Genomic DNA, 57,671 nt, shown 5'->3' on the forward strand with positions numbered 1-57,671 from the left:
GCGCTTCCCTTCGGTGTTTCCAACCCTACCAGATCCGATTTCCGTACCGTTCCCGGTCCGAAATCCATTTCCGATGGCCGTTGGAGGGCCTTTCACCTTTCGATCGCCTCGCGGCAACCTTTCGGCGGTCCCGACTTTATCAGAGATTCCGAGTCGGATTTCCGCGCCGCTGGGGAAGCCATTCACACGCACACCGGCGTATCGGGGATCCCTCGGGCGGAGACGCCAAGGTACTGGAGCGGGGTGATCCGATGCAAATCGGGGGCCACCCCGCTCCGGTGGGGCCGACGAACCGTCAGACCTCCACGACCACCGGGAGGATCATCGGCCGGCGGCGGTAGGTGTCGGAGATCCACTTGCCCATCGCGCGGCGGATCAGCTGCTGAAGCTGGTGGGGCTCGGCGACTCCGTCGGCGGCGGACTTCTGGACGGCTTCCTCGATCCTGGGGATCACCGCGTCGAAGGCGGCGTCCTCGATACCGGAGCCGCGGGAGTGGATGTGCGGCCCGCCGACGATCTTGCCGCTCGTGGAGTCGACCACGACGAAGACCGAGATGATGCCTTCCTCCCCGAGGATGCGGCGGTCCTTCAGCGAGGCCTCGGTGACGTCCCCGACCGAGAGGCCGTCCACGTAGACGTAGCCCGCCTGTACCTTGCCGCTGATCCTGGCCCGGCCCTCGACCAGGTCGACGACGACCCCGTCCTCGGCGATCACGATGTGGTCCTTGGGAATGCCGGTCAGGGCTCCGAGTTCGGCGTTGGCCCGCAGATGGCGCCACTCGCCGTGGACCGGCATCAGGTTCCTCGGCTTGCAGATGTTGTAGAAGTACAGCAGTTCGCCGGCCGAGGCGTGGCCCGAGACATGGACCTTGGCGTTGCCCTTGTGGACGACGTTCGCCCCCCAGCGGCTCAGCCCGTTGATCACGCGGTAGACCGCGTTCTCGTTACCCGGGATCAGCGACGACGCGAGGATCACCGTGTCACCCTGCACGATCCGGATCTGGTGGTCCCGGTTGGCCATGCGGGACAGCGCCGCCATCGGCTCGCCCTGGGATCCGGTACAGATCAGTACGACCTTGTCGTCGGGCAGGTCGTCGAGGGCCTTGACGTCCACGACGAGGCCGGACGGCACCCTGAGGTACCCGAGATCGCGGGCGATGCCCATGTTGCGGACCATGGACCGGCCCACGAAGGCGACCTTGCGGCCGTACTCGTGGGCTGCGTCCAGGATCTGCTGCACCCGGTGGATGTGGCTGGCGAAGCTGGCCACGATGATGCGCTTGCGGGCGTTGGCGAACACCCCGCGCAGCACGTTCGAGATGTCCCGCTCCGCCGGTACGAAGCCGGGGACCTCGGCATTCGTGGAGTCGGACAGCAGGAGGTCGATACCCTCCTCGCTCAGGCGCGCGAACGCGTGCAGGTCCGTCAGGCGGCCGTCCATCGGGAGCTGGTCCATCTTGAAGTCGCCCGTGTGCACGGCCAGGCCCGCGGGGGTGCGGATGGCGACCGCGAGCGCGTCCGGAATGGAGTGGTTGACCGCGATGAACTCGCAGTCGAAGGGGCCGACGTTCTCACGCCGCCCCTCCGCCACCTCCAGTGTGTACGGGCGGATGCGGTGCTCCTGGAGCTTGGCCTCGATCAGGGCGAGGGTCAGCTTGGAGCCGATCAGCGGGATGTCGGGCTTGAGGCGGAGCAGATAGGGCACCCCGCCGATGTGGTCTTCGTGGCCGTGCGTGAGAACGATCGCCTCGACGTCGTCGAGCCGGTCCACCAGGGTGGTGAAGTCCGGCAGGATCAGGTCGACACCCGGCTGCTCCTCCTCGGGGAAGAGCACGCCGCAGTCGACGATCAGGAGCCGGCCCCCGTACTCGAAGACGGTCATGTTGCGGCCGATCTCACCGAGGCCGCCGAGCGGTGTGACGCGCAGGCCGCCCTTGGGGAGCTTCGGCGGAGCGCCGAGTTCGGGATGCGGATGACTCAAAAGACTCTCCTCACTCCACGCGCCACGTACCGCCTGGGCACGTGGCGCGCATGACATTCGTGCACTTGCTGTTGTCGTCCGGTCGTTCGTCTTCAGTTGAACGTGTTCAGCCGAACGTATTCAGTTGTGAAGTCCGTGGTCACAGCTGTACGCCGCCGGCCGCGAGATCGGTCTTCAGCTGGGCGGTCTCGGCCTCGCTGAGCTCGACGAGCGGGAGCCGGAGCGGGCCCGCGGGCAGTCCCTGGAGGGCGAGCGCGGCCTTGCTGGTGATGACGCCCTGGGTGCGGAACATGCCGGTGAAGACCGGGAGCAGCTTCTGGTGGATCTCGGTGGCCTTCTGCACGTCGCCCGCGGTGTGGGCGTCGACCAGGGCACGGAGCTCCGGGGTGACGACATGGCCGACCACCGAGACGAAGCCGACGGCACCCACGGACAGCAGCGGCAGGTTGAGCATGTCGTCGCCCGAGTACCAGGCGAGCCCGCTGCGGGCGATCGCCCAGCTCGCACGGCCGAAGTCGCCCTTGGCGTCCTTGTTGGCGACGATCCGCGGGTGGGCCGCGAGGCGCACGATGGTCTCGGTGTCGATCGGGACGCCGCTGCGACCGGGGATGTCGTACAGCATCACCGGCAGTCCGGTGCTGTCGGCGATGGCCGTGAAGTGGCGGTGCAGGCCCTCCTGCGGGGGCTTGTTGTAGTACGGGGTGACGGCCAGCAGGCCGTGCGCGCCTGCGCGCTCGGCGGCACGTGCCAGCTCGACGCTGTGGCGGGTGTCGTTGGTCCCGATCCCCGCGACCACGTGCGCCCGGTCGCCCACGGCCTCCAGGACGGCACGGAGGAGCTGGTCCTTCTCCTCGTTGCCGGTGGTCGGGGACTCACCGGTGGTGCCGTTGACGACGAGGCCGTCGTTGCCTGCCTCCACCAGATGGGTGGCGAGCCGCTGCGCGCCTTCGAGGTCGAGCGCGCCGTCCGCCGTGAACGGCGTGACCATGGCGGTGAGGACCCGCCCGAAGGGGGTCTGCGGAGTCGAGATCGGTGCCATGGGTAACACGCTACTCGCTGCTCTGTGCGGAGGGCCCCTTCGGGGGACGTGACCTATCCCTGTCCATGGGAGCCCGGCACTGCCTGCTCGGGGGTTCACGCAGTGCCGGGCTCGTTTGATCAGCCTAGATGAACTTCTCGAAACACCGCAATACGGACACCGGGTACGGCCGGCCGCACCTCCGCGCCCTACGGGGCCACCCGGCCGTTGGCATTGAAGGCCTGGTGGGTCAGCGGCATCAGCCCGGCCCAGTGCTCCTCCATCTTCTCGCCGACCATCTCGATCTCCCGCTGCGGGAAGGACGGGACCCTGGCCAGTTCGTGCTGGGTGCGCAGGCCCAGGAAGTGCATCAGCGAGCGGGCGTTGCAGGTCGCGTACATCGACGAGTACAGGCCGACGGGCAGGACCGAGCGGGCGACCTCGCGGGCCACCCCGGCGTCGAGCATCTCCTGGTAGGCCTCGTAGGCGTGGCGGTAGGAGTCCTCCATCACCCGTCCGGTCAGCTCCTGCTGGGCCTGGGTACCCTCCGTGAACACGTACTTGCCCGGGCGGCCCTCCTGCACGAGCCTGCGAGACTCGTCCGGGACGTAGAAGACCGGCTGGAGCTCCCGGTACCGGCCGGACTCCTCGTTGTAGGACCAGCCGACCCGGTGGCGCATGAACTCGCGGAAGACGAAGATCGGGGCGTTGATGAAGAAGGTCATCGAGTTGTGCTCGAAGGGACTGCCGTGGCGGTCCCGCATCAGGTAGTTGATCAGTCCTTTCGACCGCTCCGGGTCCTTGGCGAGTTCGTCCAGCGACTGCTCGCCCGCGGTGGAGACCCGGGCCGCCCACAGCACGTCGGAGTCGCCGGCGGTGTGCTTCACGAGTTCGACGGTGACATCGCTGCGGAGGCTGGGCTTGATGTCGTCGGGGTTCCGGGTCACCGGCGGGGGTCCTTCCAGTCTGCGTCGCTCGGGCGGGGTCCATTCTCCAACGCTCGCCCGCTTCAACGACCGGCGGGGCACACCGTCCCGGTTTCCCTCTCCGGATTCGCTGGATTCGGGCACCGAATCCCGGTGATGCGCGTCTCTACCGGTAGCAGCGTTTCATCTCACACGCCCCGAGGAGGCCCGCACCATGTTCCGCCGGCGAGAAGCCGTTCCGTTCGCGTTCGTCGCCGAGGCCGACCGGTTCCGCAGCAATGTCGGGCCCCCGCCCCGGCAGCGGCCCAGTGCATCCCAGCTGGCCGGCCGTACGCTGATCGGCCTGACCGTGACGGCCGGTCTGGTGGGGTCACTGCTCCTCGGGCTGCCGGCGCTGGAGGCCCCGGTCTCGCCCAAGGCTCCGAGTCAGGCGCAGGAGTCCGAGGAGCGCTGACCTGACTCCGCCCCCGGCCGGTGGACACGCGGGCGCCCCCACGGCCCCCTGGTGTGGCTGGCCGGCGGTCGCCTCGGTAGCCTCACCGGTCACAACCCCCGACGTGGTGACGAGTGAGGACCAGCCGTGCCCCTGCCCTTTCTGACGGCGGACCGCGCCTTTGACGCCGCGGACGACGATGCCGCTCTGCCGTTCGACGACCGTGATCTGTGGCGGCGCCCGTACCGGCCGGGCCCCTGGCGGGTAGGTGGGGCGGCACTGCTTCTGCTGCTGGCCTCGTTCGTCCTGATCGCGGCCATGGTCATCGCCTTCGCCGGGGCCCCGGCCGGCGCGGCCGGCTGCCTCGGCGTCGCCGCGCTGCTCCTCTGCGGGGCGCTGCGGATCCTGCGCATGGGCACCTGGGTGAGCCGGCACGGGCTGCGGCATGTGGCGCTGCTGTCGACCACCACCCTGCCGTGGGCGAAGGTGAACGCCCTGCGGACCGCGCAGCAGCCGGTGCGGTGGCTCGGGCTGCCGCGGACGGTCCAGGGGCAGGCGCTGGTCCTCGTTCGCGACGGTGGGCAACCCCTCACCCTGCTCACCGACCACAACGGGGACTTCCTGTCACGTGTCGAGGCGTTCGACCGCGCGGCGGACGCCATCGAGGCATGGGGCGCGGAGTACGGCACACAGCGCTGAGCCCGACTCGGCCGGAGTTCGGCCGGGCTCGGGTGCCCGGCCCCGGGCACCCGACCCCGGCCCCTTCGTATCCCGCCCGGACGACGGGCACGGCAGGCCCGGGGGCGCGGCCACGACGACCCGCGGGGTACGACGGCGCCCGGATCCGCGCGGCCCGGACGGGTACCGCACCGGGGCCGTCGCCAGGGGCCGGAGAACACACCCCGCAGGGCCCTGCGGCGCGCCGGACGCCCCGGGAGAAGGGGCCGACCCCCGGAAGCCGCCCCCACACGACGGCCCCCGGCATGGGACGGCAGGAGACGGCGCATGGCCGCGCCGGGAAGGCGCGTCAGGCCGAGGGCGGCCTTCCGCCGTGGAGTGCGATCGCACGCTGCATCGCCTTGCGGGCGCGCGGGGTGTCCCGGGCGTCGTGGTAGGCGACCGCGAGCCGGAACCAGCATCGCCAGTCCTCAGGCGAGGCCTCGGTCTCCGCCCGGCGCTCGGCGAAGACGGCGTCCGCGGAGTCGCGGTCGATGCGACCGCCCGGCGTACGGACCAGTTCGTCCGCGGGCAGTCCCCCCTCGGCGTCCAGCTCCGCCGCCAGGGCGTTCGCCTGCCGGACGAAGCGGGTGTTCTTCCACAGGAACCACAGACCGATCACCGGAAGGACCAGGACCGACGCTCCGAAGGCCACCGTGAGCAGGGTGCCCTGCTCGATGAGCAGCACCCCCCGGCTGCCGACCAGGACGATGTACACGACCAGGACGGCGGCGGTGACGAAGTAGGAGATCTTGGCGCGCACCGGGGGTCCTCAGCCGAGGTCGAGGTAGTTCTCGAGGCCGAAGGTCAGCCCGGGTGTGTCCACCACTCGGCGGACGCCCAGCAGGATGCCCGGCATAAAGCTGCTGTGGTGCAGGGAGTCGTGGCGGAGGGTGAGGGTCTCGCCCTCCCCGCCGAGCAGGACTTCCTGGTGGGCGAGCAGGCCCCGCAGCCGTACGGCGTGCACTGGTACCCCGTCGACGTCGGCGCCGCGCGCTCCCTCCAGGGCGGTGACGGTGGCGTCGGGCTGGGGGGCGCAGCCGGCCTCGGCCCTGGCCGCGGCGATCAGCTGGGCCGTGCGGGTCGCCGTGCCGGAGGGGGCATCCGCCTTGTTCGGGTGGTGCAGCTCCACAACCTCGACCGACTCGAACCAGCGGGCGGCCTTGGCGGCGAACGTCATGGTGAGGACGGCGCCGATGGAGAAGTTGGGCGCGATCAGCACACCGGTCTCCGGCGACGCCTCGAGCGTGGTACGCAGGTGCGCGAGGCGCTCGTCGGTCCAGCCGGTGGTGCCGACGACCGCGTGGATGCCGTGCCGCACGCAGAAGTCGAGGTTGCCCACGACCGAGGCGGGGGTGGTCAGCTCCACGGCCACCTGGGCGCCGCTCTCGACGAGGGTCTCCAGCCTGTCGCCCCGTCCCAGTGCCGCGACCAGCTCCATGTCGGCGGCGGCTCCGACGGCTCGCACCGCCTCGGAGCCGATGCGGCCCTTGGCGCCGAGGACGGCCACACGCAGCTTGCTCATTGCTCTGCTCTCTCTGCGAAGTACGGGTCTGGGGGCCCGGGTCAGCGGGGGACCGCGGGTCGGCGGGGCGGGAAGTACCGGGACTGCGGGACTACGAGACGGCCTCGTGCAGACGGTTCGCCTGCTTGTCCTTCAGCGGGCCGATCACCGACAGCGAGGGCCGCTGCCCCAGGACCTCCCGCGCGACGGAGCGCACGTCGTCGGGCGTCACCGCGGCTATGTTCGCCAGCATGTCGTCGACGGACATCTGCATGCCCCAGCACAGCTCGCCCTTGCCGATGCGGTTCATGAGCGCGCCCGTGTCCTCCAGCCCCAGGACGGTCGAGCCGGAGAGCTGGCCGATGGCACGGTCGATCTCGTCGTCGGCCAGCCCCTCGCGGGCGACCCGGTCGAGCTCGTCGCGGCAGATCTTCAGGACGTCGTGGACCTGGCTGGGGCGGCAGCCGGCGTAGACGCCGAAGAGCCCGCAGTCGGCGAACCCCGAGGTGTAGGAGTACACGCTGTAGGCGAGACCGCGCTTCTCCCGGACCTCCTGGAACAGCCGCGAGGACATGCCGCCGCCGAGGGCGGCGTTCAGCACGCCGAGCGCCCATCGCCGGTCGTCCGCCCGGGCGAGGCCGGGCATGCCGAGGACGACGTGTGCCTGCTCGGTCCTGCGGTCGAGGACATCCACCCGGCCCGCGGCGCGCAGCTTGCGGTGCCCGTCGCGCGGGGCGACCGGGCGGGCCTCCGTCCGGGTCAGGGCGCCCGCCCGGTCGAAGGCCCTGCGGACCTGCCGCACCACCGTCGCGTGGTCGACGTTGCCTGCGGCGGCGACCACCAGGTGGGTCGGGTCGTAGTGCTTGCGGTAGAAGCGGGCGATCTGCGAGCGGTTGAGCGCGTTGATCGTGTCGACGGTGCCGAGGACCGGGCGGCCCAGGGGGGTGTCGCCGAACATGGTGCGCGCGAACAGGTCGTGCACCACGTCGCCGGGGTCGTCCTCGGTCATCGCGATCTCCTCGAGGATGACGCCGCGCTCGGCGTCCACGTCCTCGTCGAGGATCAGCGAGCCGGTGAGCATGTCGCAGACGACGTCGATCGCCAGCGGCAGATCGGTGTCGAGCACCCGCGCGTAGTAGCAGGTGTACTCCTTCGCCGTGAAGGCGTTCATCTCCCCGCCGACCGCGTCGACGGCGGCGGAGATGTCGAGGGCGGAGCGCCTCTGCGTGCCCTTGAAGAGCAGGTGCTCCAGATAGTGGGTGGCGCCGTTCAGCGAGGGGGTCTCGTCGCGCGAGCCGACCAGTGCCCAGATGCCGAAGGTGGCGGAGCGGACGGACGGCAGGGTCTCGGTGACGACGCGCAGTCCGCCAGGGAGGGTGGTCTTGCGCACCGTGCCGATGCCGTGCTCGCCCTTGAGGAGTGTTTGGGTACGGGCGACGGCCCGCGCCTCCGAGGAGGTGCGGGCCGTCGCCCTGGCACTACGGAACGTCACTTGTCGGCGTCGTCCTTCTTCTCGCCGTCGTCGGCGCCGTCCTCGTCCGCGACCACGGGGATGAGGGACAGCTTGCCGCGCTGGTCGATCTCGGCGATCTCGACCTGGACCTTGGCGCCGACCGCGAGCACGTCCTCGACGTTCTCCACGCGCTTGCCGCCGGCGAGCTTGCGGATCTGCGAGATGTGCAGCAGGCCGTCCTTGCCCGGGAGCAGGGAGACGAACGCGCCGAAGGTGGTGGTCTTGACGACCGTGCCCAGGTAGCGCTCGCCGACCTCCGGCATGGTCGGGTTGGCGATGCCGTTGATCGTGGCGCGGGCGGCCTCGGCGGCCGGGCCGTCGGCGGCACCGATGTAGATGGTGCCGTCGTCCTCGATGGTGATCTCGGCGCCGGTGTCCTCCTGGATCTGGTTGATCATCTTGCCCTTGGGGCCGATGACCTCGCCGATCTTGTCCACGGGGATCTTGACGGTGATGATCCGGGGGGCGTTCGGGGACATCTCGTCCGGGGTGTCGATCGCCTCCATCATCACGTCGAGGATGTGCAGGCGCGCGTCGCGGGCCTGCTTGAGGGCCGCGGCCAGGACGGAGGCGGGGATGCCGTCCAGCTTGGTGTCGAGCTGGAGGGCGGTGACGAACTCCTTGGTGCCGGCGACCTTGAAGTCCATGTCGCCGAAGGCGTCCTCCGCACCGAGGATGTCGGTGAGGGCGACGTAGTGCGTCTGGCCGTCGATCTCCTGGGAGATCAGGCCCATGGCGATGCCGGCGACCGGGGCCTTCAGCGGCACACCGGCGTTCAGCAGCGACATGGTGGAGGCGCAGACGGAGCCCATGGACGTCGAGCCGTTGGAGCCGAGGGCCTCGGACACCTGGCGGATCGCGTACGGGAACTCCTCGCGGCTCGGGAGCACCGGCACGATGGCGCGCTCGGCGAGGGCGCCGTGGCCGATCTCGCGGCGCTTCGGGGAGCCGACGCGGCCCGTCTCGCCGACGGAGTACGGCGGGAAGTTGTAGTTGTGCATATAGCGCTTGCGGGTCACCGGGGAAAGGGTGTCCAGCTGCTGCTCCATGCGGAGCATGTTGAGGGTGGTGACGCCCAGGATCTGGGTCTCACCGCGCTCGAACAGGGCCGAGCCGTGCACCCGCGGGATGGCCTCGACCTCGGCGGCGAGCGTGCGGATGTCCGTGACACCGCGGCCGTCGATGCGCTTCTTCTCCTTGATGACGCGCGCCCGGACCAGCGACTTGGTCAGCGAGCGGTACGCGGCGGAGATCTCCTTCTCGCGGCCCTCGAACTCCGGCAGGAGCTTCTCGGCGGCGAGCGCCTTGACCCGGTCCAGCTCGGCCTCGCGCTCCTGCTTGCCCGCGATGGTGAGCGCCTGGGTGAGCTCGCTCCTGACCGCTGCGGTGAGGGCTTCCAGGACGTCGTCCTGGTACTCGAGGAAGACCGGGAACTCACCCGTCGGCTTGGCGGCCTTCGCCGCCAGGTCCGCCTGGGCCTTGCACAGGACCTTGATGAAGGGCTTCGCGGCCTCGAGGCCGACGGCGACGACCTCCTCGGTCGGCGCCTCGGCGCCGCCCTTGACCAGCTCCACCGTCTTCTCGGTGGCCTCGGCCTCGACCATCATGATCGCGACGTCGCCGTCCTCCAGGACGCGACCGGCGACCACCATGTCGAACACGGCGTTCTCCAGCTCCGAGTGGGTCGGGAAGGCGACCCACCGGCCGTCGATCAGTGCGACGCGGGTGCCGCCGATCGGGCCGGAGAAGGGCAGGCCGGCCAGCTGCGTGGAGCAGGAGGCGGCGTTGATGGCGACCACGTCGTACAGGTGGTCGGGGTTGAGCGCCATGATCGTCTCGACGATCTGGATCTCGTTGCGCAGGCCCTTCCTGAAGGAGGGGCGCAGTGGCCGGTCGATCAGGCGGCAGGTCAGGATCGCGTCCTCGGACGGCCGGCCCTCGCGGCGGAAGAAGGAGCCCGGGATCTTGCCCGCTGCGTACATCCGCTCCTCGACGTCGACCGTCAGGGGGAAGAAGTCCAGCTGGTCCTTGGGGTTCTTGGACGCGGTGGTGGCCGACAGCACCATGGTGTCGTCGTCCAGGTACGCGACGGCGGAGCCGGCGGCCTGCTTGGCCAGGCGGCCCGTCTCGAAGCGGATGGTGCGGGTGCCGAAGGAGCCGTTGTCGATGACGGCTTCGGCGTAGTGGGTCTCGTTCTCCACCAGCGATATCTCCTCGTCTGCGTCCTCCGGCCCGTGTGGCGGGAGGACGGTTGCGGAGAAGCGCGCCTTGCGTGCGGACCGGTCTTCGATCGAAGCACCCGGTCGTCTGGCTTCCGGGGGCCACTACCGAGGACCGGCGGCGGAGGGGCGCTCCTCCTCGTTCTGTGTTCCGTTTTCGGTACGGCGTTGTGCGACCAGACTACAAAGCGCCGGTGACACTCCGCACGTACGGCGAAGGGAGCGGCCCCCTGGAAGTGGGAACCGCTCCCCTCACGGCGTCCTACCTGGCGCCCGCGGCACCGCGGCGGATGCCGAGGCGCTCGACCAGCGTACGGAAGCGCTGGATGTCCTTCTTGGCCAGGTACTGCAGCAGCCGGCGGCGCTGGCCGACCAGGATCAGCAGACCACGGCGGGAGTGGTGGTCGTGCTTGTGGGTCTTGAGGTGCTCGGTCAGGTCCGAGATACGGCGGGAGAGCAGCGCGACCTGGACCTCGGGGGAGCCGGTGTCGCCCTCCTTGGTGCCGAACTCGGACATGATCTGCTTCTTCGTGGCGGCGTCGAGAGACACTCGGTACTCCTCATGGGTGTTTCGATGCGCCTGCGAGTGCCCCTGGTCTTGGTCTCAGGGGAGCTTCCGTGACTCGGAGGCGAAGGCTCGATGGGCGCTGCTCCCAGGACCCGCGGGGCCCCGGATGCGCGTACACAGACGGCCGTCACACAGAGTACCAGCTCCCCGCAGCTGGTCACCGCGCCCGGTCGCGGACCCGGAGGGGAGCCCCCCGCGGGTCCGGTCCGCCGGCAGGGCCTGAGGGAAATCCCGTCGTCCCGTCGACCCGGTGGACCGGCGCGCGCCGTCGGATGCGGTGCGCCGCGGGCGGAGGGGCGTCCTCGTACGGGGTGCACGGGGTGATCCGGCGACGCGGCGAGGTGGCTGTCTCGTGTGCCCGCCGAGGATCGCGGGACAGGCCTGGGGTACCGGCGGGTCAGGACGTCAGCGCCCGGACGGAGTGGTACACGCCGAAGACCGCCAGGCACAGCGGCACGAGCGTGAGCAGCACAAACGTCTCCGCGACCTCCAGGAAGCGCCCCCAGAAGGGGGTGACGCCCTTGCGCGGGACGATCAGCCCGATGGCGAAGACCACCGCGCCGCCGGCCGCGACGGCGGCGGACAGCCACACCGTCCGGATGTCCAGGCCCGTGCCGTCGCCCTTGAGGGCCGCGGCGACGAGGCCGGCGGGGGGGTTCAGGCTCAGTCCGAGCACCAGCAGGACGAGCGAGCCCAGACCGGCCGCGAGGGCGCAGCCGACCTGGGCCGTGTAGCGGAAGAGATGGGCGCGCATCAGCATGGCGACGCCGGTCGCCAGCGCGAGCAGCCGGCCCCAGACGTCGTCGGAGAACCCGAGCACGGCGGCCGAGCCGGCGGCCAGCAGAGCGCAGCCGCCGACGAGGCCGACGAGCAGTTCATGGCCCCGGCGGGCCTGGGCGGCGATGCGCTCGGCGTCGATCGGGCCCGCGGGCGGCTGGTCGGCGCCGTAGCCGCCGACCGCGGTGCGCGGGGGCTCGAAGCCGACCGGGAGGCGGGCGAAGCGGGTGGACAGCCCCGGCAGGAAGGCGAGGGCCCCGACGGCGAGCGGGGAGCACACCGCCGCGGTCTCGGACGGCTCCATCCCGGTCATGATCGCGACGAAGGTCACGGCCATGCCGACGGCCGCGGCGAAGGCGAACGCCACGAAGGGCCCATCCCCGCCCGGCGCGACCATCATCAGGATGACCGAGACCACCAGCACGGCGGCGCAGGCGAGCAGGAACTGCAACCGGCCGACGCCCTGGCCCGGCGCCGCGGGCAGCAGCCCCGCCCCCGCGACGGCGGCGTTCGCCATCGCCCCGACACCGAGGGCGACGGCCGCCCCCCGGTCGGTGTACACCCGGGCGCGCACGCACGCGAGGGCGAGCAGCAGGACCCCGGCGACGCCGGCGAGGACGCCCGGCACGCCGTGGGTGTCGCGGCCGGGGTCGGCGGACCACAGCACGAAGGCGAGCAGCACGAGCAGCACCGCGCCGCCGGCGAGTCCGGCGGCGCGCATCAGACCGTCGGTCCACAGCGTGCGGTCGCGGGCGACCGCGGACGCCACGGCGTCGGACACGTCGTCGAAGACCGCCGGGGGCAGCGACTCGGCGAAGGGCCGCAGCGACAGCAGTTCGCCGTCGAGGATGCGCTGGGAGAGGAGGGAACGCGCGCCGTCGAGTACGGTGCCGTCCCGGCGTACCAGGTGGTAGCCGACCGGGGCGCCCTCCGCCGGGCTCTGCCCCGACAGCCTCAGGATCTCGGGGTGGAGGTCGGCGAGGGGGACGTCTTCGGGCAGCGCCACGTCGACGCGGCCGTCGGGGGCGACGACCGTGATCCGGCAGAAGCCGGTTCCACCGCCGGACGGAGTCGATGGAGCCGGCCGGCCCGCCCCGGTGGCCGCCGCCTGGACCGTCACACTCACCTGCTGCATCCCCCTCGTGAGCCGTCTGGGCCATCGGGCCGGAACCCCGTTCCGCATAGCCCCCATGCCCCTGCATGCCCCTGCTCCTGCGGTAGTTCACGCGTGTGCAAACGCGTCGGGACACCCTACCCCCCGCCTCGCCGCCCCCGCGCAAGTAGGATCCCTCCCCGCGGACGGAACCCGTCGCCACGGGGGCGCCGATAGGAACGTTTCCGTCCGGCAAGGGAATTGGTGAGCTGTGAGCCAGATCGTCGTCAAGCGCCCACCACGGGTCCTGCCGTCCGAGGTGCCCGGCGAGCCGGTGCAGCTGCAACCACCGCCCGAGCTGCCGAGAGGGCAGCAGGAGGGCGCGCTCATGCAGTTGCTGCCGATGCTCGGCATGGGAGGGTCCGTCGTCTTCTTCTTCATGACGCCGAACCCCATCATGCGGATCATGGGCATGGTGATGATCGCGTCCACCGTCGCGATGGCGATCGCCATGCTGGTGCGCTACCGGCGGGGCACCCAGGGAGAGCTGGCCGGGCTGCGGCGGGACTACCTCAAGTACCTGACGCAGACCCGGCGTACGGTCGTCGGGACCGCGCGCGTGCAGCGCGACGCCCAGTTCTATCTGCACCCGTCGCCCGAGCAGCTGTGGGCGCTGGTGGCCGAGGGGAGCCGGGTGTGGGAGCGCCGGATCGGTGACGAGGACTTCGGGCAGGTGCGCATCGGACTGGGCAGCCAGCAGCTGGCGACCCCTCTGGTGGCGCCCGACACGGCGCCCGTCGACGAGTTGGAGCCGCTGACCGCGGGCGCGATGCAGAAGTTCATCACGGCCCACGGCACTCTCGACGGCCTGCCGATGGCGCTGTCCCTGCGGGCCTTCTACCACCTGACGGTGAGCGGCGATCCGGAGTCGGTCCGGTCCGCCGCGCGGGCGGTGATCGGCTCGCTCGCCGCGCTGCACTCCCCCGAGGACCTGGTCGTCGCGATCGCCGCCGAGCCCGCCGCCGCGGGGCACTGGGAGTGGGCGAAGTGGCTGCCGCACGTCCAGGCGCAGGGCCCGGGCGACGGCGCGGGAAGCCGGCGTCTGATCACCACCGAGGCCCGCGACCTGCAGGACATGTTGGCGAGCCGGCTGGAGGGACGCCCGCGTTTCCAGGGCCCCCAGAACCCGCTCCTCGACCGGCCGCACCTCGTCGTCGTACTCGACGGCCGGTCCGTGCCGCCGATGTCGCCGCTCGCCGCCGCCGAAGGCCTGCAGGGCGTGACGCTGGTCGAGGTCGTCCCCGGCGAGATGGGCGACGCGCGCGGCGGACTGTCGGTGGTGGTGCATCCGGACTCCCTGCGCCTGGAGTCGGGGCACGGCCTGGTGTACGACGGCGCGCCGGACCGGCTGGGCATCGAGGCGGCCGAAGCCCTCGCCCGGCAGCTGGCGCCGCTGCGCGTGGCCGCGGGCGGGGACGACGACGAACCGCTGCTGGCCAACCTCGAGTTCACCGATCTGCTCGGCCTCGGCGACGCCGCATCGGTGGACGTCGGCCGCAGCTGGCGGCCGCGCTCGCAGGCCGAGCGGCTCCGGGTGCCGATCGGTGTCGGCGAGGACGGCTCGCCGGTCATGCTCGACCTGAAGGAGGCCGCGCAGGAGGGCATGGGCCCGCACGGTCTGTGCGTCGGCGCGACCGGTTCCGGCAAGTCCGAGCTGCTGCGCACCCTGGTGCTCGGACTCGCGGTGACCCACTCATCGGAAACGCTCAACTTCGTCCTCGCGGACTTCAAGGGCGGCGCGACCTTCGCCGGAATGTCGCGGATGCCGCACGTCGCCGCCGTGATCACCAACCTGGCGGACGACCTCACCCTGGTCGACCGGATGGGCGACTCGATCCGCGGCGAGCTGAATCGCCGTCAGGAACTGCTCCGGGACGCCGGCAACTACGCCAACATCCACGACTACGAGAAGGCCCGGGCGGCCGGCGCCCCGCTGCAGCCCGTACCGTCCCTGGTGCTGGTCATCGACGAGTTCAGCGAACTGCTCACCGCGAAGCCGGACTTCATCGAGATGTTCGTGCAGATCGGCCGCATCGGCCGGTCCCTCGGCGTCCATCTGCTGCTGGCGTCGCAGCGCCTGGAGGAGGGGCGGCTGCGCGGACTGGAGACGTATCTGTCGTACCGGGTCGGGCTGCGCACGTTCTCGGCGGCCGAGTCGCGGGCGGCGATCGGCGTACCGGACGCATACCATCTGCCCAACGTCCCCGGTTCCGGCTATCTGAAGTTCGGCACCGACGAGATGGTGCGGTTCAAGGCCGCCTACGTCTCCGGTGTCTACCGGGCGAACGGGCAGCAGGCGGCCGCACCCGGCGGCCCGCTGCCGGTGGACCGCAGGCCGGTGCCGTTCACGGCCGCACCGGTGCCGGTCCACTACATCGAGTCGGCGGTACGGGCACCGGCGCCCGACACGCGCGGGAGCGAGGACGACGCGCTCGCCGACTCGGTGCTCGACGTGATCGTGCGGCGACTGGAGGGCCGGGGCGCCCAGGCCCACCGGGTGTGGCTGCCGCCGCTGGACAACCCCCCGCCGCTGGACGAGCTCCTGCCGGGTCTGTCTCCGGTTCAGGGCCGGGGACTGACGCAGCCCGGATTCGAGGGCGCGGGGCGGCTCGTCGTTCCGCTCGGCGTCGTCGACAAGCCCTACGAGCAGCGCCGGGACACCCTCTACCGGGACTTCTCCGGCGCCGCCGGCCATATGCAGATCGTCGGCGGCCCCCAATCGGGCAAGTCGACACTGCTGCGGACGATCATCTCGGGCTTCGCGCTCACCCACACCCCGCACGAGGTGCAGTTCTACGGCCTCGACTTCGGCGGCGGCGGTCTGTCGTCGGTCGCGGGCCTGCCCCACGTGGGCGGTGTCGCCTCACGCCTCGACCCCGAGAAGGTCCGCCGTACGGTGGCCGAGGTGTACGGCATCATGACGCGCCGGGAGGAGTACTTCCGCAGCACGGGTGTCGACTCCATCGCCACCTACCGCAGGCTCCGGGCGCGCGGGGAGATCTCCGTGGCCGAGCAGCCGTGGGGGGACGTGTTCCTGGTCGTCGACGGCTGGGGCAACTTCCGCTCCGACTACGAGGGGCTGGAGTCGGCGGTCGTCGACATGGCGGTGCGCGGGCTGGGCTACGGGATCCATGTGATCCTGACCGCCTCCCGGTCGATGGATGTGCGGTCCAACATCAAGGACCAGCTGATGAACCGGCTGGAGCTGCGGCTCGGCGACACCATGGACTCCGAACTGGACCGCAAGGCGGCGGTGAACGTGCCCACCGGGGTGCCGGGGCGCGGGCTGACCCCGGAGAAGCTGCACTTCATGGCCGCGGTGCCGCGGATCGACGGCATCACCTCCGACAGCGACCTGGCGGAGGCGACCACCGCGATGGTGCGGGAGGTCGGCCGCCACTGGGCAGGCGCCTCCGCCCCGAAGGTACGTCTGCTTCCGCGGGAGCTCCCCGCCGGACGGCTCCCCGCGGGATTGGCCGAACCACGGCGCGGTGTGTCGTTCGCGATCGACGAGAACAACCTGGAGCCGGTGTTCGCCGACTTCGGCCGGGACCCGTTCTTCCTGGTTTTCGGCGAGAGCGAGTCCGGCAAGTCGAACCTGCTGCGCCTGCTCATCAAGCAGCTGACGGAACGGTACGACGGCGACGCGGCCAAGTTCTTCGTGATCGACAACCGCCGTGCCCTGCTGGACGCCACCCCCGCCACGCACCTGGCCGAGTACGTGCCGATGTCCAACGCCATGGGCCACCACGTCGACGCACTGGCGGACCTGATGCAGCGCCGTGCACCGTCCGCCGAGGTCACGGCACAGCAACTGCGCGACCGGAGCTGGTGGCAGGGTCCTGACGTGTTCGTGGTCGTCGACGACTACGACCTCGTGTCCACATCGAGCGGCAACCCGCTGGCCAAGCTCACCGAGCAGCTGCCCTTCGCGCGGGACGTCGGTGTCCGCTTCATCATCGCGCGCAACTCGGCGGGAGCGAGCCGCGCGGCGTACGAGCCCTTCCTGCAGCGTATGACGGAACTCGGCGCACAGGGACTTCTGCTGTCCGGCGACCCGGCGGAGGGCGAGGTGCTCGGCGTCCGCATGCGGCCCATGCCCGCGGGGCGGGGCATCTTCGTGTCCCGCCAGCGTGGGAAGCCGCTGGTGCAGACGGGGTGGTTGGGGGATCCCGAGTGACGGCGGGCACGTGCCGCGCCGTACCGTCCACCGCGCTGCCCTCAGGCCCGGGTACGGCCGTGGAGTGCTAGCGGGCAGCTTGCGCGCCCGGGCGCCGGCTGTTGGTGCGCGTCCATGAGGGACACGGCACCGCGCCGCGCGACGGCCGAACTTCCACGAGCGCGGGCCTACGCCCGCAATGGCAGCGGAACGCCACCGGCCCCCGGTCATGGCGGGGCCCGGAGAAAGGGATCAGAGGCATGGCAGGGCTCGCGGTCTTCATGGTGCTCTTCGGCGTGGCGTTCGTCATGCTCGGGTTCGCCGACCACCGGGCGATCTGGTGGCGGTCCCAGGCCTGCCGTCACACCGACCCGGCGTCTACCGAGCCGTCCGACGCCGGGTTCCTCGTCCAGCGGCTGCTCTGTTTCGCGGCCGCCGGCCTGGCGTTCTGGGGCTCCTGGTCAAGCTTTCAGCTCGACGCGCTGGACCAACCCGACCGGGCCGGTCAGGCCGAGGTGTTCGAGCGAACCGTCGCCGTGGCCGACTGGCTGGACGGATCGACGATGTTCCCGGTGCTGGCCTCTGACGACGGCTCCTGGGTCGAGCGGGTGGACCCGGAGTTCCGAGGACCGGAGAGGGACGATCCGACGGCCGTTCTGGTGTGGCGTTCGGGCTCTCTGGATCCAGAGGGCAACGTGGAGCACTACGAAGTGAGCAGTGAGGACGGCACCGCGTGCCTGAAGGTGACGGCCGAGCCGTCACCCGAGCAGCCAGGTCCGGAGGGCATGTCGCCGAGCTACTTCGACGTGCGCGCCGACGCCTCGGAGGGCTCCTGCACGAAGTGAGCACAGGAACCGCGAACGCTTCCTCTTGATGTGCAAGGTAGACAGCCGGAAAGGTGGGCCAGATGGCGTGGGACGAGTGGGAACAGCTCAAGACTCAGGCGGCCGGGCGTCAGTCGGACCAGATGCGGCTGAACCGGGTGCCCGATGAGGGCGGGGGCGGAGGCGGAGGGAGCTACGGCGGCCTCAGGGCTTCCGAGACCGATCTCGCGAAGATCGGCAGCAACGCGTCCACGCTGTTCAACCGGCTATGGGACGAGGCGCGCGTGGCCGGCCCCAGCAGTTCCAAAGCCGCTGAGGACCTCAAGCGCCAGGGCTTCGAGCTCGGGGCCGGGCTCGCCCACGTGGCCAAACGCTGGGACGAACAGCTCGGCTCCCTCCGGGACGCCTGCTCCCATATCTCCAACCACATGCGGGTGACGAAGAAGATCCACAAGGACGACGAGCACTACATCACCGGGCAGCTGAGCAGCATCGCCACGCTGGACAGCGGATTCGACGAACGGGTCGGGGAGCCGGGCGCGAAGAACAAGATCTACGGCGACAACGAAAAGGACGAGAAGAACGAGAAGGACGAGAAAGACAAGGACTAGTCATGGATCTTGAGACCCTCCGTTTCGCCAAGTTCGGTCTGCTCGACGAAGCCGTCACCGACTGGACGACTCTCATCGGCAAGCTCGCCGGCCTGAAGGAGGACGCCGACGACGGCCTCCGCGTGCAGTCGAACAAGTCGAACTGGACAGGCGAGAACGAGAAGATCTCCAAGCAGTTCATCGGCAGAACAGCCGGCGAGTTCGCCGACGCCCACACCCAGGCCACGTCGATCCGCAACATCCTGAGGGACACCGGCAGCGAGCTGAAGGGCTACCAGGCCAAGCTGAACGAGGCGATCGAGCGCGGGCTCATGAAGAACCTCACCGTCGTCTCCACAGTGGGCGGCGGCTTCACGGTGAGCATGAACATCCATCCCGACCGGGCCGCGAAGGGGACGAGCCTCCCCCGCCACACCGACGCGGATGTGACGGCCCTGCGGGACGAGGTGCAGAAGATCCTCGACAGCGCGACCCAGAGCGACAGCTCCGCGACCAGGGTCCTCACGGCACTCGTCGACCAGAGCAAGCTCGGCTTCTCCGATAACGGCTACGCCGATCGGGACACCGCGGCCGACGCGCTCCGGGAAGCCGATTCCCTGGCGAAGCTGGCGAAGACGAACCCCGAGGATCTCACGGTCGAGGAGTTCGACCGGTTGAACGCCGGCCTCAAGAGATTCGCCGGCGACGGCCTCTTCGCCGAGCACTTCGCGAAGACGCTCGGCGGCAAGGGCACCCTGGAGTTCTGGGCCGATCTGAACAGGCCCATGGTCAATCCGGAGCTCATGCACGAGCGGCGCGAGCAGATGGCCGACCTCCAGAAGAACCTCGGCCTCACACTGGCCACGGCCAGCCGGAGTGACACGGCCGCCATGGAGACTTGGAAGCGCGATGTCGTAGCCTTCGCCGACAGGCCGCTGGAGAAGAACGGCGGAATGCCCTTCGGCGGACAGGTCATGAGCAACCTGATGCGATGGGGCGACTACGACGACACGTTCCTGAACGAGTACGGCACCAAGCTCGTCGCCGCGGAGAAGAAGCTCACGCACAACGGTGCCCATGTCGCCTGGCAGCCCCTCGGCATTGATCCACAGCTCAACCACACGGGTACCGACACCGGGTGGGACCCGATGACCGGCTACTTCAAGGCCCTCGCCAACAACCCGCACGCGGCAACCGAGTTCTTCGGTGACACCTTCCTCACCAAGGACGAGGACCACGACTTCACGGTGGAGGGCAAGGACGACCGGCGCTCGCTGAGCAACTTCGAGTACTTCTTCGAGGAGCGCGACTGGCCCCACGACTACGACAAGGACCGCGAAGAGAGCATCGCGGGGCGGAACAACCTGGCGATGGCGCTGGAGGCCGCGACGACCGGCCATCCGGCAGGTGAGATGCCGACCGCCGACCTCCCGCCGCACTCGGCCGCTCAGGCTCAACTGATGGAGTCGCTCGTCGCCTCGATCGCGGAGGACGACACGCGACTGACGAAGCACGGCCATATGTCCGACAGCATGGGGCAGATCGCTTCGGAATACCTGCCGGACATCAATCGTGCCACCACGGACACGAACGCGGACCCGCAAGCAACCCAGGGCGAAAAGACGGCGAGAGACAACGTGGCGAGGCTCTTCCCTCTCGCCGGTTCGGCAGCGATTCTCGACCACCGGGATGTGTCGCGCTTCCTGCTCACCATCGGACAGGATCCGGACGGCTACGCCGCCGTACAAGTGGGCCAACAAGCCTATATGACCAACCTCATGGACTACCACCTGAATCCGGATCTCCCGGAGGTCCAGCGCTACAGCGGCGACCAGAAACTCCTTGTCCATGAGATTGCGCACTCCAGCGGCGAGGTGTCAGCCGCCTTGAACGTAGGCCGACAGGAAGCACTGGCCGGCGCGGCGGAAGATGCCGACAAGAAGTACGAGCAATCAGTTGCCAAGTGGAAGAGCGGCATCTCCGGGGGCATTGGCACCGGAATCGGCGTGGGCGTTTCATTCATCGCCACGCCGGTGGTAGGCGCCGTGGTGGGCGGCGGAGCAACCACTGTCAGTGGCGTCGTCCTCGAACATGTATTTCAGGATGCCGAGGGAAAAGCCAAGGACGAAGCCGGCCCCAAAATGGGCGAGAAGTGGGAAAACGGGCTGGAAGACAGCATCAAGTACGCGGTGACCGCCGCCGACTCTGCGGCAAGTGCTCATGGGCTTCCACATAGCTCGGATCTTGTGGAGAGCGCCCGCACCGGTTCACGGAACGGCTACGACCTGGGGGGCGGCTTCACGGAGAGCGTGGCCAAGGATCTGCAGACCGACATCTAGACCCCATTCGCTGCGGCGGCAGCACAATTCGTCGCCGGCATCGGATCCCTTCAAGGACATACAACGAGGTTCGCGTTGAAGAAGTACCCCGCCCCACGCATGGCTGGCTCCGGGCGCGCCTGTGCCGCCTTGGCCGTTGCGGCGCTTGCCGCGCTGACCGGATGCTCCGAGGAGCCTCAGCAGGCGCGGAAGTACTCAGTCCCTGCTTCGCTGTGCGGCATCGCAGTGCAGCCCAGCTCCTTGGCCCCGTTCCTTCCAGGCGGCTCCTCTCTTTCCACAGCCGAGGCATCCCCAGTGAAGGGGACCGAGCGGTGTGAGGTCCGCGTCGACGGGAAGCCTGCTCTGACGGCCAGTCAGGATTGGCGGGAGAAGAACGCGCGGATCACCGCAGTGGCACTCGACACCAAACACATCGACATGGCCGAGTACGAGACGACCGGCAGCTATCTCTACGAAGCCGGAGGCGCGGTGGCAAGGGTCGACCCGTGCCGTAACCCCACGTTCACAGGGGACATGTTCGCAATCATCGAGGTGCGTTCGCCCGGCCTTGGCAGCACAGCCGCGATGAAACAGCTGATCACGGAGTACACCGACTCGGTAAGGCAATCCGAGGCGTGCTCAAGCGGGTGAACCCGCAGACCCGCAGATCCGCTTCCCACCATCACCCACCGCCGACCCTGCACACCTCCTTCGCGGCCGTAGGCTTGGAGCTCTACCTGCCACCCCTTGGCGGTAAGTTCGGTCGCTACCCGGGGGCTGGCCTGCCGCGACTGTTGACCGCCGGGCCTCGAACAAAGGCCCTGGCCGTGGCCTGCTCTCTCGGATTGCCCTTATGGGCATGCGATAGGTTGCCGCCATGACCGAGCTCGGAACCGTCGTCTGGCCACCTGCCCCAATACGGACCGAACGGCTTGTACTCCGTCAGTCCGAGGCCCGGGACCGCGCGGCGTTCATCGAACTGTTCGCCCTGCCGGAGGTACGCACCTATCTCGGTGGCCCGCGACCCCGTGACGAGCTCGAACGCGCGGTGCCCGAACTGCCGGGCCGACGCCCCGGCCTTTTCGTGGTCGATCTCGACGGAGCGATGATCGGCACGATCACGCTCGATCGGCGCGACGCGGAGCGCCCGGGGCACGTCCGTCCCGACGCCGGGGAGACCGAGCTCGGCTATATGTTCCTGCCGGAGGCGTGGGGACGCGGGTATGCCGCCGAGGCGTGTGCGGCGGCGCTCGGCTGGTTCGCAGACGGGCTTCCCGGCGAGCCGGTGGTGCTTTGCACCCAGACCGCCAACGACCGTTCGATGCGCCTTGCGGCGAAGCTGGGGTTCACCGAGGTGCGACGGTTCGAGGAATGGGGCGCCGAGCAGTGGTTCGGCGTATGGTCCCCCGTCACGGGGTCTGGTTGACCTCGGACCGGGCAGCCTCGACTTCGGGACGGGCACCCCGGCGCTGCTGGTACTCGATGCGGTACCGGATGGATGCACAGCAGACCGGCAATCGTGGTCGTCCATGAGCTGAGTACGGATGCCCGGACGTCGGGGGTTGACAATGATCACGTTCCCGGTCTGACCGGTGATCGCGCTTCGAGCGGGTCCCTTTCCCCGAAACACCGGATCAGGGGTGGGCGCCCCTCGCGCGTGCCCACCCCTGATCCGTGTGCTGAAGTCACCGGCCTCGGCCGGGCCTGTCAGGCGAAGTAGCCGGCGGCCTTCTTGTCGCCGCCCAGGTAGTCACCGCCCGCGTTGGCCACGACCTGGCCGATCTGCATGAGTGCACGCTGGATGTCCGCGGCCTCCTTGTCCCACTTCACCTGCTCCTGGACGTAGGCGTTGTGGGCCTCGCCCTCCCAGCCCGCGGCCACGGTGGCCATGGCCGCCTTGATCTCCCGCAGGTCCTCCTCGAGCTTCTTGGCCTGGTTGCCGAGCGTGGTCGCCGCCAGGTCAAGCCCGCCGTATTTGACGACGAGTTCGTCTCCCGAGTACATGCCCATGGTTCCTCATCTCGTGTGTGCTCGTGTGTGGTGGTGACTCGGCCTTGGCACCGGAGTCACTTGCGTCCAGCGTCCTCGTGCCGCGCCGGGCGGAGCCGGCCCGTCACGGAGGGAGCGGCGTGCGATGCGGTGCATCGCGGGGCACCGGGCCGACCGCGTCGTGGTCCTGCTCGCCGCGGTCCACTCGGTCGATTCGCCAACGCCGCGCGCCGGCGTACCGGCCGTGGCGACGGGGCGAGCGCCGCCTGACGCGGCACTAGAGACCCGCGAGCCCCGACCTCGGGCCTGCGCCGCCACCGAGGTCGACGCTGACCGCCTGCACAGCGGCGCGGACGTCGTCCTCGGTGCTGTCCTTGATCCTCCGCGAGGTGCTCATGGCCTCGATGAACTTCGCGAGGATGTTGCCGAGACGCGCCATCGACGCGTTGATCTCCTGCTGCTTCGAGTTGAACGCCCCGGCGCCGATGCCCTTCCACTGGCCCTCGAGGCTGTCGATCGTGCCCTGGATCTGCTGCAACTGGCCCCTGATCGAGTCGAACTTCTCGGAGAGCTGCCTCTCGAGCTGGATGACTTGCTGGTCTGAAAGCCGCTGGCCCTGTGACACAGTCGTTTCCCTTCTCAACTATTCGTATGACTGGCTGGTTCGCGCCTCACCAGGCAGCAGCAAGGCGAACCTCAAGGTGAGGTCTACTGGACGGCCCGTGGCCCGGCCCGCTCGGTCAGGTGGTACGCCGCCGTCGGGCTACGGCGAAGGCCGCACCCGCGAACACCACGACGGCCGCGGCACCGCCGAGGATGAGCCCCGTCCGGCTGTCGTCCCCGGTGTTCCCGGTCGAGCCTGCGGCCACCGCGTCGGAGACGGGCTTCTCCTTCGGTGCCTGTGACGCGGCCGGGGAGGAAGGGGCCGCCGACTCCGCGGGTTCGCCGTCCGTCCTCTGGTTGGTCAAGGGGCTGATACCGGGATCTCCCGGCTCCCCGAGGCCACGGTTGATGTGCGCGTTGGGGCGGACGATGCCGCGGCCGAGGTAGTTGCTGAGAGTGCCCTCCTCGGTGCCGTCGGGCCGGGACGCACTCTCGAACATGACCCGGAGGACCTGGTTCGCGGTCCAGTCGGGGTGAAGGGACCAGATCAGGGCGGCGGAGGCGGAGGCGATCGCGGACGACGAGCTGGTGCCGTGTGCGTCGCAGTAGCGCGTCAAGGTGGCGTCGCACCAGCCGGGAATGTCGTTGCCGGGAGCGGCGATGTCGACTAGTTCGCCGTGCTGGGAGTAGTCGCCTACCCGGCCGTTCCTGTCCGTTGCGGCCACGCCCACCACCTCGGGGTAGCTGGCGGGGTAGGTCGGTTTGTTTCCCCTCTTGGCGTCGTTGCCGACGGCGGCGAACATCAGCTTGCCCTTGCTCTCGGCGTATTTCACCGCTTCAATGGATTTCTGGGCCGGGAACTCGCTGCCTACCGACATGTTGATGATCTGCGCATCGCTGTCCGCCGCGGCTCGAATGGCGTCGGCCTCGTCATGGGCGTTCACCGGCTCACGGTTCTGCATGTCGGTGTCGGAAACCCGCAGAGTCAGGATCTTCGCTCCGGGAGCGAGGCCCTTCACGCTACCGCCCTCACCCGAACCGGCGATGAGTTCGGCCATCGTCGTGCCGTGGCCGGTGTAGTCGTCCGTGGACTCACCTTTCGCTTCCGCCGCGTCAAGGCCCTTCAGAACCTTGCCCTTCAGGGCAGGAGTCGCAGGGTTCACCCCGGTGTCGATGACAGCAACGGTGATGCCCTCGCCGGTGGTCTTCCTCCAGATCTCCTCGGCGTGCATCGCATTCAGGTACCACTGCCTGGAGCGCACGTCCGACGCGGCAGCGGCCGGGGCGGTACCGACCAGGGCGGCGGCACACGTTCCGGTCAATGCCATCGTGAACGCGACCGCCCGCCCGGAGACGCGGTCCCACATTCGGCTCGTTCCTGCTGTCATCCCGACTTCCTGACCTTCCCTATGCCTGGTCGATCACCGGCGGCACGGCACCGCGTCGCTGCGTTTTCCAGGTCTCTTCGTCCTCAGTCAGATAGTCAGGACGCGGGGTTCCTCCACGTCTCCGTTTCTGGTTGCCGGACTGCTGTCGACCCTGTCCGGCCCCCGAAACACTCCCGGCGGCCGACTGCGCGCCTTGGCGACCACCGCGTGGCGTACCACCAGCGAGTCCATTGGCACTCGCCGCGCCCTTCGCGCCGACCCGTTGGGCGGTCCTGTCCGCATGTGCGCCGATGACGCCGGACTGGTTCGGCTTCGGGACGGCACTGCGCCCCTGGGCGGGAGTTTCGGTACCGACGACGGTGCCCTTCGGCATACGCGAACCGGCACTGCCCGAGACCGGTCGTTGCGGAGTTCCTCCGACGATGCCGCTCGAGTGGCCGGTGCGCCCGCCTGCCGACGGCGACTGGCCCGCAGGGCCGAAGGCGGACTGTCCTGCGGCACCCGGCCGGCCGACGACAGGGCCCTGCCCGGACGCGCCGGCAGCTGCCTGCCCGGCGGCACCGCCCGCTCCGAACGAGCCCGAAGGGCGACCGGGCATACCCTGCGTGCCCGGAGCGGCAGGGCTTCCGAAGCCGCCCGCGCCGCCGCCTGCTCCGGCGCGTCCCGCTGCCGGGACACCGCCGCCACTCACACCGGGGCGGCCGACCGCGTTGGCGCCCGAACCACCCCCTGGCGGTGGGACACCGGGCGTACTGGCTCGGGAGGACACTCCCCGAACGGCATTACCGCCGAAGGCGGGCGGAACCGGCGGGAGTGATCCGCCGGGGTTTCCCGCCCCCGAGGCGACCGTGAGTGGCGTTCCGCCCGACGCCGCGGCAGGTGCAGGAGGCGTGGCGACACTGTCGATCGCCATCGACGTGCCGGGATTCAACGACGTACTTCGCTCCATCACCGGGCTGCGCTCCACCGCCTGCGGCGAAGCTCCGCGCGCCCCGGGCCACGCCCCCTCACCCTCACCCGTGTCACTCCGAGCAGCCTGCTGCTGCCCCTTGCCACCGAGGGAGCCATCGCCGGCATCGCCCCCGGCGGAAGGGCTTTCCCCCCGGTGTCCCCCTTTCGGCCGCGGCACGTCCGTGCCCAACGCCCCCGGAAACGCCGGCGGCTGCTGAGCGGCCAGGGACTCCTCCGACACCGCGTAGAAGGACGCGAGGCGGTTCATCTGGTTGATGGCCTCCTGGCGGTTCCGCTCGACCCTGAGGGCCTCCTGGTACTCCGGGTCGTTCTCCTTGTCCGGCGTCAGCGCGAAGTCCTCGACCGTCTTCGCCACCGGGCGGTTGTCGCGCTCCCGCGGCATGGAGTTCCTGACCGAGGCCAGGCCCGTGCCCGCGACCGTCATCTGGGTGCCTGCGGCGTTGGCGAAGGTCGCCAGTGCATAGGCGTGTTTGGCCAGGGCGTCTCCGAAGCGCCGGAACTCGGTGGCCGCCTCGCCCTTCCACTCGACCCTGCCGACGTAGTCCGAGAGCTCGCCCGCGGCCTCGTTGAGCGCGCTCTTCGCTCGGACGAGGGCCTCACCGGCGCGCTCCAGATCGGCGGGATTGGAGTTCTCGACGAGGTCGAGCATCTCGTTGAGCTGCCTGGACTCGAAGTCCGTCCTGCCGAAGAACCCGCCCGGGACACTGCCGAAACCGATGTCGTCCATCGTCGCGGCGAAGCGCTCGACGGCGTCCGTCGCGCCGAACCGCGTACGGATCTGCGCGGCGTCTGCCGACTGCTGCTGTTGCGGGGTCAGCGGCTGCTCGTTCTCACTCATCGGCGATCACCCCAGGTCCCCGTCACCGGACTGCGTGCTGTCGTTTCGCGGCCTGCCGGTCTGGCCGGCCGCGTCGTCCTGCCTGTGCTGTGCGGTACGGCGCTCCTGTGCCTGCTGTTCCCGCTGAACACGTGCCTGGATCGCGTGGAATCGCTGCCGCAGGTCGTCCTCCAGGTTGTCGAACCCGACCTCCGCTCCCCGGACGGCGATGCTCAGCATCTCGATCTGATCACCGAGCGACCTGGAGAGCTTGACGATTTCCGCATGGACCCGGTTGTACTGCGCGTAGAGCCCGTCGGCCTCGAGGAAGCCCCCTCCGGGTGCGCTGAAGGAGTTGCGGGGGACCGTCTGGGTGGCCAGCCTGGACCTGCCGGCATGGCCCTCCTCGAGTTCAGCGAGGAGCGCGTTCACACGCTCCTGGAATCGCCTCAGTGCGCCGGCGCCGCGTTCGAGGTCGCCCGAGCCCCTCGCACCGCCGCCCCCGCCACCGTCCGCTGGCAGCATTACGACCGATCCTCCCCGTTTGCCGTCATCACAAGAAACTCACACCGCGCGGTCGTGGGTCGTGGTGACGCGTCGTCCCACCCGTCGTCCCACCCGTTGTTCGACTCGCCACCCGACTCGGCATTCGCTCATACGTACGGGTCACTGTAGTCACTGCCTCCGACAGGCCCAAGTGACTTACCCATCGGCCCACTTCACCCGCAACCACGGGGGCGCCGTACGCATCAGGACCCTATGCGGCCGCACCGGGGTACCGCATCCGTAGAAGTACTCAGACGCGGCCGGGCTCTCCGCCCGCCGGATCCCGCGCCCCCGCTCCCCGTTCCGGGCCGCCGGCCCGCCGCCGGGCGTCGCGGACCGTCACGGCACCGCCGGCGATCGCGGCGACCAGGACCGCGCCTCCCACCACGACGTACGTCGCGAGCCGCGCGTTGCGTTCGTCCGCGGTCTCGCCCAGGTGGAGTTCGGCCGGGGTCGGAGCCTCGGCGCCGGACAGGCCCTCCCGGGCGACGGGCTCCGAGAGCGGCTCGTCGTCCTCGGTGAGGGCCCGGACCGGGTCGACGACACCCCAGCCCACCAAGCGGTCGTGGCCCGCGACGGAGCGTTCCGCGGTCTGCTGGATCTGGGCGACGATCTGCTCCTGCGTCCAGTCCTCGTGCTTGCTCCTGATGAGGGCCGCGACGGCGGCCGCATAGGGCGCGGAGAAACTCGTCCCGCTGTCGGCGCAGTGGCCGCCCCCGGGGACCGTGGAGACGATGTCCACGCCGGGTGCCGCGACGCCGACGAAGTCGCCGGACTGGGAGAACGCCGCCCGTTCGTTGTTGCGGTCCGACGAGGCGACGGCGAGGACGCCCTCGTAGGAGGCCGGGTAGGTCTTCTTGACGTTGCCGCCCATTCCGTCGTTGCCCGCCGAGGCGACGACCACGATCTCCTTTTCCAGTGCCCTGTCGATGGCCTGCTTCAGCAGGGGGGTGGGTTCCACCGCCCCGGCGGTGTCCTGGGAGATGTTGATGACCCCGGCTCCCTCGGCCACCGCGTGGTCGACGGCCCGTGCGAGCGTCTCTGCGGTTCCGTGCCCCTCGGCGTCGTTCTGCTGGATGGGGATGATCGTGGCCTCGGGGGCGAGTCCGACGAAGCCGGTGCCCTGGGCAGGGCGGGCGGCGATGATGCCGGCGACCCTGGTCCCGTGGCCGACGGTGTCGGTGGTGCCGTCCTCGCTGCCGCGCTCGACCTCGAAGCCGCCGGCGTCCTTCAGGTCGCGGTCGAGGAGGTTCCTGCCGCTCGCGATGTCGACCGCGGGACTGAGCTGCGGGTGCCTGACGTCGACACCGGTGTCGATGACGGCGACCCGGACGCCCTTTCCGGTGGACTGCTTCCACAGCTCGTCCAGCAGGACGCGCTGCAGCGCCCAGGGGCGGCCCTCGTACGTCTTGCCCGGGTAGGTGCACCGGTCGGCACCGTCCGCGGCGGCGGGTGCGGCCGGGACGACGACGACGAAGACGAAGGCGAAGGCGAATGCGAGGACGAAGACGAAGACGAAGGCGATGAAGGTCGGGAAGGCCAGGAGGGTGGGCGCTGCGGCGGCCGGGACTGCGGGGATGCGCCGGTACAGGTGCGTCATCTCAGGTCAACTCCCCGCCTCAGGAGCCCTGCGGCTGGCGCGCGGCGCCCGTGGACAGCCGGGGCCCGGTCGGCAGGAAGGCGGACCAGGCCGCCGGTACCGGCACGGGCTCGACATCCTTGTAGCCGAGGCGGTTCTGGGCCTGCTGCGCCTCCTGCCGGCGGGCCTCCCGCTCCTCGGGGGAGCCGGGGGCCCCGATCCCGGAGTCGTCCGTCGCGCTGTCGCCGTTGGACTGCATGGCATAGCGCAGTCCGGTGTCGGTGACCAGGAAGAGGAAGCCGGAGTCCGTCCGGGAGCCCTTGAACTGGCGGAAGAGCTGCCCGGAGCCGGGGGTGACGTACGCGCTGCTGGAACCGGTGGGAAGGGTGGCGGGAAACCCGGTGCCGGCCCAGGTGCTGAGAGTGGTCGAGCCGTCGTCGTCCACCTCGCGCAGGACGTTGCACACGGTGTTGCGGCTTCCCTCGTCCGTGTCGGCCGAGTTGACGGGTTCGGGCGCGTGCTCGGGCCACTTCTCGTCCTTGCCGAAGGCCGGGCCCGGCCGGATGGCGGCGGGGCTGACCGACTCGGCGTGGCCGTCCTGGTCGAGGTCTATCAACTCGCGGCTGGCGAGCAGCAGTTTGGCCGTGAAGTCGGTCACGGGCGCCACCCGGCCGCTGAGCACGACATACTGCCGGGCACGGGTCCCGTCGGTGGCCTTCAGGACCATGCCGACCCTGTTCACGGCGTCCGGAAGGCCGCCGGGGACGCCGGCGGGCCCCCCGGCGCCCGGCACCGTCGGGAACGCGATCCTGTCGCCCTTGTGGAGAGTGTCCAGCCAGGCGCCGGAGACACGCTGGGGAGCCCGTTCGTGGCCGACGAGCACCCGCAGGAGCAGTTCGTCCTCGTCAACGGGGTAGGCCGTGCCCTTGGCGTCGACGATGTAGCGGGTCGCGTCGGGGCCCTCGACGTAGAGCAGTTCCCCACCGCGCAGCCGGTCCGCGCCCTCGGTCTTCCTCTCCTCGCGCTCGGCGAGGACGAACGCGGCCTTCTGGAGGGCGCGGCCGCCCTCGCCCGGCCGCTCGCAGACCGCCCAGCGCTTGGCGGACCCGGCCTCCTTGGCGTCGGGCAGCCGGTCGGGGGCGTAGGGGATGCCGAGGGTGGCGCCGTGCGGGATCTTGCCGTTGTCCAGCACGGACTCGTCGACGTTGACGACCTTGCCCTTGTCGGGGTCGAGGAGCAGTCTCGCGGACGACATGTTGAGCACCGGGTGGAGCTGCCGCTTCCCGTCGGTCCTCAACACGACGTAGCGGGTGGTCGACTTGCTGGCGATGATGACGTTCTCGTTGGGGGTGTCCCAGTTCCGCGGGGCCACCGGTTTGAACATGCCCCATGCGCCGAAGACGGCCAGGATCACCACCGCCACGACGGCCCCCGGAACCACCGCGCGCAGGGGGCGGGGCGCGCCCTCCTCCGACCCCGTCGTGTTCGGCTGCACGAACTGCGCGACCAGTCTCCGCTTCGCGAAGGTGTACGCGTTGAGTTCGTCCCGACGTGATGCCATCTGTCCGCTGTCCCTCTCCCCGTCGGGCGACCGGGAATCCACCCCCGTGCCGGGGCCCGCCGCCGCACAGCCCCCTACTATGCCTGCCGGCGCCCGCGCCCCTACCCTCAGGTAGGGTGATCGCCCGGTCAACGCCCGCGGGGGGATCGGCACATGCGGACACGAGGGGGCAACGCGGCGATGGGGACGGCGACTCGCTCGCGACGGGGGCGTACTTCCCGGGGGAACCGCGGGACTTCCCGGCGGCAACGCGGCAACGCCCCCTCGCACGAGACCCCCCCGGCCCCTCGGGCAGCGGTCACTCCGCGGCCCCTGGCCGGTTCCGGCCGTACCGGCCCGTTCTCGTTGCGGCAGTTGGTGCTCGTGGAGCTGGCCCTCGCGCTGGTCCTGGCGGGTGTCATGGCGGGCGGTCTGTGGCTGGTCCCCGTCTGCTCCGTCGCCGCGGCCCTGCTGCTGCTCGCGGTGCTGCGGCGGCGCGGTCAGGCGCTGCCGGACTGGCTTTCCACCGCCCTCGGGCTGCGGGCACGCCGCCGGGCCGCCGGGCCCGCCGGCGCGGACGCGGATCCCTCGCTTGCGCCCCTGGCGGAAGCCGCGCCCGGTGTACGCCCGTTCACCTATGTGGACCGCGACCGCCGGACGGTCGGCATGCTCGGGGACGGCTCGTTCCTCACCGCCGTCGTACGCGTCGAGGCGAGTGGTTCCGGGCTGCGGCCGGCGTTCGGGGCCCGGGCCCTGCCGATGGCGCTGCTGGGCGGCGCGCTGCGGGTCGACGACATCACCGTGGAGTCGGTGCAGCTGGTCCAGCAGGTGCGTTCCGCGCCCGCGCCGCATCTGCCTCAGCGGTCGGTCGCACGGCTGTCCTACGGCCCGCTGCAGGAGCGCACGGGTGCTCCCGCGCTGAGGATGACCTGGGTGGCCGTGCGGCTGGACCCGGAACTCTGCCGGGAGGCCGTCGAGGCCCGGGGCGGTGGCGTGGAGGGTGCGCAGCGCTGTCTGGTGCGGGTGGCCGACCATCTGGCGAGCCGGCTCACCGGGGCCGGTTTCCGGTCGCTGGTCCTGGACCAGGAGGAGCTCAACTCCGCCATCGCGACGGCCGTCTGCGCCAGCCCCCGGGCCGCGGCCCGCGCGGGCCGGCCGGGTGCGGCGGTCCAGCGCCGCACCGCAGAGACCTCGCGGGTCTGGCGCTGCGACGACCGCTGGCACACGACGTACGCCGTCGGCCGCTGGCCGGAGTTGGGGTACGGTGCGCAGCCGCTGCCCGCACTCGTGTCGGCGCTGACCTCGGCCCCGGCCTACGCGACCACCTTCAGCCTCGGTCTGCGGCGCGGTACGCGGCAGGGAGCGCTGGTGATGAGCGGACATCTACGGATCACGGGCGCCTCGGACACCGAACTGGTCGGGGTGCGACGGGAGCTGGAGCAGGCCGCGCGGTCCGCCGGGGTCGGTCTGCTGCGGCTGGACCGCGAGCAACTGCCGGGGGCGCTGGCGACGATACCGCTGGGGGGTACGCGATGACGGGCACGGGCTCAGATTCGGGTGCGGGTACGGCTGCGGGTGCGGCTGCGGGCTCCGCACGCATGCTCAGGGGGCTGTTCGGCCCCCGGCATCCGGGGCACACCATGGCGGTGGAGGACCTGGGCGCCCTGGCCCTGCCGGTAGGCGACGACGGCGTGGTGATCGGGGAGGACGCCGAGGGCCGGCCCCGGATGGTGGGCTTCCACCGTTCGACTCCGTACGAGGTGCTGCTGATCGGCGGCCTCTGGACGGCGCAGGTGCTGGCGCTGCGCGCGGCCGGTACGGGCGCCCGGGTGGCGGTGGAGACCGGCCGGGCGCAGGCGTGGACGGCACTGGCGCAGGCGGCGGGGGCGGGCCTGGAGTGCATCACGCTCCACGACGTGGGGCGCGTGCCGCCGATGGGTGCCACGGTGGGCAGTCCGGTGGTGGTCGTCCGGGACTGCGGAATGCGCCCTCCGCGCGGCCGTGTGGTGTCGTCGCCGTGGCAGTCGGTGCTGACGCTGCTCCCCTATCTGAGCCCGGTGGCGCCCCGCCTGCTGCGGGACGCGACGCTGGTGGGAGTGCAGCGGGTGTCGCCGCAGGAGGCCGAGCAGATCGGGCGGATCCTCGGGCTCCGCCGGGCGGAGAGCGACGCCCTTCCCACGCTCGCCGACGGGGTGACGCTGTGGGTCTCGGGGCGCGAGCGCCATTGGGTGATGACGGGCGGGACGGACGCCGAGACGGGGCTGCTCGGTGTGGCCCGCAGGGTCGACTGACGTCGGGACCCGACCGGCGCTCGCCCCTTCCGGTGTCTCACGGGGCCCGGCCTCCTCCGGCGGTGGTCGTGGGCTCGGTCCACAGGCGGATGTGGACCTGAACAAGCCTCGATAGGATGCCCGTGTGACCCGGGCAGCATCGCGGCAGGCGACCCTCGCCGGGGATCCCGCGGGGGAGGACGGGGCCAGGAGCTGGCCCTTTCGGGTCACTTCGACTCGGCACCAGCGAGAGGAAGCATGACGCATGGGGAGCGCCCAGGAGAAGGAAGAGCTGTACGCCCTCGATATCTCCGGCGTCGAGTGGCACGGTGCGCCCGGCACCAGCCCGGACGAGGAGCGGGTCGAGATCGCGCATCTGCCCGGCGGCGCGGTGGCGATGAGGTCGTCGCTTGAGCCGGAGACCGTGCTGCGTTATACGGAGGCCGAGTGGCGGGCCTTTGTACTCGGCGCCCGGGACGGGGAGTTCGACCTGCGCTGAGGTCTCCCGGGCGGGAGCGGCCCACGGACCGGACGGACGGGCCGGGCAGCCTCGACCGCGCCGTGCGCCCCGGCCGAGGCTGCCCGCGGGACCGGCGCCGCAGCGGGTGTGTCGTACGTGCCGGGGGCGGGCCGGCCGGGGCCGATGCGGACGAAGTGCGCTCGGCACGACGACCGACGGCTCGCGTCGAAGGCTCGCGGTCGACGGCAGTACGGTCGACGGCAGTACGGGTGGCGGCAGTACGGGTGGCGGGGGACCACGGCCCGTGCCGATCCTGTGCAGCCGCATCCCGCGGTCGCCGGTGGTGATCCCGTCGGCCCGTCACATTCTGTCGTCCGCCGGGGACATGGCACAGCGGAGGGGTGATCGTTGACGCGGTGGACGGTCGCAAGGCGCGCTCCGGCCTGCCGTACCGTCGGTGTCGGCGATTAGGGTGGGCCGGGGCGCAGCGAAGTCTCGCGGACAGGGCGGACAGGTGCGCGGCGCCGTACGGGGGAGAGCCGGCCGGGCCGGTGTCGGACACGGTCGCCCCCACCCACCACGGCACGAGGGCGCTCGACCACAGGAGGCACAGTGAACGGCGATCGGGACGAGATCCGCGGTGGCTGGGACCCGCCCGTCGACGATCAGTCCGACGCGGAGCCCGCGGAGATGACGGGCGAGTTCACCATCGACTACACCCCGCCCGCCTGGTACACGCAGAACGCATCGGGGGGCGCATCGGGGGGCTCTGCCCTGCAGGGGACGGCGCCCTCCCCACCGCCAGGGCCGCCGTCCGGGCCGCCGGTGGTGCTGCCCGGTCTTCCTCCGGGCAGCGGATCCGGGCCGGGCCGGCCTCCGGCGGAGCCCGACCCGGCGCAGCAGGGGGCGAACGCACCCTCCACCCCGGCGCACCCCAGGGAGGAGGCTCCGTCCGGCGATCCGGCGCCCGACCACGCCTCCGGGCGGATCGCGGCAGGGGGTGGGGGCCACGATCCTGCTCATCCGGTCGAGGAGGCCCCGGCCGAGGAGGCTCACGCGGTTTCCGGCAGCCCGGCGGCGCAGCCGTTCGACAGCGGCTTCGAGAGCGGGGCGACCATGCGGTTCTCCCCCGCCGCTCTCCAGCGTGAGATCGCGGAGCGCGACGCCGCGGCCGCCGCCTCGGGTACCGGCCCGGCCGCGCGAGGGGAGACAGGTGGGGCCGAGGGGACTCCGCCCCCGGCAGCCGGGGCCGATCGCCCGGACGAACCGGCGCCCGTGAACGCACCCGAGGCGCCCGGTGGGCCCCAGGACCCGGACGGGCCCGGTGTCGAGGGCCACGACGACAACGCGGCCGGCACCGTTCGGGAAGCCTCCGCTGCCGGGCAACGGCACGGCGACGGGGGCGGCGCCCAGGACGGCGCGGAGGCCGCGGACGAGTACCGGGGCGCCGCCCACGGCGAGCGAGAGTCGGCGGACGCCGCCCGGGACGCGACCGGGGCCGGCGAGCGGTACGGCATCGCGCCGGATGCCGCACCGGCCGGGACCGCGCCGGGCACCGCGCCGTCCGGTGCGACTGCGACCGAGCTCGCTTCGGCCGAGCCGGGACCCGCCGACGCCGCCCAGGCAGGGGTACCGCGGGACGGCACTTTCCCGACCGCGCCGCAAGGCAGCCGCCCGCTTCCGGCCACCGCACCGCCCTGGGTACCGGGCACCGGCATCCCGCAGGACCGCAGCAGCGTGCCACCGCTGCCGTCCGCCTACCCACCCGCCGATCCGACCGCGGCACCCCAGTGGCCCGTGCAGAACCGACCCATGGATCGGCCTGCGGATCAGCTGTCGGCGGGGGGCACCCGGCAGCCGTCGTCCCCCTCGGGGGCACCCGATCAGCCCGGGGGCCAGGGCTTTCCCCCACCGGGCAGCCCACACCGGCAGCCCGGGGGCCCGGGGGGCGGTCACGGGTTCCCCGAGCCCCCGCACACGCAGCACCCCCGGCACGCCCAGCACGCCCAGCACGCCCAGCACGCCCAGCAACCGCAGCAACCGCAGCAACCGCAGCAACCGCAACAGGCCGCGCCGCACTTCGACCCGGCCGCACCGCAGGCCGGTTACGGCTTCCCTCCCCCGGCGCACGGCCCGGACCCGTCCCCTGCGCGGCAGCCCGGCGCTCCGCTGCCACCGGCCGCCCCTGCTCCCGGGACCCGGCCTCCCCAGGGCGGCAGCGGATTCCCGCACGACGGTTACGGCTACCCCCCGCCGCCCCTGCGGCCCGGCGGCCCGGGGCCGATACCGCCCCAGGCCCCCCAGAGCGGGCCGCCACCGCACGCCCCCGGCCCAACCCGTCATCAACCGCCGGCCCGGCAGGGCCGAGCACAGGGACAGCCGCACCCTCACGGGCAGGCTCAGCAGCCCCCGGCCGCCCCGGTCGACCCCCGCACGGGTGGGGGCTGGCCCCAGCCGGTCGCACACGACCAACGCCAGCGCTCGGTGCCGGGCGCACCGCTCGGGTACACGGCGGCGGTGGAGCTGTCCTCCGACCGTCTGCTGCGGAACGCCAAGCCCAAGGCCAGGTCCAGCCGCAACCCCTCCGGCTCGAGCCGGTTCAGGATCGGCGGCAAGAAGGAGGAGGCCGAGCGTCAGCGCAAGCTCGAACTGATCCGCACCCCGGTGCTCTCCTGCTACCGGATCGCGGTCATCAGCCTCAAGGGCGGCGTCGGCAAGACGACGACCACCACCGCGCTCGGCGCCACCCTGGCCACCGAGCGCCAGGACAAGATCCTGGCCATCGACGCCAACCCGGACGCGGGCACGCTCGGGCGCCGGGTGCGGCGCGAGACCGGCGCGACCATCCGCGACCTGGTCCAGGCGATCCCGTACCTCAACTCCTACATGGACATCCGCCGGTTCACCTCGCAGGCGCCCTCCGGTCTGGAGATCATCGCCAATGACGTGGACCCCGCCGTGTCGACCACGTTCAACGACGAGGACTACCGCCGGGCGATCGACGTGCTGGGCAGGCAGTACCCGGTCATCCTCACCGACTCGGGTACGGGTCTGCTCTACAGCGCGATGCGCGGCGTACTGGACCTCGCCGACCAGCTGATCATCATCTCCACACCCTCCGTGGACGGCGCGAGCAGCGCGAGCACGACGCTCGACTGGCTTTCGGCGCACGGCTACGCGGAACTGGTTCAGCGGTCGATCACCGTGATCTCGGGTGTCCGGGAGACCGGCAAGATGATCAAGGTCGAGGACATCGTCCAGCACTTCGAGACCCGCTGCCGCGGTGTCGTGGTCGTACCGTTCGACGAGCATCTGTCCGCGGGCGCGGAGGTCGACCTGGACATGATGCGCCCGAAGACGCGCGAGGCCTACTTCAACCTGTCGGCGATGGTCGCCGAGGACTTCACACGGGCTCAGCAGGCCCAGGGGCTATGGACCTCCGCAGGCCAGGGTCACCAGCCACCGCACGTGGCACCGCCGATGCCCGGCCAGCCGCACGGAGGGCCTCCGCAGCACCCCGGTCAGCCGGGCAACCCGCCGCGGCCCGGCCAGCCGTACGGAGGGCCTCCGCAGGCCGGACCGATGTACGCGCCGAACCCCGGGCGACCGCAGCACCCCGGCCATCCTCCCCAGTACCCCGGTCGGCCGGGCGGCCCGCCGCAGCAGGGAGCCCTGCCTCCGCAACCCCCCGGCCACCCCCCGCAGTACCCCGGTCAGGCCCATCAGCCGGGTGGTCAGCCTCCGTTCGAGGGACAGGCGGGCCACGTCGGTCGGCACCCGTACGGCGGACCCGTGCCTGGTGCACAGCAGCAGTGGCGGCAGGCACCACCCTCGCAGGGGCCGTCGGCCCCGCACCCGGCCGGTCCGCCGGCCGGGCAACCGGGCGGCACCGCCCTCCCGGTACGGCCGGAACAGCCGGCGCAGCCGGGCGCGTACCCGGAGAGGCCGGCGCAGCCGGGTCGGCCACCGGCGCAGGGCGGGGCGCCCGGTCAGCCCGGCCAGGGTGAAACCCAGGAACGGGTGCCCCCTGCCGGTGGCGGCCACGGCCATCCCCGACCGCAGCCGCCGACGGCACCGCCGGCCTCTCAGCAGTAGGGCGTCAACGCTTCGGACCAATGAGGGCTCGCACCGTGCTCCACGGTGCGAGCCCCTGCCACTTCACGCAGTCCACAGGGGTTCTGACGCGGCGTCACTGCGTCGTTGACTCGTCTGGACCACGCTGATAGACCTTCGCATCACCAGTGGGCGCCCAGACGATCCACGTGCCTCCTCCACGCGAGCTACGACGCGAGGTCAACGTCCTATGATCACAACGGCTCACCACCGCTCCCCCGGCCCGGCCCTCTTCCTCCGCTCGCGGGCAGGACGCCGCCCGCACCCCCTGCTGCGGCTGCTGCTCGCCGTCGGCATCGCCGCCCCCACGCTGATTGCCGGCCCGCCGCAGGCGCAGGCGCAGACACGGGCCGAGGCGCAGGCCTGGCCTCGGGCGCAGGCTCAGGCACCCGCAGCCGTGCCCGGCACCGGACAGCTCATGGACTCGCCGGCGAGTGCGGTCGGCACCCGCGTGCGCGCGGACGAAGGCAACAGCGACGGCAAGACCGACGGCAAGGACGACAAGAGCAACGGCGACGGCAAGACCGGGGCCGGGAACGTCCTGACGGTGGCCGTGTCACAGAGTGTCGACTCCCTCAGCCCGTTCCTCGCCCAGCGGCTGGTCTCCACCAGCGTCCACCGGCTGATCTACGAGTACCTGACGAACTACGACCCCAGAGACGCACGGCCGGTGCCGGGGCTCGCGACCGCCTGGAGTCCGTCAGCCGACAAGCTGACGTGGACCTACACCATCCGCAAGGACTCCACCTGGTCCGACGGCAGACCTGCCACCGCCGAGGACGCGGCCTGGACCTTCGGCAGGATGATGAAGGACCCCGGTGCAGCGACCGCCAACGGGAGTTTCACCGCCAACTTCGCCGAGGTCACGGCCCCGGACCCGGAGACGCTCGTCATCCGGCTGAAGAAGCCGCAGGCCACCATGACGGCACTGGACGTGCCGATCGTGCCGAAGCACATCTGGGAGAAGGTCGGCGACTTCTCCACGTTCAACAACGACACACGGTTCCCGGTCGTGGGCAACGGGCCCTTCGTGCTGACGGACTACAAGGTCGACCGGTACATCCGGCTGAGGGCCAACAAGAACTTCTGGCGCGGCGCACCGAAGTTCGACGAGTTGGTGTTCCGGTACTACAAGGACGGTGACGCGGCGGTCGCCGCGCTGCGCAAGGGCGAGGTCTCCTTCGTACCCCATCTCACCCCGGCTCAGGCCGCTTCGCTGAAGAACGCGGAGAACATCCAGGTCAACGATGCCCCGGGCCGCCGCTTCCTCGCGCTCGCCACCAACCCGGGCGCGCGGGCGAAGAACGGCGGCAGGTTCGGCAGCGGTCACCCCGCGCTGCTCGACCCGGTCGTGCGCAGGGCGCTGTTCCACGCGGTCGACCGGCAGACCATCGTCGAGAAGGTGTTCCAGGGGCACGCGGTCGAGGGCGAGGGCTACCTCCCTCCCCGCTTCTCCGCGTACTTCTGGAAGCCGGCCGCCTCCCAGCGGATCGCGCACGATCCGGCGAAGGCCGCCGCGCTGCTCGACGAGGCCGGGTACCGGAGGGACGGGAGCGGCAGGCGGCTGGGCAAGGACGGCCGGCCGCTGGACTTCCGCGTCCTGTGCCACGCCACCGACCCCCACGACAAGGCGGTCGGCAAGTACCTCCGCGAGTGGTGGGGCGAACTCGGGATCGGGTTGAGGGTCGTCTGCCTGGACAATGTGTCCGACCCCTGGCTCAAGGGTGACTACGACCTGGCGTTCGACGGATGGTCGGTCAATCCCGACCCGGACTTCGTCCTGTCCATCCACACCTGCTCCGCTCTGCCCGCCACACCCGCGGACACCGGTGCGACCGACAACTTCATCTGCGACGAGCGTTTCGACCGGCTGTACGCGCAGCAGGCGGTGGAGTACGACGCGGCCAGGCGCGGGGACCTGGTCAGGCAGATGCAGTCCCGGCTGTACGACACCGGCTTCATGAACGTGATGGTGTACCCGAACGCGCTCGAGGCCTACCGCACCGACCAGATCGGGTCCATCACGACGATGCCCGAGGCCGCCGGCAATCTCTACGGCCAGGACGGCTACTGGAGCTGGTGGTCCGCCGAGCCCGCGGCCGCGGGCGGGGCGGCCTCGGACGGCGGCGGCTCCTCCCCCGCCGTGGCCATCGGCATCGGGATCTCGGTCGTCCTGGTCATAGCGGTCGGCATTCTCACCAGTCGGCGCCGCCGTGCCACCGCCGACGACCGCGAGTAGCCCGTGAGCAGCGCCACGAGCCCCTCGGGCTCCTCCCCCGATGTACCCGGCGTACCCGATGTGCCCGATGTGCCCGACGCCCCGGTGGGCACCTGCCCGCCGGGGACTTCCGGGGTCGAGATGAAGGCCGCCGCCCCGTCACCCGGCTCCCCCGGAGCCCGGCCGGGCCGGCCGCCCAGCGCGAAGACGGCTCTCCCGGCGCGCCCGGCCTGTCTCGCCTATCCCGCCTATCTGGCCGGCAGGCTCGGCGGCGCCCTGGTGTCGCTCTTCGCCGTCCTGGTGACCAGTTTCTTCCTCTTCCGGATCATCCCCGGTGACCCGGTCAAGGCGATGACGCACGGCATGCCGACGAGTGCCGAGCAACTGGCTGCGCTACGGCGCCAGTTCGGTCTGGACCTGCCCCTGTGGCGGCAGTTCGCCGACTACTGCGCCGGAGCGCTGACCGGCGATCTCGGTATGTCGTACCAGTTCCGGGCACCCGTCGGGGAGCTGATCGCCCAGAAGCTCCCTGCGACCCTGCTCCTCACCGGTGTGGCCGTGGTGCTCTACTCGGCGCTCGGGCTCTGGCTCGGCACCCGTTCCGCATGGCGCCACGGCCGACTCGGCGACCGGCTGAACACGGGGGTGGCGCTGACTCTGTGGTCGGTGCCGTCGTTCTGGCTGGGCCTGCTGCTGATCATCACCTTCTCGGTGGGGATCGGGCCGATGCCCGGTATGTTCCCGACCGGCGGAATGGAGTCGGGGGGCACGGCCGGCTTGGCGTACGTCCTGGACGTCGCGCACCACATGGTGCTGCCGGTGCTGACCCTGGTGGCCGTCGGTTATGCGCAGACGCTGCTGGTGATGCGCTCCTCGCTGCTGGACGAGATGGGCGGCGACTATCTGACGACGGCTCGGGCGAAGGGGCTGCGGGACGACGACGTACGACGCCGGCACGCCGTCCCCAATGCCCTGCTGCCGACGGTGACGATGGTCTTCATCAACCTCGGCCATGTCGCGGCCGGATCGATCCTGGTCGAGACGGTGTTCTCCTGGCCCGGGCTCGGCGGGCTGTTCTACCAGGCCCTGAGCGTTCCCGATCTGCCGTTGGTGCAGGGGCTGTTCGTGGTGTTCGCGGGGGCGATGATCCTGATGAACCTGCTGGCCGACCTGCTCTATCCGCTGCTCGACCCGAGGGTGGGCCGATGACGAGGCCGATGAACCCGCCGAACCCGCCGAACCCGCCGAAAGCGACGTGGCAGACGGACTCGCCGGGGCCGAGGAAGTCGACGAGATCACTGCAGCGGGCACGCCGACGCGCCTCGGTCGCCCGCTTCTGGCGGCGCTACCGCACCCATCGCGCCGGGGTCGCGGGGCTCGCCGGCCTCACCCTGCTCGCCGTGCTCGCCCTGGCCGCGCCGTGGCTGGTCGGTGACGACGTCCAGAGCGTCACCCGTGCGCCCGGCCGGGCGCTGGAGCCGCCGAGCGGCGCCTTCCCCCTCGGCACGGACCAGTTCGGCCGCTCGCTGCTCGGGCTGCTGGTCTGGGGCTCCAGGATCTCACTCACCGTGGGGCTGCTGGCGGCAGCGCTGTCGGTGGCCATCGGTACGCTCGTGGGTGTCGTCGCGGGGCACTACCGCGGCTGGATCTCCACGGCCGTCATGCGGATCACCGACTGGTTCCTCGTGATGCCGACCCTGGTCCTGGCGATCGTGCTGGCCACGGTGCTGTCGCGGAGCGTGTGGACGGTGATCCTGGCCATCGGGGTCACGACCTGGCCGACGACGGCGCGACTGGTGCGCGCGCAGACGATCGCGGTCGAGTCGCGGCCGTACATCGAGCGCGCGAAGGCCCTCGGCGGCGGTCACCGGCACCTCATGACCCGGCATGTGCTGCCCCAGGTGATGCCGCTGGTACTGGCCCAGACGACACTCGGCATCTCCGCCGCCATCCTCACCGAGGCGACGCTGGCCTTCCTCGGGCTCGGCGACCCGACGGTGGTGTCCTGGGGCGGCATGCTCCAGGACGCCCGGGAGGCGGGCGCGGTGTCGTCGGGCCACTGGTGGTACCTCGCGCCGCCCGGCATCGCCGTCGCACTGGTGGCGCTGGCGTTCACCCTGTGCGGACGGGCCGTGGAGTCCGTCCTCAACCCCCGTCTGGGGGTGTCCCGTTGAGTCTGCTGGAGCTCAGGGGACTGCGGGTGACATACGGGTCCGGGGCGTCCGCCGTCCCGGCCGTACGCGGAGTCGACCTCACCCTCGGCGCCGGGCGGAAGCTCGGGGTGGCGGGCGAGTCGGGCTGCGGGAAGTCGACCCTGGCGCTGGCACTGCTGCGGCTGCTGCCCGCGTCGGCCAGGCTGTCGGGCGAGATCCTGCTGGACGGCGAGGACGTGCTCGCCATGAAGTGGGGCCGGCTGCGCGCGGTGCGGTGGGCGGGTGCGTCCGTCGTCTTCCAGGGGGCCATGCACGCGCTGAACGCGGTGCACCGCATCGGCGACCAGATCGCGGAGCCGGTGCTCGTGCACGGCCGGGCGACGCCCGCCGCCGCGCGACGGCGGACCGGTGAGCTGCTGGAGCAGGTGGGGCTGCCGGCGTCGCGCGCGGCGGCCTACCCGCACGAGCTGTCCGGCGGTCAGCGCCAGCGCGTGATGATCGCGATGGCGCTGGCCTGCGAACCGCGGCTGCTGGTCGCCGACGAGCCGACGACGGCGCTGGACGTGATGATCCAGGCGCAGATCCTGCGGCTGATCGGGCAGCTGGTGTCCGGGCACGGCATCGCGCTGCTGATGATCAGCCACGACCTGGCGGTACTCGCCGACACCTGCGACCGCCTCGCCGTGATGTACGCGGGCCGGGTGGTGGAGGAGGGGCCCGGGCGGGCCGTGTACGACGCGGCGCAGCACCCGTACGGCCGGGCGCTGTCGGCGGCGTTCCCGCGGGTCGGGGACCCGGCATCGCGGCGGGAGCCGCGCGGGCTGCCCGGTGATCCTCCGGACCCCTCGGCGCTGCCGGGCGGATGTACGTTCCGTCCGCGCTGCCCCGTGGCGCTGGAGGTGTGCGGCCGGGACGAACAGGAACTGCGCGAGGCAGGGCCGGACCGACTCGCCGCCTGTGTGCGGGTGGACGCAAGGGAGGAAGCGTGAGCGCTGCCGACGGGACCGGCAGGGACCGGAGCGAGGTCCCCCCTGGCGCAGCCGCCGCCCCCCTGCTGTCGGCCACCGGAGTGCGGGTGTCCTTCCCGGGCCGGCGCGGAGCCGCGCCGGCCCGCGCCGTCGACGGTGTGGATCTGGACGTCGGCACCGGGGAGATCGTCGCGCTGGTCGGCGAGTCCGGCTGCGGGAAGACATCCCTGGCCCGGGCGCTGCTCGGCCTGGTGCGGCCGGAGGCGGGGCAGGTGTCGTTCGGGGGCGTGCCGCTCGGATACGGCTCTCGGGCGCTGAAGGAATACCGCAGACGGGTGCAGTTGGTGCTGCAGGACCCGAGCGGTTCGCTCAACCCCCGGCACACCGTGTACGACGCGGTGTCCGAGGGGCTGCGGATCCACGGCTACCGCGGCGACGAGGAGGCGGCCGTCGCGGAGGCGCTCGCGCGTGCGGGTCTGCGCCCGCCGGAACGGTTCTTCCTGCGCTACCCGCACGAACTGTCCGGTGGCCAGCGGCAGCGCGTGGTGATCGCGGGGGCGCTGGTGCTGGGGCCCGAACTCATCGTGGCCGACGAGCCGGTGGCGTCCCTGGACGCCTCGGTGCGCGGCGAGATCCTGGCCCTGCTGCTGCGGCTGCGCGACGAACTGGGCCTCTCCGCGCTGGTGGTGACCCATGATCTGGGGCTGGCGTGGAACATCGCGGACCGGGTGGCCGTGATGTACCTGGGCCGCATCGTGGAGACGGGAACGGTGGAGGAGGTGCTGACACGCCCCCGGCACCCCTACACACAGGCGATGCTGTCGGTGCTGCCGGAGTCGGCGGTGCCGCCGGTGGTCCTCGCGGGCGAGCCGCCGGACCCCTCGCGCGTACCGCCCGGCTGCCGGTTCCACCCCCGCTGCCAGGTGCTCGTCTCGGGCGCCGCCGACGATGTCGCGAGCCGCTGCCGTACGCAGGACCCTCCCGTCCTCGCCGGGGGCTCCGCGGGTGCGGTGGCCTGCCACTGGGCGGCGCCGACCGGCCCGGCTCCCGCGGGCGGCCGGTGCGAGGGCGCGGCCCCCGCAGGCGACCGCGGCGGGACCGCGGCTCCCGCCGACGGCCACCGCGACGCCACGGAGAGCGCGGCAGGCCCGTAGGGGCGGGGAGACCTCCTCGGGGCGCCCCGCGCGCGGTCGTTCGCGGATGGGTGCGCGGGGCCGTGCCCGGAGCGCCTGCCGGCCGGGCCCGGTGGCGCCGCGGCCTATGCGTCGTACTCCGCCGTCAGTTCACGCGCCCGCTTCACATCGGTGGCGATGGCGTCGAGAAGGGCCTCGACGGACTCGAACCTCGCCATGCCGCGCACATAGGCGAGGAAGTCGACGGCCACGTGCAGCCCGTACAGATCGAGGCCCACGCGGTCGATGGCGTACGCCTCGACGGTTCGCTCGGTGCCGTCGAACTGGGGATTGGTACCGACGGAGATCGCGGCGGGCATACGCTCCCCGTCGGCGGTGAGCCAGCCCGCGTAGACGCCGTCCGCGGGGATGGCGGTGTGCGGCAGGGTCTCCACGTTGGCCGTCGGATAGCCGAGCTCGCGGCCCCGCTGGGCACCGCGGACGACCACGCCCTCGACCCGGTGGGGCCGGCCGAGGATCTCCGCCGCACCCTCGACATCGCCCTCGGCGATCAGCCGCCGGGTCAGCGTGGACGAGAAGGGCTCACCGCCGCCCGCCGCGCCGCGCATGAAGAGGTCGACGACCTCGACCTCGTAGTCGTAGGTGCGGCCGAGTTCGGTCAGAAAGCCGACATCGCCGGCCGCCCGGTGCCCGAAACGGAAGTTGGGGCCCTCGATCACCGCGCGGGCATGGAGCTTGTCGACCAGTACCTTCACGATGAAGTCGGCCGGCGACAGCTTGGAGAACTCGGAGGTGAACGGCAGGATCAGCAGCGCGTCCACGCCGAGTTCCGCCATCAGCTCGGCGCGCCGGTGGTGCGGGGCGAGAAGCGGCGGGTGGCTTCCGGGGCGGACGACCTCGCTCGGGTGCGGATCGAACGTGACCACGGCCGACGGCACGCCGAGCTCCCGCGCCCGCGCCACGGCCCTCCCGATGATCAGCTGGTGACCGCGGTGCACCCCGTCGTAGGAACCGATGGTGACGACGCTGCGCCCCCAGTCCTGGGGGATGTCCTCCAAGCCACGCCAGCGCTGCACAGTGACCGCTCCTCGCCCGAACCCGAAACATCGAACCTGCGTGCGCAACGATGACTCCTTACGCAGGTCTAAGACTGCCATGCCCGCGCAGCGCCGTGGGCATCGGCACCCGGCTGCCCAGCGCCTCCAGCGTCCGGCGTGCGCGGGGACCGACCACCACCGCCCACTCCCCCGGCTCCCCCGCCTGCCACGACACCGCCTCGGCCGCGAATCCGGGCACCTGACGGGCCAGCTCGACCAGACTGCGGTCGAAGCGGTTCGCGCCCCCCGGGGTGCGTACGAGGAGCAGGCCGACGCGACGGACCAGCTCGCGGACCCGGGGGTCCGATGGCCGCACCGCCGGGGCGCGCACGGCGGCCTGGAGCACCGTGTCCAGGACCTCGGGATCGCCGCCCTCGCGCCTCTCGTGTTCCAGGAGGACGTCCAGCAGTTCGGCGCGCAGCGGCTCCCGCGCCGGACTCCCCGGTGCACCCAGCACTGCGGCCAGCGCGCACCGCACCGATGCCGGGCTGCCGCGCAGCAGGTCCACCACGAGCGGCAGCAGCGCAGCCCGCGCCGGCACTCCCTGCCGCAGCCGCAGCGCGACGAAGGCCGCCGCGTGCACGGCCCCGGACGGCCGCAGCCTCACGTACTCGCTCACCAGCGCGGCCGCGCGGCGGGCCGGATCCGGCCCCTCGAGTCCCGCAAGCGCCCGCAGCACGTCGTCCGCCCCGCCGCCCGGGCTGCGCAGTGCGGCGCGGAACGCCGCGAACACCGGCTCGGGGTGGGTCGGCGCCGCAGCGGCGAGGACGCCGGCGGGCACTCCCGGATCGTGCGCACGATACGCGTCGACGGCGCGCGCGAGATAACTCGGCCGGGTCCGCGGGTCGCGGACGAGAACGGCGAGCGCGGCACCGTGCAGGGCGGTGTCGGCGGGCCGGGCCAGCAGCGCAAGCGCCGCGTATCTCAGCAGGTCGCGGTCGGCCCGGTCGGTGACACGGGCCGCCACGGCAGGCGCGTACGCCGCCGCGGCGAGGCGACGCGCCGGGCGGGTGTCGTCGTGGGCCCAGCGGTCGACGGCCCGGCAGAGGGCTGACGGCTCGTCCTCGGTGAGCGCGGTCAGCAGCTCCCGGGCACGGGGGTGGGCGGTGCTGACGAGTGCCTCGCAGAGATCGTCGACGGCCCGTCCGCGGTGGGTGTGGAGCAGTGCCTGGGCCGCCGCCGCGACGGTGGGCCGGATGGCCGCGCCGGGTGCCGCGGGCAGCGGCCTGCCGTCGGTGAACCACCGGCAGAGCAGCGGCTGGACGGCCCGCGGCGACCGGGCCAGCCGTTCGGCGACCGCGTCCAGATAGCGGGGCGGTCGGGGTGCGCCGAAGTCCTCCGGGCGCTGGTGGGACGTCGAGGGGCCGTTGGCACCCCGCGCGCCGCCCGCGCCGGTCCCGCCGCCCCCGGTACGCTCCGGCGGCCCGTCCGCCGGGACGAGGCGGCGCAGCAGGTCCAGTCGCTCCGCTTCGCCGATGTGCAGCGCCTGCCAGAAGGCGGGGCCGAACTCCTCGGGACCCGATGCCCGGGGTGGCCCGCCCGGCCGCAGTGCGCTCCGGGTGACGCGGTCGGCGAGGGTACGCAGTACGCCGAGGTATCTGCGGGCGTGCGGCACGCGCAGCAGCGTCTCCCGCAGGAGTCCGGCGGCCCACCAGCGGATGTCCACGCCGGCTGCCTCCCCCGTGCCGGACGCGCCGGTGGTGCGGCAGCCGCCGCAACCGCAGGCGCCCCGGGAGCCGCGGGTCGCCTCGCAGCCGCGGAGAACAACGACTCCGTCGGGCACGTCGAGACCGCTCGGGCCGTTCACGCCACCGGCGACAGCGGGTCTGTCGAGTCCGTCGAGTCCGTCGAGTCCGTCGAGAGCATCGACCAGCGCCCTGAGCCGGGGTGCCAGCGCGGACTCCCCGGAGCGGCGGTCAAGCAGCAGCAGCGCGTGGACGACCGTGCCCCTCCGGTGCAGGGGCAGTCCCGGCCCCTCCGCGTCCGCCGCCGCGGGGCCCTGGCGGTTCAGCAGCGGATGCAGGACGGTGTCGACGTCGAGATGCGCGGCCTGGAGCCATTCGGCGACCTCTTCGTGGGCGAAGCGGTAGCCCGCGCCCGCCGGTACCAGCAGCCCCGTGGCGAGCACCGCGGACGCCCACCCGGTCCGCCAGGGGAAGATCTCCCCGAAGGCCTGACGGTCGAGACCTCCCCCGCCCGGCCCGAGGCAGCGCCGCGCCGCCTCGTGGACCCGTCCGGCCACCCGGGCCGCCAGCAGGCGCACCGCGGCCCCGTCGCACCCTTGCCCCCAGGTCTCGGCGATCCGCGTCGCGGCGCGCAGGCACATCAGGTCCGTGTGCGCCGTGAGGATCTCCTCGCGCGACGGCTGCCCGGGCACCTCTGCGGGCATCGCGTCCCGCACCTCCGCGAGGAGGCCGAGGGCCAGGGGGTGGCGGGCGTCCGCCGCGGCCGTCGCACCGGCCGGGAGGCCGAGGCGCGCCATGGCCTGCTCTGCCTCCCGCGCGGTCAGCGGGCCGAGGCGCAGCGCCGGCCTGTGCACATCGGCCTCGGGGTACAGCGCCGCGGCCCGCTCCCAGTACTCGGGCCGGCAGCCGACCACGAGCCGTACGCCGTGGTCGCGCAGCCAGCGCGCCGTCTCCGCCGTCCAGTCGGGGAGCCGGGCGGCCAGGGCGGCGGGCATCTCCTCGGGGCCGTCGAGGAGGACGAACAGCGGCCGTCCGGCCTCGCGGGCGACGCGCGCCACATGCTCCGGTGCGGCTTCCGCACCGGCTGCGGGGACGGCCCAGGGCCCGCCTCGGTGGGCCGTGCTCCCGGCGACGACCCGGCCGGAGCGCACCAGTACGCGGGCGACGGCGTCCGCCAGGTCGCGGTCGTCCGCCGCGAGGTCGGCGCCGCGCAGCCAGATGGAGACGCCCGCGTCGGCGCCGTGGGCCCGGCGGGCGGCGAGTGCGGCGAGTGCGGTGGTACGGCCGCTCCCGAGAGCTCCGGTGAGGGCGAGGACATGCGCCGGGGATGCCTCGAACTCAGCGAACCCCCGGACGGCGTGCGGGCGTTCGACGGGATCGGCACGGGTGCCGGCGCCGCCGGCCGGCCCGGCGGGCCCGAGGGACACCGCGGCCAGCCGCCGCGCTCCGGCGTGGTTGAGGTCGGCGCCGAAACCGGGGACGGTGCGGGCGTTGCGCCGCAGCAGCGCCCCGAGGGGTCCGCCGGGGTCGCGCGCGGCCGCCGTGCGCAGGGGCACGGCGAGGCCCGCCACGGGGTGCGCGGTGTCCGGGGCGGTGCCCGCGAGGACCGCCACCACCGATCCGGTTGCGGTGTCCACCACCGGCCCGCCGCCTGCCGTACCGCCGGGCCCCAGGGCGTCGCTTCCCCCGGTGCCGACGGCCAGTTCGAGGGCCCCGTGGAGGTGGTGTGCGCGGCCGTCCGCGGTGTAGCCGGCCGGGATCTCCCCCAGGACGCGGGCCTCGCGCCAGCCCCCGGCCGGGATACGCACGTACGCGCCCTTTCCGGGCCGGTCGCGGAGGGCCAGCGGCAGGGGTGTCAGGCCGAGCCCGCCGGTCCTGACGAGCGCGAGGCCGGCCTCCGGCAGGAGGGTGACTCCTTCGGCGACGCGGGGGGCGCCGCCCGGCACGCCCAGCAGGATCCTGTCGAGCCCGGCGACCGCTTCATGGCTGGTGACGACCGTGCCCCGGTCGTCGACGGCGAAGCCGGTCCCGCGCGGCCGGCCCGCCGGATCACAGATGCGCACCAGCGTCGCCAGGTCCTCGCGTCCCATGGCTCCGACGGTATGCCGGAGTTGATCACGGGGAGAAGGCCACGGGACGAACGCGCCCCGAGTGCACCCCCGGTGCACTCCGAGCGCCTGCCCATTGGGGTGAATCCGCGGGGCGGGACGGACAGACACCATCCGAGGGGGATCGTGGAGCGGGCAGCGGCCCTGCCCGCTCCACGAGGGAAGTCCCGGCACGGCCCGGCGCACTCCCCGAGGGGGACGGGGCCGGTGGTCACTGGGCCGGTGCGGCCTGCACCCGCGGGCGTCAGCCGAAGACCGCGAGGCTCCTCGCCTTGCCCCGGTGCTCCTCGACCAGCGCCAGAAACCGCTCCTGGGGCCCGAAGACGGCCACCGGGCCCCGCCCGCCGTACTCCGGGATGTCCAGGCGCACCCCGTTGAGCAGCAGCCGGGCGCGTCGCTCGTCGACGTCCCAGCGGGGGAACGCCGCCGCGGCGGCCTCGCCGACCGGCATGACCGTCAGCTCCTCCTGGAGCTGGTCGAGGGTCCTGGCCGCGTTGAGCCGGTACGGCCCGACGCGGGTGCGGCGCAGTGCGGTCAGATGGCCGCCGACCCCCAGCCCGGCGCCGAGGTCCCGGGCGAGGGCGCGGACATAGGTGCCGGAGGAGCAGACCACCGAGACGACGAGATCGGTGACGGCGGTGCCGTCCTCGGCGACGGCCTCGCGGACGTCGTGGACGGTGAACCGCGACACGGTCACCGGGCGGGCGGGGATGTCGAACTCCTCGCCGCCGCGGACCCGTGCGTAGGACCGCCTGCCGTCGATCTTGATGGCGCTGACCTTCGACGGCACCTGCATGAGGTCGCCGGTGAGTTGGGCGACCCCGGCGTCGACGGCGTCCCGGGGGATGCCGGAGGCGTCGGCGGACGAGGTGATCTCGCCCTCCGCGTCGTCGGTGACGGTGGTCTGGCCGAGCCGGACCGTGCCGAGGTACTCCTTCTCGGTCAGTGCCAGATGGCCGAGGAGCTTGGTGGCCCGCTGGACGCCCAGGACGAGCACTCCGGTCGCCATCGGGTCCAGTGTGCCCGCGTGGCCGACGCGGCGGGTGCGCGCGATGCCGCGCATCTTGGCGACGACGTCGTGCGAGGTGAAGCCGGCCGGCTTGTCGACGATGATCAGGCCGTCCGGGGTGCCGCCCCCGCCGGCGGCCGGGGCGGCGTTGCTGCGCTGGCTCATGCGGAGGCCGTGCCCTTGTCCCCGCCCTCGTCTCGGTTCCGGTCCCCGCCCTCGTCCCTGCCTTCGTCCCTGCCCTCGTCCCTGCCTTCGTCGGGGCCCGCTTCGTCGTCCCCGTCCTCCGGCTTGCGGTAGGGGTCGGCCCCGCCCGCGTACGTCTTGCCCGTGGATGCCTGGCGCACCTCGGCGTCCTTGGCCCGCGCCTTGTCGAGCAGGTCGTCGATGGTCCGGGCGTTGTCCGGGAGCGCGTCCGGGACGAACGCAAGGCTCGGCGTGAAGCGGACCCCCGTCTGGCGGCCCACCTCGGACCGCAGGACGCCCTTGGCGGACTCCAGCGCGGCGGCGGACGCGGCGCGCTCCTCGTCGTCCCCGTACACCGTGTAGAAGACCGTGGCCTCCCGCAGGTCTCCGGTGACCCGGGCGTCCGTGATCGTGACGAAACCCAGCCGCGGATCCTTGATTCGCCGGTCCAGGGTCTCCGCGACCACGACCTGGATGCGATCGGCCAGCTTGCGGGCCCGCGCGTTGTCGGCCACCGGTCCTTCTCCTCTTTCGTGCGGTGGTCCGGGGGATGACCCCCCGGACGGTGCAGTCTCCGTGCGTTGCGGCAACGCACTCAGTCATCGTCTCCGTGCAGCCGCCGTCGTACCGACAGCAGCTCCACCTCGGGCCGGGCGGCGACGAGGCGCTCGCACCGGTCCAGTACGTCTGTGAGGTGTCCCGGGTCCCCGGACACCGCCGCGAGGCCGATCTCGGCCCTGCGGTGCAGGTTCTGCCCGCCCACCTCGGCCACCGCCACCGCGTATCTGCGCTGGAGTTCGGCCACGATCGGGCGGACGACGGAGCGTTTCTCCTTCAGCGAGTGGACGTCGCCGAGAAGCAGGTCGAAGGACAGCGTCCCCACAAACATGTGTGTCCGGATGTCCCGCCGGTACGGGTTCGGTAGGCGCCCTGCCCGCTCTTGGCAGGTACATCAAGGAACCGTACACGCACGGCCGGGGCCGATCGACGGGATTACCTCCCGCCGACCGGCCCCGAGCGCGGTGTGCGTGGCCAGCCGAGCCGCGTCAGCCGCGGGGCTTCTCGCGCATCTCGTACGTCGCGATGACGTCGTCGACCTTGATGTCGTTGAAGTTCCCGAGGTTGATACCGCCCTCGAAGCCTTCGCGGATCTCGGTGACGTCGTCCTTGAAGCGACGCAGCCCCTCGATGGTGAGGTTCTCCGCGACGACCTTGCCGTCGCGGATGAGGCGCGCCTTGGTGTTGCGCCGGACCTCGCCGGAGCGGATGAGCACACCGGCGATGTTGCCCAGCTTGGACGAGCGGAAGACCTCGCGGATCTCCGCCGTGCCGAGCTCGACCTCTTCGAACTCCGGCTTGAGCATGCCCTTGAGGGCCGCCTCGATCTCCTCGATCGCCTGGTAGATGACCGAGTAGTAGCGGACGTCCACCCCCTCGCGCTCGGCCATCTGCGTGGCACGCCCGGCGGCGCGCACGTTGAAGCCGATCACGATGGCGTCGGAGCCGGTCGCCAGGTCGATGTCCGACTCGGTGACCGCACCGACACCGCGGTGCAGCACCCGGATGTCGACCTCCTCGCCGACGTCCAGCTGGAGCAGCGAGGACTCCAGGGCCTCGACGGAACCGGACGCGTCGCCCTTGATGATGAGGTTGAGCTGCTGGACCTCACCCGCCTTGAGCACCTTGTCGAGGTCCTCGAGGGACACCCGGCGGGTGCGCTTGGCGAAGGCGGCGTTGCGCTCCCGGGCGGCACGCTTCTCGGCGATCTGGCGGGCCGTGCGGTCCTCGTCGACGACCAGGAAGTTGTCTCCGGCGCCCGGGACGTTGGTGAGGCCCAGGACCAGCACCGGAGTCGACGGGGTCGCCTCGTCGACGTTGTTGCCCTTGTCGTCGAGCATCGCGCGGACCCTGCCGTACGCGTCGCCGACGACCATGGTGTCGCCGATGCGCAGGGTGCCCCGCTGGACCAGGACGGTCGAGACGGCACCGCGGCCGCGGTCGAGGTGGGACTCGATCGCGATGCCCTGCGCGTCCTGCTCCGGGTTGGCCCGCAGGTCCAGGGCGGCGTCCGCGGTCAGGACCACGGCCTCCAGCAGGTTCTCGATGTTGAGGCCCTGCTTGGCGGAGATGTCGACGAACATGGTGTCGCCGCCGTACTCCTCGGCCACCAGGCCGTACTCGGTCAGCTGACCGCGCACCTTCGTCGGGTCGGCGCCCTCGACGTCGATCTTGTTGACCGCGACCACGATCGGCACGTCGGCCGCCTTGGCGTGGTTCAACGCCTCGATCGTCTGGGGCATCACACCGTCGTTGGCCGCCACCACGAGGATCGCGATGTCGGTCGACTTGGCACCGCGGGCACGCATGGCGGTGAACGCCTCGTGACCCGGGGTGTCGATGAAGGTGATGCGGCGCTCTTCGCTGTTGACCTCGGTCGAGACCTGGTAGGCACCGATGTGCTGGGTGATACCGCCGGCCTCGCCCGCGACGACGTTCGTCTTGCGGATCGCGTCCAGCAGCCGGGTCTTGCCGTGGTCGACGTGGCCCATGACGGTCACCACCGGCGGACGCGCGACCAGGAGCTCCTCGCCGCCCTCGTCCTCGCCGAACTCGATGTCGAACGACTCGAGCAGCTCGCGGTCCTCCTCCTCCGGGCTGACGATCTGAACCGTGTAGTTCATCTCGCCGGCCAGAAGCTGCAGCGTCTCGTCGGAGACGGACTGCGTGGCGGTGACCATCTCGCCGAGGTTCATCATCACGGCGACGAGCGACGCCGGGTTCGCGTTGATCTTCTCCGCGAAGTCGGTCAGGGAGGCGCCGCGCGACAGACGGACGGTCTCGCCGTTGCCGCGGGGCAGCATCACGCCGCCGACCGACGGGGCCTGCATGGCCTCGTACTCCTGGCGCCTCTGCCGCTTCGACTTGCGGCCGCGGCGCGCCGGACCGCCGGGACGGCCGAACGCGCCCTGTGTGCCGCCGCGGCCCCCGGGGCCACCGGGACGGCCGCCGAAGCCGGGACGGCCACCGCCGCCACCGCCGAAGCCGCCGCCACCCGGACGCGGGCCGCCGAAGCCGCCACCGCCGCCACCGGGACGGCCGCCGCCACCGCCGCCGCCACCGGGACGGCCGGCGAAGCCGGGACGGCCGGCACCGCCGCCGCCACCACCGGGACGGCCGCCGGGGCCGCCGGGACCGCGACCGCCGGGACCGGGACGCGGGCCGGCAGCGGGGCGCTGCGGCATCATGCCCGGGTTCGGACGGTTACCACCGGGGCCGCCGGCGCCACGCGGAGCCTGCGGACGCGGCATGCCGCCGGGGGTGGGACGGGAGCCACCGGGAGCCTGCGGACGGGGACCGCCCTGGCCGGCGCCCCCCGGGCGGGGGCCGCCCGGGGCACCCGCACCACCGGGACGCGGGGCTCCGCCCGGACGGGGCGCCTGCGGGCGCGCCATACCGGTCGAGCCGCCGGAGGTGAAGGGGTTGTTGCCCGGACGCGGGCCCGAGGGCCGGGCACCGGGACGCGGAGCCTGGCGCTCGCCCCCGGGACGCGGGGCGCCGGGACGGGCACCGCCGCCCTGGCCCTGGCCGGGACGTGCGGCCGGGCGCGGGCCCGGAGTGGCACCGGGCCGGGGACCGGCAGCCGGGGCGGCCGGGGGCGCGGTGAACTCCGGGGCGGCCGGGGCGGCCGGAGCCGGCTTCGGGGCCGCCGCGGGCTTGGGGCCCGGGGTCGGCCGCGGGCCGGGGGCCGGCGCCGCGGGAACACTTCTGGGGGCCTCGGCCGCCGCCGGCTTGGGGGCCGGTGCGCCGGGCTTGGGGGCGGCGGGACGCGCCGCCTGCGCCGGAGAGGGCACGGGCGCGCCGCCCGCGCGGCCTTCCGCCGCCGGGGCCGGCTTCGCGGGTGCCGACCTGCGCGGCGCCGCCGGCTTGCCGGCAGAGCGCTTCGCGGGGGAGCCCCCGGAACCCTGCTGGAAAGCGTCGGTCAGTTTGCGTACAACCGGCGCCTCGATCGTCGAGGACGCCGAACGGACGAATTCACCGAGTTCCTGGAGCTTGGCCATGACGACCTTGCTCTCTACACCGAACTCCTTGGCGAGTTCGTATACCCGGACCTTAGCCACTTCGCTCCTTTTAGGTCCGGGTTACCGCCGGACCGTCGCTACTTCATGGGCGTACTCATCGCGTACTCATCGAGTGCTCATCGCAATCTCGACCTACTTCCGACTCGCGAGGTACCTGACCGCACGGGGATCCGCGCGGTGCTGCTTGCTTCTTCTTACGGTGCGGCCTGGGCCGCCGCCTCGACGGCACGGCGTACGTCCGCGGTGTCGAGCGGCCCGGGGGCCTTGAGGGCCCTCGGAAACGCACGACGGCGAACCGCCAGGTCGAGACAGACCGAGGCGGGGTGCACATAAGCACCCCGGCCGGGCAGCGTACCGCGATGATCGGGGACGCACACGCCCTCGACCGCCACGATGCGCAGGAGATCGCGCTTGGCCGCTCGCTCCCGACACCCCACGCAGGTTCGCTCAGGGCATGCGCGGGCATGCGTCCGACCAGACACGTACAAGTCTACCTCCCCGTACCGACCCCACCCCTTCGGGGCGGTGGTCGAACAGCTGATGGCTCAAAACTCTCGGCGATCCCCCGGCTACCCCCGGGTCCGCACCGGGACACGTTCCCTCGGCACGGTGGTCCGGGGCGCAGCCGCCCGCACACCGTCAGGGCTTCTCCCGGAACTTCTTCAGGGACTTGTCCGGGACTTGTCCGCGACTTGTCCGGGGCGGCTTCCAGGGCCTCGCCGAGGCCCGCCCGGGGCCCCGGGTTCAGCTCTGCCCGGCAGGCTGCCCGGCGGGCTGCTCGGTGTCCGGCCGGATGTCGATCCGCCAGCCGGTCAACCGCGCGGCGAGCCGGGCGTTCTGCCCCTCCTTGCCGATGGCCAGTGACAGCTGGTAGTCGGGGACCGTCACCCGGGCGGACCTGGCGCCGAGGTCGACGACCTCCACCTTGGAGACCCGGGCCGGGGACAGCGCGTTGGCGACCATCTCCGCCGGGTCGTCCGACCAGTCCACGATGTCGATCTTCTCACCGTGCAGCTCGGCCATGACATTGCGCACCCGGCCGCCCATCGGGCCGATGCACGCGCCCTTGGCGTTCAGGCCACTGCGGGTGGACCGCACAGCGATCTTGGTCCGGTGCCCGGCCTCGCGGGCGATGGCCGCGATCTCGACCGAACCGTCGGCGATCTCCGGCACCTCGAGCGCGAAGAGCTTCTTCACCAGATTGGGGTGGGTCCTCGACAGGGTGACGGAGGGACCCCGCACCCCCTTGGCCACCCGCACGACGTAGGTGCGCAGCCGCAGACCGTGGGAGTACTCCTCACCCGGCACCTGCTCCTGCGCCGGCAGGATGGCCTCCAGCCTGTCGTCCAGCTTGACCAGCACGTTCTTGGGGTCCTTGCCCTGCTGGACCTGGCCCGCCACGATGTCGCCCTCACGGCGGGCGTACTCGCCGAAGGTGACGTCGTTCTCGGCGTCGCGCAGTCGCTGCTGGATGACCTGGCGGGCGGTGGAGGCGGCGATCCGGCCGAAGTCGTGCGGGGTGTCGTCGAACTCGCGCGGCTCCTGGCCCTCCTCGAGTTCCGCGGGGTCCTCCTTCGCCCACACCGTCACGTGCCCGCTCTGGCGGTTCAGCTCGACCCGGGCGTGCCGGCGGCTTCCCTCGGTGCGGTGGTAGGCGATGAGGAGGGCCGACTCGATGGCGTCGACCAGCAGGTCGAAGGCGATCTCCTTCTCCTGCGCCAAGCCCCTCAGGAGCTTCACGTCGATGTCCATGGCTACGCCTCCTCTTCCTTCTGAACGCCGTCGGTGTCCTTGCGGTTGAACTCCAGCTCCACACGCGCCCCGGCGATCTCGCCGAAGGCGAGTCTGCGGGGTGTGGGCCTGCGCCCCTTCACGCCCGGCACCTCGAGGTCGAGGCCCTCGTCGTCGACGCCGAGGATCCGGGCGACCAGTTCGCCACCGGTGCCGCCCTCCGGGGCGGTCAGCCGGAACCGGGCGAGCCGGCCCTTGGCACGCGCGTAGTGGCGGTGCTCCCTGAGCGGGCGCTCGGCCCCGGGGGAGGTCACTTCCAGCTGGTACTCGCCCTCGCCCATGACGTCGCTCTCGTCCAGCCGGTCGGAGATGACGCGGCTGAGTTCGGCGCAGGCGTCCAGATCGACCCCCCGGTCGGAATCCACGACGACGCGGAGCACACGGCGGCGGCCGGCCCGGGACAGTTCGATCTCTTCCAGATCCAGATCCGCGGCGCTGACGAGCGGTTCGAGCAGTCCGCGCAGCCTCTCGCTCTGGGTGGTGCTCATCCGGGTGACTCCTCGGCCGCGTGTGCTGTTGTGGGTTTCGTCGTGGGTCAGCACAAAGGGTAACCGGTCGCGAGGGGTGTTGCCGTCCATCCGCCGATGACCCGCAGGTACGCTCGCCTGCGGTGATCACATCAAGGCGCCGTCCACCCGATCGGGTGACCGCGCCCCACGGCCCGAGGAGGGACCAGGTGGACCGCACCGGTACGACAGCCAGACGATCCCTCCTGGCCGCCGGAGCGGCAGCTGCCACGGCGCTGACCGGGTGTTCACCGAACGAGCCGGGCCCGCGGCGCGCGGCGCTCCGGAGCGGGTCGGCGGAGACCGCCTTGCGCGAGCACGGTGCCGGGCTGAGCGGCGCCCTGCTGCTGCGGTACGACGCGGTACTGGCGGTGCATCCGGCCCTCGCGGCGCGCCTGTCGCCGCTGCGCGCCGCGGTCGTACGGCACGTCGAGGCGCTCGCACCGGCCGGATCGCGGCTCCCGACCCCGGCCCGGCCGGCCCCCTCGCCGTCCTCGTCGCCGCCCCCTGCCTCCCCCGCCTCCCCCGCGGCGGCCGGGTCCGGCCCGGAGCGTCCCGCCGCATCGTCCCCGGCGGCCGCCGCGGCACCGCCGGTGCCCGCCGACTCCGCGGCGGCCGTGCGTGAACTCGCCGCCGCCGAGCGCAGGACCGCCGACGGGCACACCGCCGCGCTGAGCGCCGCCCCACCGGAGTACGCCCGGCTGCTGGCGTCGGTCGCCGCGGCCGGGGCGGTCCACGCCTATCTGCTGACGGAAGGGTCCCGCTGATGAGCGAGGCACTGGTCGCGGCGCAGGCCGCGCTCGCGGCCGAGCACGCCGCCGTGTACGGCTACGGCGTGGTCGGAGGCCGGGCCGGCGCGGCCCGCCGCCCCGACGCCCTGGCGGCCCATGCGGCGCACCGGGCCCGCCGGGACGCCCTGGAGCGCGCGGTCCGGGATCTCGGCGGAAGGCCCACCGCGGCGCGGGCCGCCTACACTCTGCCGTTCGCGGTGCCCGACCCGGCGGCCGCGGCGCGGCTCGCCGCGGTACTGGAGGACCGGGTCGCGGCCGTCTACTCAGACCTGGTGCGGGCGGCGCGGGGCCCGCTGCGGCAGGACGCCGCGGCCGCGCTGCGCGAGGCGGCGGTGCGGGCCGCACGATGGCGCGGTACCGGCGTGGCCTTTCCCGGCCTGGCCGAGCGGGCCGCGACTCACTGAAGGGAAACGACGCACGCATGGGTTTCGAACCGCCCCGGCGTCTGGTGCGGGCGCTGGGCGACAGCGAGTGGACCGGGCAGCTTCCGGAGCTGGTGGAGGAGACGGCCGCCCGCGACGGCCTGGAGGTCGAGCGGGTGATGGCGCCCGGCGGCCGGAGCAGCCTGGTCGTCCTCGTGCGGCGGCGGCAGGACGGCTCGCCTGCGGCGCTCAAGCTGGTGCCGCCCCTCGCGGCGCCGGAGCTGGAGCGGGCGGCCCTCGCCCACTGGGACGGGTTCGGCGCGGTGCGGTTGCTGGGCGGCTCCGGTGGCGCGCTGCTGCTGGAGCGGCTGCACCCCGAGCAGTCCGTACGCTCGCTGCCCGAAGCCAGGGCGCTGCTGGAGGCGGCGGGCACCGTGCGGCGACTGTGGGTGGAACCGCCCCCCGGTCATGTCTTCGAGACCGTGGCCGAGCGCACGGGGCGCCAGCTGTCCGCGCTGTCCGACCGTGCGGGGGCGGCGCCGCGGGCGCTGCTGGAGGCGGCACTCACCACCCGCGGGGAGCTGCTCGCGGACTCCGCCGAGTCACTGCTG

Annotated in this window: 45 protein-coding genes (1 of these 45 running past the window's edge); 20 read left to right on the forward strand and 25 right to left on the reverse strand. The window is 72.1% G+C overall.

Features of this window, described 5'->3' with window-relative positions; all coding sequences use genetic code 11:
- Positions 1 to 295: 295 nt before the first annotated feature.
- From SCWH03_RS07525 to thyX, 3 genes are all read right to left on the reverse strand, one after another.
- Entirely contained in the window at positions 296 to 1,981 is a 1,686-nt protein-coding gene (locus tag SCWH03_RS07525) for a ribonuclease J (protein WP_173263391.1), read from the reverse strand.
- 139 nt (positions 1,982 to 2,120) lie between these two features.
- A complete protein-coding gene (dapA, locus tag SCWH03_RS07530) occupies positions 2,121 to 3,020 on the reverse strand; it encodes a 4-hydroxy-tetrahydrodipicolinate synthase (RefSeq protein ID WP_173263392.1) in 900 nt (299 codons plus the stop codon).
- A 188-nt stretch (positions 3,021 to 3,208) separates the two neighbouring features.
- A complete protein-coding gene (gene thyX, locus SCWH03_RS07535; protein WP_173263393.1) occupies positions 3,209 to 3,946 on the reverse strand; it encodes an FAD-dependent thymidylate synthase in 738 nt (245 codons plus the stop codon).
- Between the two features lie 193 nt (positions 3,947 to 4,139).
- Here thyX and SCWH03_RS07540 point away from each other — a divergent pair, with 193 nt between their 5' ends.
- Together SCWH03_RS07540 and SCWH03_RS07545 are read left to right on the forward strand one after the other, a co-directional pair.
- Positions 4,140 to 4,379, forward strand: a complete 240-nt coding sequence (locus SCWH03_RS07540) for a hypothetical protein (RefSeq protein WP_173263394.1) — start codon at positions 4,140 to 4,142, stop codon at positions 4,377 to 4,379.
- A 126-nt stretch (positions 4,380 to 4,505) separates the two neighbouring features.
- A complete protein-coding gene (locus SCWH03_RS07545) occupies positions 4,506 to 5,057 on the forward strand; it encodes an SCO5741 family PH domain-containing membrane protein (protein WP_173263395.1) in 552 nt (183 codons plus the stop codon).
- 328 nt (positions 5,058 to 5,385) lie between these two features.
- Here the strand turns inward: SCWH03_RS07545 and SCWH03_RS07550 are convergent, their stop codons facing one another.
- The 6 genes from SCWH03_RS07550 to eccD form a co-directional block, all read right to left on the reverse strand.
- Positions 5,386 to 5,838 carry a tetratricopeptide repeat protein gene (locus SCWH03_RS07550; protein ID WP_173263396.1) on the reverse strand — a complete coding sequence of 151 codons (453 nt, stop codon included), beginning with the start codon at positions 5,836 to 5,838 and terminating at the stop codon, positions 5,386 to 5,388.
- 9 nt (positions 5,839 to 5,847) lie between these two features.
- Positions 5,848 to 6,600: a 4-hydroxy-tetrahydrodipicolinate reductase gene (gene dapB, locus SCWH03_RS07555; RefSeq protein WP_173263397.1), complete on the reverse strand. Its 753-nt coding sequence runs from the start codon at positions 6,598 to 6,600 to the stop codon at positions 5,848 to 5,850.
- A gap of 91 nt (positions 6,601 to 6,691) precedes the next feature.
- Positions 6,692 to 8,071, reverse strand: a complete 1,380-nt coding sequence (locus SCWH03_RS07560) for a M16 family metallopeptidase (protein ID WP_173263398.1) — start codon at positions 8,069 to 8,071, stop codon at positions 6,692 to 6,694.
- On the reverse strand, positions 8,068 to 10,293 hold the full coding sequence (locus tag SCWH03_RS07565) for a polyribonucleotide nucleotidyltransferase (RefSeq protein ID WP_173263399.1): 2,226 nt from the start codon (positions 10,291 to 10,293) through the stop codon (positions 8,068 to 8,070). The genes SCWH03_RS07560 and SCWH03_RS07565 overlap by 4 nt, the downstream gene beginning before the upstream one ends.
- 280 nt (positions 10,294 to 10,573) lie before the next feature.
- Entirely contained in the window at positions 10,574 to 10,861 is a 288-nt protein-coding gene (gene rpsO / locus SCWH03_RS07570; protein ID WP_123189487.1) for a 30S ribosomal protein S15, read from the reverse strand.
- Positions 10,862 to 11,276: 415 nt separating this feature from the next.
- Complete coding sequence (gene eccD, locus SCWH03_RS07575) at positions 11,277 to 12,791, reverse strand: type VII secretion integral membrane protein EccD (protein ID WP_173263400.1); 1,515 nt, start codon at positions 12,789 to 12,791, stop codon at positions 11,277 to 11,279.
- A 229-nt stretch (positions 12,792 to 13,020) separates the two neighbouring features.
- On the opposite strand from eccD, the gene eccCa reads away from it, so the two are divergent.
- The 6 genes from eccCa to SCWH03_RS07605 all read left to right on the forward strand — a co-directional run bounded on the left by eccCa (position 13,021) and on the right by SCWH03_RS07605 (position 22,126).
- Positions 13,021 to 16,989, forward strand: a complete 3,969-nt coding sequence (eccCa, locus tag SCWH03_RS07580; protein ID WP_173263401.1) for a type VII secretion protein EccCa — start codon at positions 13,021 to 13,023, stop codon at positions 16,987 to 16,989.
- Between the two features lie 239 nt (positions 16,990 to 17,228).
- Positions 17,229 to 17,813: a hypothetical protein gene (locus SCWH03_RS07585; RefSeq protein ID WP_173263402.1), complete on the forward strand. Its 585-nt coding sequence runs from the start codon at positions 17,229 to 17,231 to the stop codon at positions 17,811 to 17,813.
- Between the two features lie 62 nt (positions 17,814 to 17,875).
- Positions 17,876 to 18,403 carry a hypothetical protein gene (locus SCWH03_RS07590; RefSeq protein ID WP_173263403.1) on the forward strand — a complete coding sequence of 176 codons (528 nt, stop codon included), beginning with the start codon at positions 17,876 to 17,878 and terminating at the stop codon, positions 18,401 to 18,403.
- Between the two features lie 2 nt (positions 18,404 to 18,405).
- On the forward strand, positions 18,406 to 20,721 hold the full coding sequence (locus tag SCWH03_RS07595) for a DUF6571 family protein (RefSeq protein WP_173263404.1): 2,316 nt from the start codon (positions 18,406 to 18,408) through the stop codon (positions 20,719 to 20,721).
- A 75-nt stretch (positions 20,722 to 20,796) separates the two neighbouring features.
- On the forward strand, positions 20,797 to 21,351 hold the full coding sequence (locus SCWH03_RS28835; protein ID WP_254076615.1) for a hypothetical protein: 555 nt from the start codon (positions 20,797 to 20,799) through the stop codon (positions 21,349 to 21,351).
- Between the two features lie 226 nt (positions 21,352 to 21,577).
- Positions 21,578 to 22,126, forward strand: a complete 549-nt coding sequence (locus tag SCWH03_RS07605; RefSeq protein ID WP_173263405.1) for a GNAT family N-acetyltransferase — start codon at positions 21,578 to 21,580, stop codon at positions 22,124 to 22,126.
- 281 nt (positions 22,127 to 22,407) lie between these two features.
- Here SCWH03_RS07605 and SCWH03_RS07610 read toward each other — a convergent pair whose 3' ends face one another.
- The 7 genes from SCWH03_RS07610 to eccB all read right to left on the reverse strand — a co-directional run bounded on the left by SCWH03_RS07610 (position 22,408) and on the right by eccB (position 30,155).
- Positions 22,408 to 22,710, reverse strand: a complete 303-nt coding sequence (locus SCWH03_RS07610) for a WXG100 family type VII secretion target (protein WP_173263406.1) — start codon at positions 22,708 to 22,710, stop codon at positions 22,408 to 22,410.
- Positions 22,711 to 22,966: 256 nt separating this feature from the next.
- The gene (locus SCWH03_RS07615; protein WP_173263407.1) at positions 22,967 to 23,314 is read right to left on the reverse strand and encodes a WXG100 family type VII secretion target; all 348 of its coding nucleotides are present in this window, start codon (positions 23,312 to 23,314) and stop codon (positions 22,967 to 22,969) included.
- A 115-nt stretch (positions 23,315 to 23,429) separates the two neighbouring features.
- Positions 23,430 to 24,680: a S8 family serine peptidase gene (locus tag SCWH03_RS07620; RefSeq protein WP_173263408.1), complete on the reverse strand. Its 1,251-nt coding sequence runs from the start codon at positions 24,678 to 24,680 to the stop codon at positions 23,430 to 23,432.
- Between the two features lie 19 nt (positions 24,681 to 24,699).
- Entirely contained in the window at positions 24,700 to 26,490 is a 1,791-nt protein-coding gene (locus SCWH03_RS29580) for a hypothetical protein (protein WP_173263409.1), read from the reverse strand.
- Between the two features lie 6 nt (positions 26,491 to 26,496).
- The gene (locus SCWH03_RS07630; protein WP_173263410.1) at positions 26,497 to 26,994 is read right to left on the reverse strand and encodes a DUF2563 family protein; all 498 of its coding nucleotides are present in this window, start codon (positions 26,992 to 26,994) and stop codon (positions 26,497 to 26,499) included.
- 271 nt (positions 26,995 to 27,265) lie between these two features.
- Entirely contained in the window at positions 27,266 to 28,615 is a 1,350-nt protein-coding gene (gene mycP, locus SCWH03_RS07635) for a type VII secretion-associated serine protease mycosin (protein WP_254076617.1), read from the reverse strand.
- Between the two features lie 19 nt (positions 28,616 to 28,634).
- On the reverse strand, positions 28,635 to 30,155 hold the full coding sequence (eccB, locus tag SCWH03_RS07640; RefSeq protein WP_173263411.1) for a type VII secretion protein EccB: 1,521 nt from the start codon (positions 30,153 to 30,155) through the stop codon (positions 28,635 to 28,637).
- A gap of 180 nt (positions 30,156 to 30,335) precedes the next feature.
- Between eccB and eccE the strand changes: the two genes are divergently transcribed.
- The 9 genes from eccE (at position 30,336) to SCWH03_RS07685 (ending at position 43,470) form a co-directional block, all read left to right on the forward strand.
- Positions 30,336 to 31,670, forward strand: a complete 1,335-nt coding sequence (gene eccE / locus SCWH03_RS07645; protein ID WP_173263757.1) for a type VII secretion protein EccE — start codon at positions 30,336 to 30,338, stop codon at positions 31,668 to 31,670.
- A gap of 62 nt (positions 31,671 to 31,732) precedes the next feature.
- Positions 31,733 to 32,425, forward strand: a complete 693-nt coding sequence (locus tag SCWH03_RS07650; protein WP_173263412.1) for a hypothetical protein — start codon at positions 31,733 to 31,735, stop codon at positions 32,423 to 32,425.
- A gap of 244 nt (positions 32,426 to 32,669) precedes the next feature.
- On the forward strand, positions 32,670 to 32,903 hold the full coding sequence (locus SCWH03_RS07655) for a DUF397 domain-containing protein (RefSeq protein WP_173263413.1): 234 nt from the start codon (positions 32,670 to 32,672) through the stop codon (positions 32,901 to 32,903).
- Between the two features lie 573 nt (positions 32,904 to 33,476).
- Entirely contained in the window at positions 33,477 to 36,959 is a 3,483-nt protein-coding gene (locus SCWH03_RS07660; protein WP_254076618.1) for an SCO5717 family growth-regulating ATPase, read from the forward strand.
- Positions 36,960 to 37,167: 208 nt separating this feature from the next.
- Positions 37,168 to 39,216: an ABC transporter substrate-binding protein gene (locus tag SCWH03_RS07665; RefSeq protein ID WP_173263414.1), complete on the forward strand. Its 2,049-nt coding sequence runs from the start codon at positions 37,168 to 37,170 to the stop codon at positions 39,214 to 39,216.
- 120 nt (positions 39,217 to 39,336) lie between these two features.
- Complete coding sequence (locus tag SCWH03_RS07670; protein ID WP_254076646.1) at positions 39,337 to 40,404, forward strand: ABC transporter permease; 1,068 nt, start codon at positions 39,337 to 39,339, stop codon at positions 40,402 to 40,404.
- Positions 40,401 to 41,369 carry an ABC transporter permease gene (locus tag SCWH03_RS07675; RefSeq protein WP_371872627.1) on the forward strand — a complete coding sequence of 323 codons (969 nt, stop codon included), beginning with the start codon at positions 40,401 to 40,403 and terminating at the stop codon, positions 41,367 to 41,369. The genes SCWH03_RS07670 and SCWH03_RS07675 overlap by 4 nt, the downstream gene beginning before the upstream one ends.
- Positions 41,366 to 42,337 (forward strand): ABC transporter ATP-binding protein, encoded by a 972-nt coding sequence (locus SCWH03_RS07680; protein WP_173263415.1) that lies wholly within the window; start codon positions 41,366 to 41,368, stop codon positions 42,335 to 42,337. Before SCWH03_RS07675 ends, SCWH03_RS07680 begins: the two co-directional genes overlap by 4 nt.
- Complete coding sequence (locus SCWH03_RS07685) at positions 42,334 to 43,470, forward strand: ABC transporter ATP-binding protein (RefSeq protein ID WP_254076619.1); 1,137 nt, start codon at positions 42,334 to 42,336, stop codon at positions 43,468 to 43,470. The genes SCWH03_RS07680 and SCWH03_RS07685 overlap by 4 nt, the downstream gene beginning before the upstream one ends.
- 104 nt (positions 43,471 to 43,574) lie before the next feature.
- Here the strand turns inward: SCWH03_RS07685 and SCWH03_RS07690 are convergent, their stop codons facing one another.
- From SCWH03_RS07690 to rimP, 9 genes are all read right to left on the reverse strand, one after another.
- Positions 43,575 to 44,525, reverse strand: a complete 951-nt coding sequence (locus SCWH03_RS07690) for a bifunctional riboflavin kinase/FAD synthetase (RefSeq protein ID WP_173263416.1) — start codon at positions 44,523 to 44,525, stop codon at positions 43,575 to 43,577.
- Between the two features lie 58 nt (positions 44,526 to 44,583).
- Positions 44,584 to 48,321, reverse strand: a complete 3,738-nt coding sequence (locus SCWH03_RS07695; protein ID WP_173263417.1) for a trypsin-like peptidase domain-containing protein — start codon at positions 48,319 to 48,321, stop codon at positions 44,584 to 44,586.
- A 262-nt stretch (positions 48,322 to 48,583) separates the two neighbouring features.
- Positions 48,584 to 49,513 (reverse strand): tRNA pseudouridine(55) synthase TruB, encoded by a 930-nt coding sequence (gene truB / locus SCWH03_RS07700; RefSeq protein ID WP_173263418.1) that lies wholly within the window; start codon positions 49,511 to 49,513, stop codon positions 48,584 to 48,586.
- Complete coding sequence (rbfA, locus tag SCWH03_RS07705) at positions 49,510 to 50,046, reverse strand: 30S ribosome-binding factor RbfA (RefSeq protein ID WP_173263419.1); 537 nt, start codon at positions 50,044 to 50,046, stop codon at positions 49,510 to 49,512. Before rbfA ends, truB begins: the two co-directional genes overlap by 4 nt.
- 80 nt (positions 50,047 to 50,126) lie before the next feature.
- A complete protein-coding gene (locus SCWH03_RS07710) occupies positions 50,127 to 50,420 on the reverse strand; it encodes a DUF503 domain-containing protein (RefSeq protein ID WP_173263420.1) in 294 nt (97 codons plus the stop codon).
- A gap of 157 nt (positions 50,421 to 50,577) precedes the next feature.
- Entirely contained in the window at positions 50,578 to 53,649 is a 3,072-nt protein-coding gene (gene infB, locus SCWH03_RS07715; RefSeq protein ID WP_173263421.1) for a translation initiation factor IF-2, read from the reverse strand.
- A 155-nt stretch (positions 53,650 to 53,804) separates the two neighbouring features.
- A complete protein-coding gene (locus tag SCWH03_RS07720; RefSeq protein WP_173263422.1) occupies positions 53,805 to 54,092 on the reverse strand; it encodes a YlxR family protein in 288 nt (95 codons plus the stop codon).
- A gap of 262 nt (positions 54,093 to 54,354) precedes the next feature.
- Entirely contained in the window at positions 54,355 to 55,362 is a 1,008-nt protein-coding gene (nusA, locus tag SCWH03_RS07725) for a transcription termination factor NusA (protein ID WP_173263423.1), read from the reverse strand.
- Between the two features lie 2 nt (positions 55,363 to 55,364).
- Positions 55,365 to 55,889, reverse strand: coding sequence for a ribosome maturation factor RimP (gene rimP / locus SCWH03_RS07730; protein ID WP_173263424.1), 525 nt, complete (start codon positions 55,887 to 55,889; stop codon positions 55,365 to 55,367).
- Positions 55,890 to 56,077: 188 nt separating this feature from the next.
- On the opposite strand from rimP, the gene SCWH03_RS07735 reads away from it, so the two are divergent.
- The 3 genes in view from SCWH03_RS07735 to SCWH03_RS07745 are tightly spaced (at most 17 nt apart) and all read left to right on the forward strand, a layout consistent with a single transcriptional unit that may run on beyond the window.
- Positions 56,078 to 56,674: a hypothetical protein gene (locus tag SCWH03_RS07735; protein WP_173263425.1), complete on the forward strand. Its 597-nt coding sequence runs from the start codon at positions 56,078 to 56,080 to the stop codon at positions 56,672 to 56,674.
- Positions 56,674 to 57,102 (forward strand): DUF4439 domain-containing protein, encoded by a 429-nt coding sequence (locus SCWH03_RS07740; RefSeq protein ID WP_173263426.1) that lies wholly within the window; start codon positions 56,674 to 56,676, stop codon positions 57,100 to 57,102. Before SCWH03_RS07735 ends, SCWH03_RS07740 begins: the two co-directional genes overlap by 1 nt.
- Positions 57,103 to 57,119: 17 nt before the next feature.
- Positions 57,120 to 57,671 carry the 5' portion of an aminoglycoside phosphotransferase family protein gene (locus SCWH03_RS07745; RefSeq protein WP_173263427.1) on the forward strand. The gene runs 324 nt beyond the window's last position, so only the first 552 of its 876 coding nucleotides appear in the window; the start codon lies at positions 57,120 to 57,122; its stop codon lies off the right edge, out of view.

It is taken from the genome of Streptomyces pacificus (genome assembly GCF_011766325.1).
GTDB classification, from domain to species: Bacteria; Actinomycetota; Actinomycetes; order Streptomycetales; family Streptomycetaceae; genus Streptomyces; species Streptomyces pacificus.

Bases quoted from the DNA above. Each gene is read 5' to 3' on its own strand.
- dapA (WP_173263392.1), bottom strand. From the start codon at position 3,020: ATGGCACCGATCTCGACTCCGCAGACCCCCTTCGGGCGGGTCCTCACC.
- SCWH03_RS07540 (WP_173263394.1), top strand. From the start codon at position 4,140: ATGTTCCGCCGGCGAGAAGCCGTTCCGTTCGCGTTCGTCGCCGAGGCC.
- dapB (WP_173263397.1), bottom strand. From the start codon at position 6,600: ATGAGCAAGCTGCGTGTGGCCGTCCTCGGCGCCAAGGGCCGCATCGGC.
- eccD (WP_173263400.1), bottom strand. From the start codon at position 12,791: ATGCAGCAGGTGAGTGTGACGGTCCAGGCGGCGGCCACCGGGGCGGGC.
- SCWH03_RS07585 (WP_173263402.1), top strand. From the start codon at position 17,229: ATGGCAGGGCTCGCGGTCTTCATGGTGCTCTTCGGCGTGGCGTTCGTC.
- SCWH03_RS07590 (WP_173263403.1), top strand. From the start codon at position 17,876: ATGGCGTGGGACGAGTGGGAACAGCTCAAGACTCAGGCGGCCGGGCGT.
- SCWH03_RS07595 (WP_173263404.1), top strand. From the start codon at position 18,406: ATGGATCTTGAGACCCTCCGTTTCGCCAAGTTCGGTCTGCTCGACGAA.
- SCWH03_RS07605 (WP_173263405.1), top strand. From the start codon at position 21,578: ATGACCGAGCTCGGAACCGTCGTCTGGCCACCTGCCCCAATACGGACC.
- SCWH03_RS07610 (WP_173263406.1), bottom strand. From the start codon at position 22,710: ATGGGCATGTACTCGGGAGACGAACTCGTCGTCAAATACGGCGGGCTT.
- SCWH03_RS07620 (WP_173263408.1), bottom strand. From the start codon at position 24,680: ATGACAGCAGGAACGAGCCGAATGTGGGACCGCGTCTCCGGGCGGGCG.
- SCWH03_RS29580 (WP_173263409.1), bottom strand. From the start codon at position 26,490: ATGAGTGAGAACGAGCAGCCGCTGACCCCGCAACAGCAGCAGTCGGCA.
- SCWH03_RS07630 (WP_173263410.1), bottom strand. From the start codon at position 26,994: ATGCTGCCAGCGGACGGTGGCGGGGGCGGCGGTGCGAGGGGCTCGGGC.
- mycP (WP_254076617.1), bottom strand. From the start codon at position 28,615: ATGACGCACCTGTACCGGCGCATCCCCGCAGTCCCGGCCGCCGCAGCG.
- eccB (WP_173263411.1), bottom strand. From the start codon at position 30,155: ATGGCATCACGTCGGGACGAACTCAACGCGTACACCTTCGCGAAGCGG.
- eccE (WP_173263757.1), top strand. From the start codon at position 30,336: ATGGGGACGGCGACTCGCTCGCGACGGGGGCGTACTTCCCGGGGGAAC.
- SCWH03_RS07650 (WP_173263412.1), top strand. From the start codon at position 31,733: ATGCTCAGGGGGCTGTTCGGCCCCCGGCATCCGGGGCACACCATGGCG.
- SCWH03_RS07655 (WP_173263413.1), top strand. From the start codon at position 32,670: ATGGGGAGCGCCCAGGAGAAGGAAGAGCTGTACGCCCTCGATATCTCC.
- SCWH03_RS07665 (WP_173263414.1), top strand. From the start codon at position 37,168: ATGATCACAACGGCTCACCACCGCTCCCCCGGCCCGGCCCTCTTCCTC.
- SCWH03_RS07670 (WP_254076646.1), top strand. From the start codon at position 39,337: ATGAAGGCCGCCGCCCCGTCACCCGGCTCCCCCGGAGCCCGGCCGGGC.
- SCWH03_RS07675 (WP_371872627.1), top strand. From the start codon at position 40,401: ATGACGAGGCCGATGAACCCGCCGAACCCGCCGAACCCGCCGAAAGCG.
- SCWH03_RS07695 (WP_173263417.1), bottom strand. From the start codon at position 48,321: ATGGGACGCGAGGACCTGGCGACGCTGGTGCGCATCTGTGATCCGGCG.
- truB (WP_173263418.1), bottom strand. From the start codon at position 49,513: ATGAGCCAGCGCAGCAACGCCGCCCCGGCCGCCGGCGGGGGCGGCACC.
- SCWH03_RS07710 (WP_173263420.1), bottom strand. From the start codon at position 50,420: ATGTTTGTGGGGACGCTGTCCTTCGACCTGCTTCTCGGCGACGTCCAC.
- nusA (WP_173263423.1), bottom strand. From the start codon at position 55,362: ATGGACATCGACGTGAAGCTCCTGAGGGGCTTGGCGCAGGAGAAGGAG.
- rimP (WP_173263424.1), bottom strand. From the start codon at position 55,889: ATGAGCACCACCCAGAGCGAGAGGCTGCGCGGACTGCTCGAACCGCTC.
- SCWH03_RS07740 (WP_173263426.1), top strand. From the start codon at position 56,674: ATGAGCGAGGCACTGGTCGCGGCGCAGGCCGCGCTCGCGGCCGAGCAC.